General features: G+C 59.6%; 48 protein-coding genes and 1 riboswitch. Of the genes, 31 read left to right on the top strand and 17 right to left on the bottom strand.

What is annotated here, in order from left to right:
* Positions 1–451: 451 nt before the first annotated feature.
* The 8 genes from DW754_RS07165 to DW754_RS10980 all read left to right on the top strand — a co-directional run bounded on the left by DW754_RS07165 (position 452) and on the right by DW754_RS10980 (position 8214).
* Entirely contained in the window at positions 452–2452 is a 2001-nt protein-coding gene (locus DW754_RS07165; protein WP_117759058.1) for an NAD(+) synthase, read from the top strand.
* Between the two features lie 118 nt (positions 2453–2570).
* Positions 2571–3734: a pyridoxal phosphate-dependent aminotransferase gene (locus DW754_RS07170; RefSeq protein WP_006234344.1), complete on the top strand. Its 1164-nt coding sequence runs from the start codon at positions 2571–2573 to the stop codon at positions 3732–3734.
* 201 nt (positions 3735–3935) lie between these two features.
* Positions 3936–4886 (top strand): L-lactate dehydrogenase, encoded by a 951-nt coding sequence (locus tag DW754_RS07175; protein WP_117759056.1) that lies wholly within the window; start codon positions 3936–3938, stop codon positions 4884–4886.
* Positions 4887–5000: 114 nt separating this feature from the next.
* Entirely contained in the window at positions 5001–6161 is a 1161-nt protein-coding gene (locus tag DW754_RS07180; RefSeq protein ID WP_117759054.1) for a DUF2974 domain-containing protein, read from the top strand.
* 111 nt (positions 6162–6272) lie between these two features.
* Positions 6273–7277 (top strand): nucleoid-associated protein, encoded by a 1005-nt coding sequence (locus DW754_RS07185; RefSeq protein WP_022094136.1) that lies wholly within the window; start codon positions 6273–6275, stop codon positions 7275–7277.
* 84 nt (positions 7278–7361) lie between these two features.
* Positions 7362–7712 (top strand): hypothetical protein, encoded by a 351-nt coding sequence (locus DW754_RS07190; protein WP_117759052.1) that lies wholly within the window; start codon positions 7362–7364, stop codon positions 7710–7712.
* Positions 7709–8053, top strand: a complete 345-nt coding sequence (locus DW754_RS07195) for a type II toxin-antitoxin system RelE/ParE family toxin (protein ID WP_117759050.1) — start codon at positions 7709–7711, stop codon at positions 8051–8053. Before DW754_RS07190 ends, DW754_RS07195 begins: the two co-directional genes overlap by 4 nt.
* Entirely contained in the window at positions 8050–8214 is a 165-nt protein-coding gene (locus DW754_RS10980; protein WP_158561637.1) for a hypothetical protein, read from the top strand. Before DW754_RS07195 ends, DW754_RS10980 begins: the two co-directional genes overlap by 4 nt.
* A 70-nt stretch (positions 8215–8284) precedes the next feature.
* Here DW754_RS10980 and dapD read toward each other — a convergent pair whose 3' ends face one another.
* Genes dapD through dapA form a run of 3 tightly spaced genes read right to left on the bottom strand, consistent with a single transcriptional unit; the run spans position 8285 to position 12086 of the window.
* Positions 8285–9004: a 2,3,4,5-tetrahydropyridine-2,6-dicarboxylate N-acetyltransferase gene (gene dapD / locus DW754_RS07200; RefSeq protein ID WP_117759048.1), complete on the bottom strand. Its 720-nt coding sequence runs from the start codon at positions 9002–9004 to the stop codon at positions 8285–8287.
* Positions 9005–9043: 39 nt separating this feature from the next.
* Positions 9044–9784: a 4-hydroxy-tetrahydrodipicolinate reductase gene (dapB, locus tag DW754_RS07205; protein WP_199411463.1), complete on the bottom strand. Its 741-nt coding sequence runs from the start codon at positions 9782–9784 to the stop codon at positions 9044–9046.
* Complete coding sequence (gene dapA / locus DW754_RS11175) at positions 9777–12086, bottom strand: 4-hydroxy-tetrahydrodipicolinate synthase (RefSeq protein WP_117759047.1); 2310 nt, start codon at positions 12084–12086, stop codon at positions 9777–9779. The genes dapB and dapA overlap by 8 nt, the downstream gene beginning before the upstream one ends.
* Positions 12087–12151: 65 nt before the next feature.
* Positions 12152–12320: riboswitch (Lysine riboswitch) on the bottom strand.
* 144 nt (positions 12321–12464) lie between these two features.
* On the opposite strand from dapA, the gene DW754_RS07215 reads away from it, so the two are divergent.
* The 7 genes from DW754_RS07215 to DW754_RS07245 all read left to right on the top strand — a co-directional run bounded on the left by DW754_RS07215 (position 12465) and on the right by DW754_RS07245 (position 17242).
* A complete protein-coding gene (locus DW754_RS07215) occupies positions 12465–13652 on the top strand; it encodes an N-acetyldiaminopimelate deacetylase (protein WP_233506200.1) in 1188 nt (395 codons plus the stop codon).
* Between the two features lie 102 nt (positions 13653–13754).
* Complete coding sequence (locus DW754_RS07220; RefSeq protein WP_117759046.1) at positions 13755–14036, top strand: type II toxin-antitoxin system RelE/ParE family toxin; 282 nt, start codon at positions 13755–13757, stop codon at positions 14034–14036.
* Positions 14008–14349, top strand: coding sequence for a HigA family addiction module antitoxin (locus tag DW754_RS07225; protein ID WP_117759044.1), 342 nt, complete (start codon positions 14008–14010; stop codon positions 14347–14349). The genes DW754_RS07220 and DW754_RS07225 overlap by 29 nt, the downstream gene beginning before the upstream one ends.
* Before the next feature lie 28 nt (positions 14350–14377).
* Positions 14378–14701 carry a hypothetical protein gene (locus tag DW754_RS07230; protein ID WP_117759042.1) on the top strand — a complete coding sequence of 108 codons (324 nt, stop codon included), beginning with the start codon at positions 14378–14380 and terminating at the stop codon, positions 14699–14701.
* A 164-nt stretch (positions 14702–14865) separates the two neighbouring features.
* Complete coding sequence (locus tag DW754_RS07235) at positions 14866–15309, top strand: FxLYD domain-containing protein (RefSeq protein ID WP_055309781.1); 444 nt, start codon at positions 14866–14868, stop codon at positions 15307–15309.
* Positions 15310–15341: 32 nt separating this feature from the next.
* Positions 15342–15764, top strand: a complete 423-nt coding sequence (locus tag DW754_RS07240) for an XRE family transcriptional regulator (protein WP_117759040.1) — start codon at positions 15342–15344, stop codon at positions 15762–15764.
* Positions 15765–15862: 98 nt separating this feature from the next.
* Positions 15863–17242, top strand: a complete 1380-nt coding sequence (locus DW754_RS07245; protein ID WP_117833482.1) for a protein kinase — start codon at positions 15863–15865, stop codon at positions 17240–17242.
* A gap of 37 nt (positions 17243–17279) precedes the next feature.
* Here DW754_RS07245 and DW754_RS07250 read toward each other — a convergent pair whose 3' ends face one another.
* Together DW754_RS07250 and DW754_RS07255 are read right to left on the bottom strand one after the other, a co-directional pair.
* Positions 17280–18413, bottom strand: a complete 1134-nt coding sequence (locus tag DW754_RS07250; protein WP_117759034.1) for a glucosaminidase domain-containing protein — start codon at positions 18411–18413, stop codon at positions 17280–17282.
* Positions 18414–18647: 234 nt separating this feature from the next.
* Positions 18648–19280 (bottom strand): MOSC domain-containing protein, encoded by a 633-nt coding sequence (locus tag DW754_RS07255; protein ID WP_199411461.1) that lies wholly within the window; start codon positions 19278–19280, stop codon positions 18648–18650.
* A 232-nt stretch (positions 19281–19512) separates the two neighbouring features.
* On the opposite strand from DW754_RS07255, the gene DW754_RS07260 reads away from it, so the two are divergent.
* Positions 19513–20769: an ATP-grasp domain-containing protein gene (locus DW754_RS07260; RefSeq protein ID WP_117759032.1), complete on the top strand. Its 1257-nt coding sequence runs from the start codon at positions 19513–19515 to the stop codon at positions 20767–20769.
* 84 nt (positions 20770–20853) lie between these two features.
* Positions 20854–21600, top strand: coding sequence for an aspartate/glutamate racemase family protein (locus DW754_RS07265; protein WP_040358337.1), 747 nt, complete (start codon positions 20854–20856; stop codon positions 21598–21600).
* Between the two features lie 125 nt (positions 21601–21725).
* Here DW754_RS07265 and DW754_RS07270 read toward each other — a convergent pair whose 3' ends face one another.
* The 5 genes from DW754_RS07270 to DW754_RS07290 form a co-directional block, all read right to left on the bottom strand.
* Positions 21726–22472 carry an energy-coupling factor transporter transmembrane protein EcfT gene (locus DW754_RS07270; protein ID WP_022094111.1) on the bottom strand — a complete coding sequence of 249 codons (747 nt, stop codon included), beginning with the start codon at positions 22470–22472 and terminating at the stop codon, positions 21726–21728.
* Positions 22465–24216, bottom strand: a complete 1752-nt coding sequence (locus DW754_RS07275) for an ABC transporter ATP-binding protein (protein ID WP_117759030.1) — start codon at positions 24214–24216, stop codon at positions 22465–22467. The genes DW754_RS07270 and DW754_RS07275 overlap by 8 nt, the downstream gene beginning before the upstream one ends.
* A gap of 106 nt (positions 24217–24322) precedes the next feature.
* Positions 24323–24895, bottom strand: coding sequence for a hypothetical protein (locus DW754_RS07280; RefSeq protein WP_117759028.1), 573 nt, complete (start codon positions 24893–24895; stop codon positions 24323–24325).
* Between the two features lie 400 nt (positions 24896–25295).
* Complete coding sequence (locus DW754_RS07285) at positions 25296–27290, bottom strand: C69 family dipeptidase (protein ID WP_117759026.1); 1995 nt, start codon at positions 27288–27290, stop codon at positions 25296–25298.
* Between the two features lie 408 nt (positions 27291–27698).
* Positions 27699–28616, bottom strand: coding sequence for a diacylglycerol kinase family protein (locus DW754_RS07290; protein ID WP_117759024.1), 918 nt, complete (start codon positions 28614–28616; stop codon positions 27699–27701).
* 98 nt (positions 28617–28714) lie between these two features.
* Here DW754_RS07290 and rnd point away from each other — a divergent pair, with 98 nt between their 5' ends.
* The 9 genes from rnd (at position 28715) to DW754_RS07335 (ending at position 37792) form a co-directional block, all read left to right on the top strand.
* Complete coding sequence (gene rnd / locus DW754_RS07295) at positions 28715–29848, top strand: ribonuclease D (RefSeq protein WP_006234315.1); 1134 nt, start codon at positions 28715–28717, stop codon at positions 29846–29848.
* 124 nt (positions 29849–29972) lie between these two features.
* Positions 29973–30677 (top strand): zinc metallopeptidase, encoded by a 705-nt coding sequence (locus tag DW754_RS07300; RefSeq protein ID WP_117759022.1) that lies wholly within the window; start codon positions 29973–29975, stop codon positions 30675–30677.
* Positions 30678–30792: 115 nt separating this feature from the next.
* On the top strand, positions 30793–32244 hold the full coding sequence (gene xseA, locus DW754_RS07305; protein ID WP_369832168.1) for an exodeoxyribonuclease VII large subunit: 1452 nt from the start codon (positions 30793–30795) through the stop codon (positions 32242–32244).
* Positions 32245–32286: 42 nt separating this feature from the next.
* Entirely contained in the window at positions 32287–32553 is a 267-nt protein-coding gene (xseB, locus tag DW754_RS07310; RefSeq protein WP_006234311.1) for an exodeoxyribonuclease VII small subunit, read from the top strand.
* Positions 32554–32602: 49 nt separating this feature from the next.
* Positions 32603–32938, top strand: a complete 336-nt coding sequence (locus DW754_RS07315) for a histidine triad nucleotide-binding protein (protein WP_035137921.1) — start codon at positions 32603–32605, stop codon at positions 32936–32938.
* Positions 32939–32979: 41 nt separating this feature from the next.
* The gene (locus DW754_RS07320) at positions 32980–33870 is read left to right on the top strand and encodes a LysR family transcriptional regulator (protein WP_117759020.1); all 891 of its coding nucleotides are present in this window, start codon (positions 32980–32982) and stop codon (positions 33868–33870) included.
* 119 nt (positions 33871–33989) lie between these two features.
* Positions 33990–35150, top strand: a complete 1161-nt coding sequence (locus DW754_RS07325) for an MFS transporter (RefSeq protein WP_117759018.1) — start codon at positions 33990–33992, stop codon at positions 35148–35150.
* Positions 35151–35270: 120 nt separating this feature from the next.
* A complete protein-coding gene (locus DW754_RS07330) occupies positions 35271–36449 on the top strand; it encodes an acetate/propionate family kinase (RefSeq protein ID WP_006234305.1) in 1179 nt (392 codons plus the stop codon).
* 164 nt (positions 36450–36613) lie between these two features.
* Complete coding sequence (locus DW754_RS07335; RefSeq protein ID WP_117759016.1) at positions 36614–37792, top strand: acetate/propionate family kinase; 1179 nt, start codon at positions 36614–36616, stop codon at positions 37790–37792.
* 347 nt (positions 37793–38139) lie between these two features.
* Here DW754_RS07335 and pta read toward each other — a convergent pair whose 3' ends face one another.
* A complete protein-coding gene (gene pta, locus DW754_RS07340; RefSeq protein WP_089573084.1) occupies positions 38140–39120 on the bottom strand; it encodes a phosphate acetyltransferase in 981 nt (326 codons plus the stop codon).
* Between the two features lie 232 nt (positions 39121–39352).
* Between pta and glf the strand changes: the two genes are divergently transcribed.
* Together glf and DW754_RS07350 are read left to right on the top strand one after the other, a co-directional pair.
* The gene (glf, locus tag DW754_RS07345; RefSeq protein WP_117759014.1) at positions 39353–40555 is read left to right on the top strand and encodes a UDP-galactopyranose mutase; all 1203 of its coding nucleotides are present in this window, start codon (positions 39353–39355) and stop codon (positions 40553–40555) included.
* Positions 40548–41579, top strand: a complete 1032-nt coding sequence (locus DW754_RS07350) for a glycosyltransferase family 2 protein (protein WP_117759012.1) — start codon at positions 40548–40550, stop codon at positions 41577–41579. Before glf ends, DW754_RS07350 begins: the two co-directional genes overlap by 8 nt.
* 365 nt (positions 41580–41944) lie before the next feature.
* Here DW754_RS07350 and DW754_RS07355 read toward each other — a convergent pair whose 3' ends face one another.
* The 3 genes from DW754_RS07355 to DW754_RS07365 form a co-directional block, all read right to left on the bottom strand.
* A complete protein-coding gene (locus DW754_RS07355) occupies positions 41945–42946 on the bottom strand; it encodes a P1 family peptidase (protein WP_117759010.1) in 1002 nt (333 codons plus the stop codon).
* A gap of 101 nt (positions 42947–43047) precedes the next feature.
* On the bottom strand, positions 43048–43629 hold the full coding sequence (locus tag DW754_RS07360) for a nucleoside triphosphate pyrophosphatase (RefSeq protein ID WP_117635392.1): 582 nt from the start codon (positions 43627–43629) through the stop codon (positions 43048–43050).
* Complete coding sequence (locus DW754_RS07365) at positions 43626–44168, bottom strand: DJ-1 family glyoxalase III (RefSeq protein WP_117635391.1); 543 nt, start codon at positions 44166–44168, stop codon at positions 43626–43628. Before DW754_RS07365 ends, DW754_RS07360 begins: the two co-directional genes overlap by 4 nt.
* Before the next feature lie 499 nt (positions 44169–44667).
* Between DW754_RS07365 and DW754_RS07370 the strand changes: the two genes are divergently transcribed.
* The 3 genes from DW754_RS07370 (at position 44668) to DW754_RS07380 (ending at position 48681) form a co-directional block, all read left to right on the top strand.
* Positions 44668–45648 carry a DMT family transporter gene (locus tag DW754_RS07370; RefSeq protein ID WP_118072019.1) on the top strand — a complete coding sequence of 327 codons (981 nt, stop codon included), beginning with the start codon at positions 44668–44670 and terminating at the stop codon, positions 45646–45648.
* A gap of 122 nt (positions 45649–45770) precedes the next feature.
* Complete coding sequence (locus DW754_RS07375) at positions 45771–47201, top strand: 6-phospho-beta-glucosidase (RefSeq protein WP_117583936.1); 1431 nt, start codon at positions 45771–45773, stop codon at positions 47199–47201.
* A gap of 31 nt (positions 47202–47232) precedes the next feature.
* On the top strand, positions 47233–48681 hold the full coding sequence (locus DW754_RS07380) for a PTS transporter subunit EIIC (protein WP_117759008.1): 1449 nt from the start codon (positions 47233–47235) through the stop codon (positions 48679–48681).
* A gap of 175 nt (positions 48682–48856) precedes the next feature.
* Here the strand turns inward: DW754_RS07380 and DW754_RS11235 are convergent, their stop codons facing one another.
* The 3 genes from DW754_RS11235 to ppk1 form a co-directional block, all read right to left on the bottom strand.
* Entirely contained in the window at positions 48857–49186 is a 330-nt protein-coding gene (locus DW754_RS11235; protein WP_197032199.1) for an IS3 family transposase, read from the bottom strand.
* 137 nt (positions 49187–49323) lie between these two features.
* Positions 49324–50652, bottom strand: a complete 1329-nt coding sequence (rlmD, locus tag DW754_RS07390; RefSeq protein ID WP_117759007.1) for a 23S rRNA (uracil(1939)-C(5))-methyltransferase RlmD — start codon at positions 50650–50652, stop codon at positions 49324–49326.
* Between the two features lie 98 nt (positions 50653–50750).
* Positions 50751–53153, bottom strand: a complete 2403-nt coding sequence (gene ppk1 / locus DW754_RS07395; RefSeq protein WP_369832167.1) for a polyphosphate kinase 1 — start codon at positions 53151–53153, stop codon at positions 50751–50753.
* Positions 53154–53739: the final 586 nt, after the last annotated feature.

Raw genomic sequence — 53739 nt, forward strand, 5'->3', positions numbered from 1 at the left:
CGCGTTGCGCTGAGTCCTGAGGCTGTTGCAATGAAAATGACAATCAAGGAAAAAAGAGGGACTATCGACAAACGAGGAGCAATTAAACAAGTTGGTTGATAATTGCATGAAAGCAGATATACTACAATTGATTAGATAGAGGAGGTTTCTGCATGGACGTTATTAACAAAGATCTCTTGGAGCAACTGAAAGAGTCTCAGGAAGAGGGCGTCGTGGTAGAAGTGTTCGACTTTGAGGACTACATGGATAAATTCTGCCATTAGTTTCGGAATTAACTTGCCTCGCTTAAAGGAGAAGTCGATTATCGATTTCTCCTTTTTTAATTAAAGATATTTTTGGAATACATGCTCTTAGCACAGGTTGGCGTCTCAGTAAACTGAGAGGTTGCTTTGGCTAGTTAGAGATATGTGAACGTCCGTTAGACTGAATCTCAGGGTAGAAGGGGCCTCCAGTGTCCAGATCAACAAGGCAATGCTGCGTTTCGGCTAATAAGAACGATGGCTTTTTGCGTGTGGCGGCGGCGTCGCCGCAGATTCGCGTGGCCGATGTCGAGGGTAATGCCGAGGTTGCGCTGGCAGCTGTTCGCAGAGCTGCCGAGCGCGGCATTCGCGCGTTGGTGTTGCCCGAGCTTAATCTGTGCGGCTATACCGCGGCCGATCTGTTCCATAACCGCACACTGCTGCATGCCTGCGAGGCGGCACTTGTGCACATCCTTGATGAAACCCGTGAGTTGCCGGTCGTCTTTACCATCGGTCTTCCCGTTGCAGTTGCCGAGAATATCTACAACTGCGCCGCCGTGTGCTGCGCGGGCGAGCTTTTGGGCCTCACGGCCAAGAAGTATCTGCCCAACTATGGCGAGTTCTATGAGCGCCGTTGGTTTGCTCCGGCGCCTGCGGATCCCGTGTGGGTTGAATTTGCCGGTCAGGGTCCGGTCCCGCTGGGTTCGGGGCTTGTCTACCGTTGCTGTGATGAAGGCGCCGAGGACCTGGTGCTGGGCGTTGAGGTCTGCGAGGACCTGTGGGTGCCGGCGCCTCCTTCGACCGAGATGGCGCTTGCCGGTGCGACGGTGATTCTCAACCCGTCGGCCTCGGACGAGATCATCGGCAAAGCGGATTACCGCCGCAGCCTTATCTCTAACCAAAGTGCACGCCTGTACTGCGCCTATGCCTACGCGGACGCGAGCGAGGGTGAGTCCACGACCGATATGGTCTTTGCGGGCGAGAACCTCGTCTACGAAAACGGCTCCAAGCTCGCCGCGACCAAACTGCTTACCTGCGATATGGCCATCGCCGATGTCGATCTTGACCGCCTGGTTGCCGAGCGCCGTCGCTCGACGACGTGGGCGCGCGCGGACGATGCGCCGGAGGCCACGACCGTTGAGTTTTCTTTTGAGGGCGTGCTGGCCAAAGAGCCTGTCCTGCGCGATGCCTGCGATATCGACCGCGTTTTCCCTCGCGCGCCTTTTGTGCCGGCCGACCACGGTGATCTGGCCGAGCGTTGCGAGACTATTCTCAATCTGCAGACTGCGGGCCTCAAGACCCGCCTTGCCCATACGGGTACCAAGGCTGCCGTCATCGGCCTTTCCGGCGGCCTCGATTCCACACTGGCGCTACTCGTGACCGTGCGTGCCTTCGATGCGCTGGGGCTGCCGCGCTCGGGCATCACTGCCGTGTCCATGCCCGGCTTTGGCACGACGCATCGCACCAAGTCCAACGCCGAGTCGCTCGCGCGCGACCTGAGCGTGAGCTTCCGCGAGGTTTCGATTCACGCGGCCGTGGAACAGCACTTCAAGGACATTGAGCACGATCCGACCGTGCAGGACGTGACCTACGAGAACAGCCAGGCCCGCGAGCGTACGCAGATTCTGATGGATCTGGCCAACCAGGCTGGCGGTTTTGTCATCGGCACGGGCGACCTGTCGGAGTTGGCACTCGGCTGGGCTACCTATAACGGCGACCACATGAGCATGTACGCCGTCAACGCGAGCGTGCCCAAGACACTCGTGCGTCACTTGGTGCGTTATGCGGCTGATGTCTTTGGCGGGCGTATTGCCGAGGTTTTGCTCGATATCCTCGACACGCCGGTGTCCCCCGAGCTTCTGCCGCCCACGGGCGACGGCGAGATTGCGCAGAAGACTGAGGATTTGGTGGGCCCGTACGAGTTGCACGACTACTTCCTCTACTACTTGCTGCGTTTTGGCTTTGAGCCGGGCAAGATCTACCGCATGGCGCTCAAGAGTTTCGAGGGTGTCTACGACGCCAAGATCGTCCACACGTGGCTGCGCACGTTCTATCGTCGCTTCTTTGCCCAGCAGTTTAAGCGCAGCTGCCTGCCCGATGGTCCCAAGGTGGGCTCGGTGACGCTCAGCCCGCGCGGCGATTGGCGTATGCCGAGTGACGCCAGCTCGCGTCTGTGGCTTGCGCAGATCGACGCGCTCAATCCAATTGACTAAGGTTGGCTAAATTGAACCAATACGGGGGTGGCAAGCGTTACACTTTTGCAATCTGATGGCCCGTATCGCGTGGCGCTCTTGTCGGAGCGCCGCGTTTTTTATATCGAAAGGTGGCACCATGCAGGCATCGCAGCGTCTCGACCGCTTTGGCGCGGAGGTCTTCGCCTCGCTCAACAACAAACTGCTCGCGCTGAAGGCTCAGGGCAAGACCATTTACAACATGAGCGTGGGCACGCCCGACTTTAAGCCGTACGACCACGTGGTCGAGGCGCTCACGCAGGCAGCCCAAGATCCCGAGATGTGGAAGTACGCCCTGCGCGACCTGCCCGAACTCAAGCAAGCCGTGTGCGATTACTATGAGCGCCGCTTTGGCGTTTCGGGCATTACGCCGTCTATGGTGCAGTCGTGCAACGGCACGCAGGAGGGCGTGGGCCATTTGGGCCTGGCCCTGCTCGATCCGGGTGACACCATCCTGGTGCCCGATCCATGCTACCCGGTCTTTGAGGCGGGTGCCAAGATCGCCGATGCCAAGCTCGAATACTATCCGCTGGTTGCCGAGCATAATTACCTGCCCTATGTGGCGGGTATCGATCCCGAGGTTGCTGATCGTGCCAAATATATGATCGTGTCGCTGCCCGCGAACCCGGTCGGCTCGGTGGGTACGCCCGAGGTCTACGAGGAGATAATCGCTTTTGCCCGCGAGCACGATCTGTTGATCGTTCATGACAACGCGTACTCCGACATCGTGTTTGACGGCGAGCCCGGCGGCAGCTTCCTGCAGTATCCCGGTGCGCTCGAGGTGGGCGTGGAGTTTTTCTCGCTTTCCAAGTCGTTTAACGTCACCGGTGCCCGCATCGGCTTTTTGGTCGGTCGCGAGGATGTGGTCTCGGCCTTTGCCAAGCTGCGCGGGCAGATCGACTTCGGCATGTTCTTCCCGATCCAGAAGGCCGCCATCGCGTGCCTTAATGGCCCGCGCGATGAGGTCGAGGCGCAGCGTCTGAAGTACCAGGAGCGCCGCGATGCCCTGTGCGACGGTCTTGAGGGCCTGGGCTGGGAGCGTCCCAACGCGCATGGCTCTATGTTTGTGTGGGCCAAGCTTCCCGGTGGTCGCACCGATTCCATGGCGTTTTGCGAGGAGCTCATGGAGAAGGCCGGCGTTGTGGTGACGCCGGGCGCGAGCTTTGGCCCTTCGGGCGAGGGGCACGTGCGCATGGCGCTGGTCCTACCGCCCGATCAGATTGCTTTGGCTGTCGAGGCCATTCGCGAGGCGGGCCTGTATTAGAAAGGTGTTTCGACTCGTCAATAGCTCGAAACCGATTTCGTGCAGTTATTTTACGAATCCTGCAAATAATTTCGGTAAACGGTCGATATTTGGCTGCGAATAGGAGCATAATCAAAGTCCCGATTGGATGTATTGGGATTACGGCAAGCCGCTCGGGTCGTTCCCGGGCGGCTTGTTTGTGGAGAGAGATGGGAGTTTCTAATGGTTAACGAGAAGAAGGTCGCTATTGTCGGCTGTGGTTTCGTCGGTTCGTCTTCGGCGTTCGCGCTGATGCAGAGTGGTCTGTTCTCCGAGATGGTCCTCATCGACGTGGACAAGAACCGTGCCGAGGGTGAGGCCCTGGATATCGCGCACGGCATGACGTTTGCCGAGCCGATGAAGATCTACGCCGGCGATTATTCCGATGTCGCCGACGCCGCCATGATCGTCGTCACCGCTGGCGCCGCCCAGAAGCCCGGCGAGACACGCCTGGACCTGGTCAACAAGAACGTCAACATCTTCAAGTCCATTATTCCCGAGATCAAGAAGTCCGGCTTCGACGGCATTCTGCTGATCGTCTCCAACCCAGTCGACGTCCTGACCTATGCCGCCATCAAGATGTCCGGTCTGCCCGAGGGCCACGTCATCGGTTCCGGCACCGTGCTCGATACCGGTCGCCTGCAGCAGATGCTCGGCGCCCACGTCGAGGTCGACCCGCGCGACGTTCAGGCCTACGTCATGGGTGAGCACGGCGACTCCGAGTTTGTCGCTTGGTCCAGCGCTCAGGTTGCCGGCGTTCCGCTGAACACCTTCTGCGAGCTTCACGGCCACCTGGAGCACGAAGCCGCCGAGAAGCGCATCGCCGAGGACGTCAAGAACTCCGCCTACACCATCATCGAGAAGAAGCACGCCACCTACTACGGCGTCGCCATGGCCGTTAAGCGCATCTGCACCGCTGTCATGCGCGATGAGCAGACCGTTCTGCCCGTTTCCTCGCTCATGGTGGGCGAGTATGGCCTGTCCGATCTTGCCATCTCCATGCCGACCGTCGTTGGTCGCGACGGCGTTGTCTGCCGCGTTCCCGTGCCGCTGGACGATGACGAGCAACATGAGCTCACCGCCTCCGCCAAGGCCCTCAAGGACATCATCGACAGCGTCGACTTCTCCTGCTAAATCAAGCTCGTTAGAGCGAAAAGCTACAATGAAGGCGTCCGAGCCCACACGGCCCGGGCGCCTTTTTGGTGCAAAGTAACCTGACCCCAATGCACCATAGTTGATGGGAGGGCCATGTCGGATTCGCCTAATTTTTTGACCTATGCCCAGACGGCGTTTGATCCGTTTGAGGAGCGGCCGTTCTGCGCGGTGGATAGCCTGGTCTTTGCGTGGTTGTCCTATTTGCGTTTGCCGGGTGATATGGCGGAGCTGACGAACTGGCAGGGCCTAGACGTACGCGAGCTGCTGCGTGCCGAGTGCTACCGGGACATGATTGGCGACTTGTGGGACCCAGAGGGGAGCAGGGCCTTGCTGGAGGCCGTGGCAGCAAGCCCTCGCTACCGTGGCGTGAACGTTTGCGGCTATCGTGCCGTGAGCGATGTGGTGGCGACGGAGCAGTTTGCAGCCATGACGTTCCGGTTTCCGGCGGGGTTTAGCTATCTTTCCTTCCGAGGGACCGACAGCACGATTGTGGGCTGGAAAGAGGACTTTAACATGGCGTTCCGGTGTCCTGTGCCGGCCCAGGAATCCGCGGCGCGTTATGTGGACGAGGCGGCGGATGCGATTGACGGGCCGCTCTTGTGCGGAGGCCATTCCAAGGGCGGAAATCTGGCTGTGTATGGTGCAGCGATGTGCTCAAGCGGTGCTCGCAACCGGATTGAGCGGGTCTTCTCCCACGATGGCCCTGGCTTTGTCGAGGAGTTTCTGAACGGAGACGCCTTTGCGAGCCTTTCTGGTCGTATTGATAAAACCCTGCCCCAGTCTTCGATCTTCGGCATGATGTTCGAGACGCAAGAGGACTACGCTATCGTCGAAAGCACCGAGTTTAGCCTGCTGCAACACAATCCCTTTAGCTGGGTGGTCGACGGCTGCGATTTTGTGTATTGCGAACGCCTGTCTGCTGGCGCGCGATATGTTGATGGCTCTATTCGCGAGATGCTGCTTGCAGTGTCACCTGGCGAGCGCGAGCGTTTTGTAGATGCGTTGTTCTCCGTGTTTGAGGCTACGGGCGCCGAACGTTTTGCGGATATCGCCGGGAACATGCGCGAGAACCTGCCTGTGATGCTCCGGGCCGCCCAAGGCTTTGACAAGGATACGCGCCATTTTGTTTCGCAGACCATCGCGGCAATCCTTAGATGTGCATTGCTGCCCAAACGCCCTCAGATCGACATGTCCGCTGCCGGTAAGAGTCTGGCAGAACAACTCGAGGCCTGGCAGTCCGAGCTCCTGCGTTAACCATTGGTGCAGAGAAACCTGGCCCCAATGCAGCAATCTCCGATGCGCTTGGGGCGGGCTCGACCGCTATACTGGTTCGTGCCGAAATCGATCTAGAACGGAATGCCGTATATGAAAATCAATCACGCGATTCTGCATATCCTGGACTTTGACTCTGCCGTTAACGTTATGAGCCAGCGCGAGCTCGATATCGAAAGCCGTACCGTGCGCAACTTCGTGACCACGCATCTGCGCCGCGCACGAACCTCGGCCGACAATAAACGTGCCACGTTTGCCGAGAACTCTGCGTTTGGCGGCGAACTCAAGGGCTATTTCTTTGGCGAGCGCGAGTTCGTGGACCTGTCGCAGCAGATTGCGGAGTTCATCTCTTCCGAGCTCACCAAAGCCGAGAAAGCCGAGTCCACCGACGTGCTCGTGGCCGATTTTGACGACGATGAGGATGCCCGCTGGTTTGCCGTGATGCTGCTGGGCTCCAAGCAGGCTTTTATGCACGAAGTGGGCCGTGAGGAGGGGGAGGTACGCAACGACATCGCGCGCCACTACGCTATTCTGCCAAACCCCTCGCAAAAGGTGCCGAGCTATGCCATCGTGCGCGCGAGTACCATGGAGATCGGCTACGTGGACAAGAAGCGCAAGATTGCCGGCGAGGACCGTATGCTTATCCCCGATGGCCTGCTGCAGTGCGACACGGGTGTATCGGGCAAGGAGGTCATCGACACCGTGACGCGTGTGGTCGAGGAAGTCGCCGAGGAGCATGGTGCCAATACGGCCGTGGCACTCGCCAAGGTTAAGGCTGCCGTTGCCGAGAAGGTTGAGGATGACGAGGAGCTGCCGCCTTGGGATATCGTCGATGAGGTCTTTGAGGACGAACCGGTCATCAAGGAAAGCGTGCGCGCGGCACTGACCGAGGAGAAGGTTCCCGAGCGCGTTCCCGTGGAGCGCAAGCAGGTCGAGCGCGCTGCCGTGCGCAATCACAAGATCCGTACCGACACGGGTATCGAAATCAGCTTCCCGGCCGAGATGGGTTCGAATTCCGAGTACATCGAGTTCGTCAACGAGCCCAACGGCCTTATCTCCATCGAGCTCAAGAATATCGGTAGTATCGAGAATCGATAGGGCTTTTTTCTTTCGAATAAAAGTCTGGATTATATTTTGAAGTATACTTTGAAATATAATCCAGATTATTTTTTGGAGGTCAAAATGTCCCCACTTGTTCTGGAAAAACCGGTGTTTACAAAAGACCAGGTTGTTTCGGCTACCGAAGCAAGCAAGTCTTTATCTGCCATTCGTAAACGCGCAAAACGCGCGCCACAGTTCATTGCCGATCATAACGATATCGATACCGTGATCATCGACTATGCCGCCTATGAGGAAATGTACGGCGCGCTGCAGTATCTGCACGAACTTGAGATAAATCGCATCGCTGCGGATCGAGTCAAGCATGGTCCGCATGAATTTGTTCCGTTTGAGGACGCCCTAACTACCGAGGAGCTCGCGGAGTTTGAATCGATGGATCCGGACGCGATCCCCGATGAGGATCTTTTCGAATGAGTGGGCATTTTGTCGTCGGCTTTTTGAATCGAGACGTCGAGAAGGAATATCAAAAACTAGACGGATCTCAGCGAAGACTCGTCCGTATTGCAGTCGCGAAATTAAAGACGCGCGCTGATGAAATCGGAACGCCGCTTCACGGCGAGCTTGCCGGCTGCAAAAAGATCAAATGGCGGAATGCAGGACTCCGAATGGTTTTTCGAATCCGGGAGGACGGAACGGTTGAGATTGCCGAGATCGTGGCAATAGGGCGGCGCGACCGTTCCGAGGTCTATAAGACGGCCGCAGGGCGCCTGTCAAAGCGACCCGCCATGGTTGAATACGACGGAACCCTGAGATGATGAAGGCCGAAGCCCCGATGGTGCTTCGGCCTTTTTTTGTTTTCGGCTTGGTTGCTGACATTGCGCCGCAGGCTGAGCATACGTCAGCGAAAACGCCCCAGAGCGAGCAAGGTGACGTGAAAGAGGAAGGCATTGACCTTCTGGTCATGCCTGACGATTGAACATCAGATTGCCGCTCTGGGTCGTTTGCAGCGTCGACCTGTTACGCGGTTTGTCAAAACCGCGTAACTATTAAAGCTGGCGCAGGCCCTCTTCGAGGCCGGTCTTGCTGTCGGTCTTCTCGTCGCGCAGCTTGATGACGCGGGCGGGGACACCGGCCACGACGGCACCGGCGGGGACGTCCTCGACGCACACGGCGCCGGCGGCAACGACGGCGCCCTTGCCTACGTGCACACCCTCCAGGACCACGGCGTTGGCGCCGATCATGACATCGTCTTCGATGATGACGGGCGTGGCGCTGGCGGGCTCCACAACGCCTGCCAGCACGGTGCCGGCGCCGATGTGGCAGTTCTTGCCCACGGTGGCGCGGCCGCCCAGCACGGCGCCCATGTCGATCATGGAGCCTTCGCCAATGACGGAGCCGATGTTGATAATGGCACCCATCATGATGACGGCGCGGTCGCCGATCTCGACGCGGTCACGGATAATCGCGCCCGGCTCGATGCGGGCGTTGATGCCCTTGAGGTCGAGCATGGGCACGGCGGAGTTGCGGCAGTCGTTCTCCACATCGTAGTAATCGATGGAATCGGCATTGGCATCAAGGATAGCTTTGAGCTCGTCCCAGTCGCCAAAGACGGTCTTGCCGCGACGGCCGCCGTAGACATGTGCGTTGCCCCAGGCAACCTTCATGCCGGGTTTCTCACGCACGTACAGCTTGACAGGCGTCTTTTTGGGCGCGGTGGCGATGTAATTGATAATCTCCTGGGCATCCATCTCGGCTGCATTGCTCATTTGATGTCTCTCCTTTGGGTGGATTCGGTTGATACCTGGTTAGGCAAACATGACCTGGTCGAACGTATAGAAGCCAGGCTCGTGGGTGACGAGCTTCTGCGCGGCTGCCAGGGCGCCGTTGACAAAGATCTGACGGCTTGTGGCACGGTGCGTGAGCGTGACCTCCTCGTCCTGGCCAAAGAAACTTACTTCGTGCACGCCGGCGACGGTGCCGCCGCGCAGCGAGTGCATGCCGATCTCCTTGGGGTCGCGCGCTCCGCACATACCCTCGCGGCCATAGACGGGGTGGTAACCTGCCTCGGGCTCGGCTTCGACGACGGCGTCGAGCAACAACTTGGCAGTGCCGCTGGGGGCGTCGACCTTTTGGTTATGGTGTGTCTCGACGATTTCGCAGTCAAAGCCGGGCAGCTCGCGTGTGGCTTGCGCCACCAGATGGCGCAGGGCGGCGATGCCGATAGAGTAGTTGCCCGAGTGCATGACGCGGGCGTTCTGGCCCAGCTCGCGCAGGCGATCCATCTGCTCGGGCGTATAGCCCGTGGTGCCCGAGACCAACGCCGCGCCCGTGCGCTCGACATAGGCGACGACGGCATCGAAGGTCACGACGTTCGAGAAGTCGATGATGACGTCGGCTGCCGGGGCGTTCTCGAGCTCGGACAAGTCGAAGCCGATCTGGGCGACGATGTCGAAAACGGGCTGACCGGCGGCGTTGACAATGCCCCCGGCGGTAGTGCGGATGAGCGAGCCCATGCGGCCCGTTCCCATAATGACGGTCTTAATCAAGCAGACCAGCTCCCTTCAGAGCATCGGTAAGTGCGGAGCGCGTGTCGTCTGCCATGGGGCACAGCGGCATGCGATAGTTTGCCTCGATCATACCCATCTGGGCGAGTGCTTCCTTGACGGGGATGGGGTTGACCTCGCTAAAGAGGGCATTGATGAGCGGCTGGCCGGCAATCTGGATATTGCGGGCGCGCTCCACGTCACCGTCCAGATAGGCGCGGCACATGTCGTGCACGAGCTGCGGCTGAACATCGGCCCACACGCTGATGGTGCCCGAAGCGCCCAGGCTCATGAGCGGTACGGTAAGTGCGTCCTCGCCCGAGTACATACGGAAGTCGTCGGACAGCAGGTGGGCGATCTTGGCTGCGTAGGCGACGTTGCCCGAGGCTTCCTTAATACCCATGATGTTGGGGTGCGCGGCCAAGCGCTCTACGTTGCGCTCGCTGATGCCGCAGCCGCAGCGGCCGGGAATGTTGTACAGGATGCAGGGGATGTCCACGGCATCGGCGACGGTCTTAAAGTGCTGATAGATGCCCTCTTCATTGGCCTTGTTGTAGTAGGGGGTAATGAGCAGCAGACCGTCGGCGCCCAGGCCCTGGTAGGTGAGCGACTTGGTGAGCATGGTCTGCGTGGAGTTGGAGCCCGAGCCGGCGATGACGGGGATGCGTCCTGCAACTTGCTTGACCACTGCGGCGACAACGGAGTTGTCCTCGTCGTCGGTCATCGTGGCGCTCTCGCCGGTGGTGCCCAAGGTGAGGATGGCGTCAGTGCCGTTTTGCAGGTGGAAATCGATAAGGCGCTCGAGCGCGTCAAAGTCGACGCTGCCGTCCTTTTTAAACGGCGTAACAAGGGCGACGATTGAGCCCTCGAGATTGCGGATGTCCATGTTCTTCTCCTTCGCGTCCGCGATCTGGATGCGTTTGTTCCATTGAGCGGCGACTGTCAGGCGCTCGTCTTGGGCGCGACGGCGGGCACTTTCGGCGCGCGACTTGGCCAGCAGCTCTCGGCCGCTCGGCAGCACGTCGAGCGTGGCAAAATAATCGCCCGGGCGCTCGGCGCGGCGGATGAGGTCGGCTGAGCCATCGGGACGCAGCAGGACCTCGGCGGAGCGCAGGCGGCCGTTGTAGTTGTAGCCCATAGAGTAGCCATGCGCACCGGTGTCGTGAATCACGAGCAGGTCGCCCATTTCGATATGCGGCAGCTCGCGGTCGATGGCGAACTTGTCATTGTTCTCGCACAGATTGCCCGTGATGTCGTAGGTGTCTGTGACGGGCGCTGTGGTCTTGTCGTCGCCACCCGGCTGACCCATTACCGTAATGTGGTGGTAGGCGCCGTACATGGCAGGACGGATCAGATCGACGGCGCTTGCGTCGACACCGATATAGTCCTTGTAGATCTGCTTTTCGTGGATAGCCTTGGTGACCAGGCAGCCGTAGGGCCCCATCATAAAGCGGCCCATCTCGGTGCAGATGGCCACATCGCCCATACCGGCGGGAACCAGGATTTCGTCGTAGGCCGCGTGCACCCCCTCGCCGATGGCGTGAATGTCGTTGGCCTGCTGCTCGGGCAGATAGGGGATGCCGACGCCGCCGGACAGATTGATGAAGGCGACATGTGCACCGGTCTTGCGCTCCAGGCGCACGGCAAGCTCAAAGAGGATGCGCGCGAGCTTGGGGTAGTAGTCGTTGGTGACGGTGTTGCTGGCAAGGAAGGCATGGATGCCAAAATTCTCGGCGCCCTTGGCCTTGAGCATGCGGAAAGCCTCAAAGAGCTGCTCGGTGGTCATGCCGTATTTGGAGTCGCCGGGGTTATCCATGATGCCGTTGGAGAGCTGGAACAGGCCGCCCGGATTAAAGCGGCAGCTGACCGTCTTGGGGATGGGGCCCGCGACGCGCTCAAAGAACTCGATGTGGCTGATGTCGTCAAAGTTGACGATGGCGCCCAATTTGTCGGCGAGCTCAAAGTCCGCTGCCGGCGTGTCGTTGGACGAGAACATGATGTCGTGTCCCGTGATGCCCAGCGAGCGGGCGATCATGAGCTCGGTATAGCTCGAGCAATCGCAGCCGCAACCGTATTCGTTGAGAATGGAGATGAGCGCCGGGTTGGGATTTGCCTTGACGGCAAAGTATTCCTTAAAGCCTGGGTTCCATGCAAAGGCATCGCGCACCTCTTGCATGTTGCGGCGGATGCCCGCCTCGTCATATAGATGAAACGGCGTGGGGAACTGCTCGACGATATGCTCGAGCGTCTCCTTGTCCACAAACGGCTGCTTGGCCGCATATGCCTCGTTGGGGGTCAATGCCATGTCCCGTAAACCTCGCTATCCAGACGGCGCCATCTGCGCATCGAATCCGCATAGCGTGGACCCAATGTCCGGATAGCGCTCCCGCATTGCTGCAGACAGTCCTGCGGGTGTTTCCCGCAGGCCCACCAGGTTGTTCGTGCCCGAAAAGCCCAGTTCGGCGGGTTTCGCCTCCCCACGGGGTCAAAGCCTGCCGGCTCGCCCGCGGTTCTTCGTGCCCGCGCCTCTATCAAGTGGTAACGACCCTACCACGTTGCACTTTACCAAACAAGAGTATTCGTATATAACGTTTAAAAAATGCAGGGATATGCTGGAAACATGTGCGCCACAATCCTGTATCACAATAAGTTGCAACAGATGTGCCTCACGAAGGGATCCTCTATGACCGAGCTCCAAGAACTCCGTCGCTATCGCCGCGATCTCCATCGCATTCCGGAGCTCGATTTCGATCTTCCGCAAACCATTGCCTATATCGAGGGCGTGTTGGCACCGCTCGCTTGCGAGGTGACCCATCCGTGCCCCAGCTGCGTCTGCGCTTTCTTCGACGCCGGCGTTGGTGCCGCGCATGCCACGGCGATTCGCGCCGATATGGATGCGCTGCCCATTGCCGAGGCAACAGGGGCAGCGTTCGCCTCGACACATCCCGGCAAGATGCACGCTTGCGGACATGACGGACACATGGCCATGGCACTTGCCGCCGCGACGTATGTCGACCGTACGATTCGCGAGCAGCCGGGCGCCATTAGGCGCAACGTACTCTTTGTGTTCCAGCCGGCCGAGGAAACGACAGGTGGTGCCAAGACGGTATGCGAGAGTGGTGTGTTCGAGCGCTATGGGGCCGACCGCATTTTTGGCTTCCATGTGTGGCCCGATCTGCCTGCCGGCACGTTGGCGAGTTGTTCCGGTCCGCTGCTGGCGCGTTCGAGCGAGACGCATATCCATATTCACGGTACGAGCATCCACATCGCTAAGACCTATGGTGTGCCGGTTGGGGAGTCGCACGATGCCGCGTTGGCGGCAGCGAAGTTTTTGGTTGCCGAGCGCGAGCTGATGGACGAGCTGGGCACCGACGAGCCCTGTATCGGTAAGTTTGGTCTGCTGCAGGCCGGTACCGTCTGCAACGCGGTGGCGGGGGAGGCCCATGTTGCCGGCAGCCTGCGTGTGTTTACGGACGACATGTTCGACCGTGCGCGTGAGGGTGTGCGCCGCGTGCTTGATGAGGCATGCGCCGCAACGGGCTGCGCATATGACCTCGATTTTGCCGAGGGCTATCCGCCGGTCGACAACGACCCCGAGCTGTTTGCCAACATCATGCCTGCCTTGCCCGAGCTGCAACTTGTGGACGAGCCGCTGCTGATCGCCGAGGATTTCGCGTTCTATCAGCGCCATCTGCCGGGCGTGTTTTTCCTGCTGGGTACGGGTATGCCAGAGGACCAAGACAACCCGAGTGATTCGGATGGCTGCCCCGCTTATGCCACAAGCGCTCTGCATACCGATAGCATGCTCTTCGACGAGGAGATTCTTCTCAAAGGCTTCGATGTCTACAAACGATTACTTTCGCTTGACTAAGGCGTGAAGGACTATTTGTTCTAGAAAACACGAACAAACGTACGATATAATAGAGATGTAAGTCTATAGAAACGTTTGACGTTACTAACGTAAGGCGATACTATGATTGCATCGTATATAGATGAGGATACCGAACGCTTTGCCATGGGTGTGCGGGTCAGGAGGTTCGTGCCCTTTGAGCGCGTTGCGCTGAGGAAGATTCGCCAACTGCAGGTTTGTGCTTCGCTTGATGATCTTCGCGTTCCGCCGGGCAACCGCCTGGAAGCTTTGAAGGGCGATCGTGCCGGTCAATATAGCATCCGTGTTAACGAGCGCTATCGGGTCTGTTTTGAGTGGAGACAGGAGATGGCTTGGAATGTCGAAATCGTCGATTATCACAAGTGATGAGACCTCGGCCGATTTGCTGTCGCCGGTGACCCCTGGTGAGCTTCTCAAAGAGGAGTTTCTTGTTCCCATGGGCATTTCTCAATATCGCCTTGCGAAAGAGACCGGGATTCCGGCTCAGCGTATCGGGCAGATTGTCTTGGGAAAACGTCGCGTGACGGCCGACACCGACCTCCGTCTTTGCCGTTATTTTGGCCTGACGGATGGTTATTGGCTGCGCGCTCAGGTGGCGTTTGACCTTGAGGTCGAGAAAAGGCGGATCGAACCGGAACTCGATAAGATCGTTCCTGTTCAGCAGGCCATCGCACTGTAGTGCTCAGAGATGATGGGGTGGCGCGGCGATGAAGCGACGCCGACAGTCTGCTGTATATAGTCCGGGCGGTTGCGGGTGCGGCTTGCTGCTGCTCCCGGTCATCGCTGTGAGCATTGGCGTAATGTTTGCGCTTGCCGGGTTGGCAGCAGCGGCACTCGTGTTGCTGATTGTGGCCATTGGCGTGACGATTTGGCTTTGCCGCAATCGCGAGCAACGCCGTGCCGACGGTAAAACCACTGTCGGCTGGGTCGTCTTCCTGATTATTGCGTACCCGCTGAGTGCCAGCTACCTGGTGTTCTTTGTCCTGTTGATGATCAGCGCCTTTACTGGGGAATCCGTAACGGTGGGTTGACGCGCTGCCAGCAGACGGTTGCGCAAAGTGCGTTTGCTCGGCGTTTGGATAACTGCATTGGCCGTTTACTGCAGCCTTAGCTCTCAGCTAATGAATTCAAGTTCAATCCTTTCTACGATGTGCTGTGTGCCGGCGCGGTAGCCGGATCGTAGGAAGGATGAATAATGGCAAAAGAGGGAAAGAAGCCGATCGGCAAGATTGTCCTAGGCGTCATCGTGGTGCTGGTTATCGTCGGTGCCGTGGGCTCTATGGGTGGCAATTCAACCGATTCGTCTGCGAGCGATTCGGCAAAACCTGCCGAGGCGACACAGCAGGCTGAGGAGCAAAAAGAACCGCAAGAACCGTATACCATTGCTGATGAGGCTGAAGACACCTCCAATCAGTTTGCCTATAAGATCACGGGCACGCTGACCAATAACACGGACAAGGAAAAGAGCTACATTCAGATTGAGTATGTTCTGTATGATGCCGATGGCAACCAGGTTGGAACGGCTCTTGCAAACACCAATCATCTGAAGGCGGGCGGCTCCTGGAAGTTCGAGGCGCTGGGTACAGTGTCTCCCGACCAGGTTGCTAGCTGGGAGCGTTCGGACGTAAGTGGTTTCTAGCATGTTGCATGCACTGGGGGAGGTGAAGCCGTATGCCCGATAAAAAGCTGACCGAGGAGTTGCTCAATGAGCTTCTCGATGCGCCGAACATCGATGGCTATATCAGGGAGCACGACTTTGCCGCCCCGTCGCTTTCGGACTACCTGAAGCAGCTACTGCAGGAAAAGGGCTTGGAGCGTTCGCGCGTGGTTCGCATGGCCGATCTCAATGAGACCTTTGGCTATCAGATCTTTACCGGCGCGCGTCATCCGAGTCGCAATAAGGTGCTGCAGATTGCCTTTGCGATGGCGCTGACGCTCAAAGAGACCAACCGTGCGCTGACGGCTGCCGGGGTAAGCGTCCTTAACTGCAAGGACCACCGCGATGCGATTATCATCTTTTGCATCGATCGCGGGTGCAGCCTCCAAAAGGTCAACGAGGAGCTGTATCGCTTTGGCGAGGAGACGGTGAGTTAGCGGCTGATATCTGAGCCGGTGGAGCTGTCGAACAACGATGCAAACGAACGGGGCGCGGATGCCATGGGGTGTCTGCGCCCTGCGCTATGATGGAGGCTATGGATACTCAGACCCCAACATATTCCAATGACGAGCTGACCGCAGCGCTTGCCGAGCACCTGGCGTCGCTCGATCGCGACGACAGCTATCGCGTGGAGCGTGTACTTAAGCGCTCGTCCGTTGAAACAACCGAGCTCGTGTACTTTGAAGGAACCGGCGGTGGTTCGCTCGGCCCCTTTGTCCGTAAGCGCATCGATGCTTCGGCTCAAATCGGTGGGGCATACGGGCGTCTGTTTGCCGCTCAGCGGGCAGGTAGGCGTTTTGAGCACCTGCCCAGAATCGTCGATTGTCGTCGTGCGGGCGACGAGCTCAACGTGGTTATGGAATACATCGAAGGGGAGACACTCGGGGCGCTGGTGGACCGTCTGGGAGCCACCCCCGATTATGCGCACGAATTGTATCCTGCCCTATGCGATGCCGTGGGCGAGCTCCACGCCGGTTTTGCGATGGCGGGGGAGACGTCGGCGCCGGTGATCCATCGCGACCTCAAGCCGTCGAATATCATCATGACAGGTGCCAACTATACGCCTGATGACGGTCTGACGTTTTCGTCGCTGGTGATTATCGACTTGGGGATCGCGCGCGTATGGCGCGATGGCGCCGATGCCGACACCATCAAGTTTGGGACACGGCCCTATGCGCCGCCCGAGCAGTATGGGTTTGGGCAGACGAGCGTGCGAAGCGACGTCTACGCACTTGGCGCCCTGTTGTTCTTCTGCTTGACGGGAGTCGACCCTAAACCAGGGCTCGACATGCGCGAGCAATGCGAGGCGCGTGGCATTCCCACCCCACTTGCCGATGTCATCTGCATGTCGATGGCGCTCGACCCGGCCAAGCGTTTTGCGAGCGCGGAAGCGTTGGGACGGGCGACGCGCGCGGCATACGATCTGAGTCGCCCCGTGCGGCCTCCTGCGCCTGCGCCTGTCCGTACTCCGGCCTCGGAGACGGTGTTGACGCCCCAAGGGCTCCAGAACCCCACAGGGCTTCCTAGGCCTGCCGCCTCCGCTGCATGCGGTTTGCTCTCTCGCGTTCCGGAGTCTCTGGGGCGTATTTGGAATACGCTCGTCTGCTTCTCGCTGCTTGTGTTCTTTGCCGGAAGTCACTTTGCCGTCTTTCACCCCACGGGAGCAAACCAAAGCTACCCGACGTGGCTTCTCATAATCGAGTATTTTTTCTTTGTCGATGGCCTTATGGTGCTTATGCATTTTGCGCTGCTCGATAAGCGCCGTCTTCGTCGGCGATTCGCACTGCTCGACAGCTATCGCGGCAAGAAACTCGCGAAACTCTGGCTCAAGGCATTGGGTGTGCTGCTCCTATGCATGATCGTCATAGTCGCGGTTGCCAATGCGACCGGCGTTGTCGATACCTCCGCTACCTAAAAGAAAAGGGCCCCATTGGGGCCCTTTGCAGTTGCACTTAGATGCGGTTCATCTGAGCGGCGACTTTGTTGTACCAGTCCTGCCACGTGGGCGGGCAGTACTTTTTGGCCGCAGCCGGGGTAAGGGTGGAGCCGTAGTTGGCGCCCAGATAGGCAACGTGAGCGGAGATGCCCTCGCTCCAGCTGCCAAAGCTGCGCCAACCGCCGCCACGTGCACTCCAGCCCCAGGCGTTATAAGAATTGGCGCAATAAGCACCCTTGGTGCTCTCGATGCAGGCGATGGCGGGGGACCAACGGGGGTCGACACCGGTATTCCAAGCGGCGACGGCAAAGTTATAGCCCTGGCCTGCCATAGGGGAGCCGGCGAGATAATTGTCGATGCGGCTCGTCCACTCATTAATGAACGAATCGTAATCGGAGCTACCGGTATTGGAGTTGTTCACCGTGGTGTCGATGGTGGTGTTGGTGTTGGTGGCCTGGCTGCTGGAATTGCTGCCGCTTACGCCCTCGCCCGAGAGCTTCTCGGCGGCAGCGGCCTTATCGGCCTCAAGCTTGGCAAGCTCGGCGGCATTTTCCTGCTCGGCTTTTGCCTGTGCCTCGCTGCGGAGCTGCTGGGCCTGTGCCAGCGCATCCTCGGCGTTTTTCTGCTCCGCCTCAAGCTGAGACTTGGCCTGCTGGAGCTCGGCCTTGTTCTGCTCGAGTTCGGTTTGCATGCTATTGAGCTCTTCGATCTCGTCGACGCTCGAGCTCGTGATCTGGTTGGTGTATTTGCAGGTCGTGATGAACTCACCCAGGCTCTGCGCGTTGACCAGGAAGCTCACGATGGGATTGGTGCCCTTCTGATACTTGTACAGATCGCGCATGGCAGAGCTTGCCTTGGCCTGCTGCTCGGGAAGCTTAGCCTCGATTTCCTCGATGCTTGCCTCATTGGAGTCAATCTGCTTTTGCAGGTCATCGAGTTTGGTGCGGGCGTCGTTGTAGGCGCTCGTGGCGGCTTCGATCTTCTGCTGGGCTGCGGAAAGCTGGTCCTGCGTTGCCTGCGAGGCGGCATACGCCGCAACGGGGGAGAGCATCGGCGAGGCCGTCAGCGCAACGGCGAGCGCGGCGCTCGTGATGATACGAGCCGGCTTCGACGCAATGAGCGCTGCGGTGCGATGATTCGAATGCTGCATCCAGTCCCTCTGCAATCAATCGTAGGTTATGGTTCGAACGGTATTCTACTACTGCTTTCGACCTCAACTTGAACCTTAAAGGTTCCAAAGGGTCAAGTTGAACTTGAGGCTTTGGCTTTGACCTGCAGTTATGATGAATTGTTGAGAAACCATAGAGTTCAACTTTAACGTTACGGGGGCCTGTTTAAGAGGAACTTTGGGCTGTAAAAGCTATCTCAACGTGGGGTTTTACAACTACAGCGTGCCCTCCTGGCGAGCCTGCTCAATCTCTTCGAGCGCCTCGGCGGGGGTGAACGAGCAAGTGCCGTCGCCGAGCTTGACCACCTGGATTTCGTCGCCGGTATGGACCTCTCCGCCCTTTAGTACCACGCCGAAAACGCCCTCGTGGGGAAAGATGCAGTCGCCGGCGAGATAGTAGATGGCACAGCGGGTATGGCAGACTTTGCCGATCTGACTGATTTCGACGAGTACTTCGCTGCCGAGCTTGAGCTGCGTGCCCAAGGGGAGTGAGAGCAGGTTGATACCCTGGGTGGTGAAGTTCTCGCCAAAGTCGCCCTCGTGCACATCGAGCCCGCGCGCCTGCGCCGTCTGGATGGACTCCGCGGCTAAAAAAGAGACCTGGCGGTGCCAATGTCCGGCGTGCGCATCGGTAGCGAGGCCAAATTGCTCGATGACGGTGTCGCGTCCATCGGCGACGGGCGACTTGCGAGTGCCTTTGTGCTCCGACGTGTTGATTGAGACGATACGGGCAGGCCCGTTGTAAGCATCGTTTGCGGTGCGTAGGGGAGCTGCCGTCTGGGCACGATCCGCAAGTTCGCGCTTGGCGGCGTCAATGATGGGGTTGTTGATCGGATGAGCCTGGGGCACGGTGCACCTTTCGACGGGGCGGGCAACATGTTGAATCCTACAACAATGGTAGGTTCATTGCCCATTGTCATACAACGGTGAGCGCCGTCTTTGTGCTGGCCTTCGTGCTGGACGATTACGTCGATTGCCATAGATACGGTGGAGCTTTGGGCGTCGGCGGCTTGGCACGCTAGAATAAATCAGATGCGCAAAGACCGCCCGTTGTGTGGGCAGTTCATGATAGGAAGTTTCCATGGCATTGCAATTTACAGAGCGCGAGTTCATTCCCGTGCTGCTCGGTGGCGACATCAACGCCTATTCGGTGGCGCGCGCCTTCTACGAGGAGTACCAGGTCAAGAGTCTGGTCTTTGGCAAGTACCAGACGGGTCCCGCGTACCGCAGCCAGATTATCGACTACACGCCCAACGTGGATATCGATACCATGCCCGTGATGCTCAAAACCGTCAACGGCATTGCCCAAGCGCATGCCGATAAGACGATTGTCCTTGTGGGCTGTGGCGATAACTATGTTGCCCTCGTGGCTCAGGCCAAGGATGCCCATGAGTTGGCGGATAACATCGTCGCGCCTTACGCTCCCTACAGCATGCTCGAGCAGTGCCAGAAGAAGGAGATCTTCTACGAGCTGTGCGAGAAGCATGGCGTGCCTTATCCGCATACCTTTACCTTCACCATGGCGATGCTGAACGACCAAGGCGAGGCACCTGCCGAGGTGCTCGACCAGATCGATTTTCCTTACCCGATGATTCTGAAGCCTTCTGACGGCATCATGTGGTGGCAGCACGAGTTCGAGGGCCAGAAGAAGGCCTATGAGATTGCCGACCGCGCCGAGCTGGAACAGGTCATTCGCGATTCGTATGCCAGCGGCTACACTGACGACCTGATCTTGCAGGACCGCGTGCCCGGTAACGACGAGTACATGCGCGTGCTCACCAGCTATTCCGACCGCAACGGCAAGGTGCGCATGATGTGCCTGGGCCATGTGCTGCTCGAGGAGCATCAGCCCCACGGTGTCGGCAACCATGCCTGTATCATTACCGAGCCCAACGACGAGCTCATGGACGGCGTGCGCAAGTTGCTCGAGGACCTTCACTTTGTGGGCTATTCCAACTTTGACGTTAAGTACGACGAGCGCGACGGCTCGTTTAAGTTCTTCGATTTCAACACGCGCCAGGGCCGCAGCAACTACTACGTCACTAACAGTGGCTTTAACGTTGCCAAGTATGTGGTGGACGAGTATGTGTTCAACCGTCCATTTGAGCCGGAGTTTGTGACGGCTCAGGACGAGGCCCTGTGGATGGTCGTCCCCATGGGCGTCGTCGACAAGTACGTCAAGGATCCCGAGCTGCGCGCTAAGGTGCATCGTCTGGACAAGGAGGGCAAGGGCGCCGACCCTTCGTTTATGAAGGGCGACTTTGTCTTTAACCGCTGGCTGCGCATGTGGCACACCAAGCTGCGCCACTTCAAGCTGTTCAAGACGTATTACAAGTAGATGAGCGCGGCGCCCGTCCGGTTTGCATCGGGCGGGCGCGGGTATGATACGCGCAATTGCGCAAGCGTCACCAAGGAGGCGGCGATGGAAAAGCTGGGAGTTATCGGCGGCATGGGCGCCGAGGCCACGTCGTATTACTACGACCAGGTGGTGCGCCACACGGCTGCTGCCTGCGATCAGGAACATATCGACATGGTGGTGCTCTCCAAGTCGACCATGCCCGACCGCACGTTGGCCATTAAGACCGGCGAGCATGCCAAGCTGCTGGCGACCATGAAAGAGTGTGCCCAGGCACTCGAGTCGCTGGGCTGCGCGCACATTGCCATTCCCTGCAACACGTCACACTACTTCTACGATCAGATCCAGTCGTTTACGAAGGTGCCGATTATCCACATGCCGCGTGAGTCGGTGCGCTATGCTCTGGCCGGTGCGGTGATGGGGGAGTGCGAGTTCGACCCCAACCTGAGTATGCCGGCCGAGCCGGTGCACAAGATTGGCATCATGGGCACCGACGGAACCGTGGGCGCGGGCGTCTACGGCCGCGAATGTAAGGCTGCGGGTGTTGAGGTCGTCTATCCCAGCGAGAAACGTCAGAACGATGTGATGTCGCTTATCTACGATGATGTGAAGGCCGGACGTGAGCCCGATATGGATAAGTTCGACCGCGTGATGTGGGAGTTCGCCCGTAGCGGCTGCGACCGCGTCATTCTGGCCTGCACCGAGCTCTCGGTGCTGCAAAAGTACCGAGAGATGCCCGAGATCACCCTCGACGCCATGGATGTCCTGGTGCGCGAATCCATCATCCGCAGCGGCGCCCCCTACCGCCTCTAGCTTCCGACCCGCCAAAAAGGGACAGGTTAATTTTGGTAGGTTTTATCTGGTGAAACAGTAAAGGCCTCGGCTCGTTTGGTGCGAGCCGAGGCCTTTTGCGTTGGGCGGTTGCTGTCGGTGGTGAACTAGAACAGGAAGCCGATGGCGATGAGGGCGATGCTGACGATGAGCACGGCGATGTCCAGGCCCTTGATGGGGTAGCGCTTGTACGAGCTGGCGCGCGTACGCAGATAGAAGCCGCGCTGTTCTGCCGCCAAGGCTGTGGCATCGGTCTTGCCCACGCTTGAGATGAGCAGCGGCACGCACAGTGGCAACATGAGCTTAAGCTTCTTGATGGGGTTCTTGGTGTCGTACTCGACGCCGCGTGCGGTCTGCGCCTCCATGATGGCATTCATCTCCTGACCAAACACCGGCACAAAGCGCAGCGCCGTGGTAAAGGTGAAGGCATAGCGATACGGCACGTGCAGCACCTCGACGCAGGCGTTGGCAAGGTCGTTGAGCTTGGTCACCATGAGCATGAGGATGAGTGGTAACGCCACACCCAGCAGGCGCAGGCAGGCCTTCGATCCTGTGATGAGGCCCGTGTCGGTGATAAAACCCCACACCACGTTGCCATCGCGCATAAAGGCCAGCTGGAGCACCAGCATGATAAGCGCGAGCGGAATCAGCAACTTGAGCAGCGAGAACAGACGGTCGACGACGCCGGCATAGGCACCCAGTGCAAGGGTGAGTGCCAAAAAGCCCAGCAGCGCTACGTAGGTGTCGGACAAGAAGATGCCGACGATGATGGCAGCGGCGAGGCCCAGTTTGACGACGGGGTTCAGGCGATGCAGCAGCGTATCGCCCGGCATGTAGTCGATGACGTTAACCACGGTGGACCATCTCCTTGGTAATTCGAACGACATCGGTGACCTCGCTCACCTGCGCAAAAGCGGGCGAGACGGAAGATGCCAGACGGCGCGAGAGTTCAATAACCTGGGGAGGCTCCACGTAGGCATGCTGCATGAGTTCGATGTTCGAGAATAGCTCGTGCGTGCGGCCGCGGTCGAGGATGCGACCGTCGGCCATCACCACAATGCGCTCGGCAAAATCCGAGACGACTTCCATATCGTGGCAGACCATGATAACGGCGCAACCGCGCTCGGCCATGGTGCGCACCGTTTCCATGACGGTCATGCACTCGCGGTAATCAAGGCCGCTCGTGGGCTCATCGAGTACGACGATCTTGGGCTCAACCACTACGACGGAGGCAAGCGCCACCATTTGTCGCTGGCCACGCGAAAGCGAGAACGGCGCCTCATCGGCAGGCAGGCCAAAGCGGTCGATGACGAGTTGGGCACGACGCAGAGCCTCGGCACGGTCCATGCCGCCAAGCTCCAGGCCAAAGGCGACCTCGTCGAGCACGGTGTCCTTGCAGATCTGGCGGTCGGGGTTTTGGAAGAGGGTCGCGACCTCGCGAGCGATGCGGCTCGTGGGAACGGCTGCGGTATCCAGTCCCGTGACGCGCACGCTGCCCGAGGCGGGCTTAAGCAGGCCTATGAGCAGTTTGGTGAGCGTGGTCTTGCCGGCGCCGTTTTGGCCGACGATGCCCACGAGCTCGCCAGGATAGAGCGTCAGGCTAAGGTCGCGTACGGCGGCTCCACCATTGGGATAGGCAAACTCAACATGGTCGAAGGTGAGTACGGGTTCGGCGTCCTTGGCATGAGGACGCAACGACGGTGCATGCGGGGAACCGGCGGGCGCCTGGGCTTCGATAGCCGCGTGTGCGGGGTCGACGATGCCCGAAATCAGGCGCTCGGCCTCATCGACATCCAAGCAGGGGGTGCCGCTTACCAGGCCATCGGCCTCGAGGCTATTGAAGATACGCGTGACGCGAGGGCAGTCGACGCCGATGGCACGGAGCTCGTCGGTATGCGCGAAGACCTCGTGTGGCTCGCCCTGCAGCGCGATTTCGCCATGGTTGAGCACGAGCACGCGGTTGCAGTACTCCGAGAGCAGGGCGACCTTTTGCTCAACGACGACGATGGTGATTCCAAGTGCGCGGTTTGCCTCACGCAGCGTCTCGAAGACCAACGTGGAGCTAGCGGGGTCGAGTGCCGCGGTGGGCTCGTCGAGAACCAAGACGCGCGGACGCATGGCGAGGATGGCGGCGATGGCTACCTTTTGCTTCTGTCCGCCCGAGAGGGTGGCGATCTCGCGGTCGCGCAGGTCGCTGATGCCGACGGTCTCGAGCGTTTCGCTCACGCGCCGCTCGATCTGGTCGTGGGGAACGCCAAAGTTCTCGAGGCCAAAGAGCATCTCGTCCTCGACGACCGAGGCGACCATCTGCGTGTCGATATCCTGCAGCACACTGCCGACGATTTGCGACACGTCGGTCAGCGAGACCTCGCAGGTGTCGTGGCCGTCAACCATGACGGACCCAAAGAACGTGCCGGTGTAGTGGTGGGGCACGGCACCCGACAGGCAGGCGGCAAGCGTGGACTTGCCGGCGCCCGAGGGCCCGATGATGCCGATGAAATCTCCCTTGTTCACGCTGAGCGAGATGTGGCTGAGCGCCTGCTCGGTCTGCGTGCCATAGGAGAACGAGACATCGTCGACGTTGATGATCGTTTCCATGGATACCTTTCATAGTCATTGGGGACGTTCTTAAATGACCAGTCGTTTAAGAACGTCCCCAAGAGCTCGTTGTTTGGGACAGTCTTTACCGATGGGGCACTGTGGGTTAGTTGAGCCTAAGGGCCTTCTGGATGGGCAAGTAGAGGGCGCCGACCAGAATGGCGTTAAAGACGGCGGTCATGGCGACGACGGGCAACATGGCGGCGGCGAGCTCGCCGACCACGCCGAGCATGGCCATCTTGATGACCATGAAGATGACGCCGGAGACAAAGGTGGTCAGGAAGGTTGCGACAATGGCGATCGCGGGCTTGACCTGACCGTTCTTGCCGGCGGCGTTGACGATGCCGGCCATGAGCATGGCGGCGATGCCCTCAGCGGCAAAATCGACGAACGGCGAAGCGGTGGTGATCTGGATTACGGCAGCCGAGATGAGGCCAATGACGAGCGCCTGGCCGATGTTGGGGCGAACGACCAGGATGGTGAGGCAGAAGGCCGAGATGATGAACTCGGGGCTGATCATGCCGCCCGAGATGCCCGAGATGGCCTTGCCGACGGTGAAGTTGAGGATGAAGCCGGCAGCGAGCAGGATGGCGAGCAGGACGAGAGCACGGACGTCGAGTTTGCCGCGGTCGGCGGTCTGGACGGTGCGGGGCTGGGCGGCGGTGGTGTTCTGAGACATGGTGAAAATCCTTTCGGAATGGGGGTGCAAGAGAAAAGCGGAGGCGCGTGATGCGAATGCGATCGGGCTCGAGATAGAAAAAGGCCCCCGGTCGAAACCGGAGGCCTTCCAATCACCTAGAGCGCAAAAACAGGCGTGAGGGACTCACTGTCGACCGATCGTATTCGCATCACGCCACCACCAGTTGTTGAGAGACTTCATCGTGTTCTTCATGTTGGTGGCTCCTTTCGTGATACCGTGGCACGGTCGCACCTAGTTGCTGTTGCGCTGCACTATAGCACAGCGAAGTGCGTGCGGGGAAATCTTTTTTGAAAAGATTTCAGGCGGGTTTCCCGCCGGTCAAAAGAGCGGGCTGGGCGGGCGAGGCTGCCATTGCTGCCTTGCCCGCCCAGCTAAGACGTTACTCCTTATTGCGACGGTAGAGGAAGTAACCGCCCGCGGAGATGACGGCAACGCCAGCGATGGCGAATGCGGCCACCATGCGGCCATCAAAACGATCGCCAGTGGTGGGCAGGCCGCCCTTGGTGTTCGTCTTGTTAGTGGTTACCGTGGTCGTGGTGTCGGACTTGCTAGGCTTCTCAGGCTTGGCGGCTGGCTGCTCGGGCTTAGCGGGCTGCTCGGGCTTAGCGGGCTGCTCGGGGGTACCGGGCTGCTCAGGAGTACCAGGCTGCTCGGGAGTGCCGGGCTGATCCGGGGTGACCGGATCGGTGGCAAGAGCATCCTTGGCGTAGGTGATGGACACCTTGAGGCCGTTGGTCTCGGTGTTCAGGTCGCTTGGGGTGAAGGGCTGGTCGAAGTTTTCGGCCTTCTGATAGGCGCGCATCTCCTGGAGCAGTGCCTTGCACTTCTTGTAGGTGTTCTCGGTAGCAGCCTTGCCGGCCTTGTTGGCCAGGGCAGTGCGGCCCTCGGTGGTCGTCTCGGCCAGCATGGCGGTGTCGACTTCCTTGTTCTGCTCGATGAGCTCGTTCTGGAGCGCATCGAGGTAGGTGCGGACGCTGGTGGCGAATTGTGCGCGGTTCGCGAAGCAAAGCGAGTTGATGTCCATCAGGACGTAGTTAATGGAGTTCTCGGGCTCCTCGTTGTTCACGATGTCCGTCTCGCTGCAGTGACCATAATCAACGGTCTGGTCGCTGAAGTAGGGGCTGACTTCGGTCATCAGAGCGGAGTATAGCGGGATAGCGACGGAGAACTCGGCGCAGGAGAGCATCTCCCACTGGATGGTTGCAACCTCGGGGTCATAGCCCTTTCGAATCTGGAAGAGGTTGGCCTCGGCGTTGCGGTCGGAACCGATGCTGCTGACACCGTCAGTATTGGCATTAAGGCCGGGGACTTTTTCACCGCGGTTGCCGAAGGCGCGAATCAGCTCAAACGTGTTCCAGTCGGACTTGCTGGGCTGGAAGAACAGCGGCTGCATCTCATGAACCATGGCACCGAGCGTGACGTCATTCTTGTCCTTGTCCTTGACGATCTCGTAGTCGGTGCCCTCGGTCAGCGGAGCCATAAAGTAGTCACGGCCCTGGATATAACGCGCCCAAGAGCCCATGCCCGTATTGTTGATAGATACACCGTAGGTCTGGGCAACATCGAACTGTCCGTCTTCAAAGTACTTGGCGAAGCCCTTCTCTTCGGGCATAGTCTTGATCCCCTCAGAGTGGAGGCAGTTCTCAGGATCGTCAAGATTGACCTGGAAATTGAGGTTACTAATGTTGGGGTTGACCGAAGCGACGTCGTCGGTCAGCTTCATAGCGATCCACTGGTGGCCGGAAAGCGCGGCGAACAGCCAAGTTTCGGTGTTGTCGGCGATGACAATCTGGTCGTTGGAGCAGACGCCCTGCTCGTCAATTAGACTGCCGATAAGCTCGACGCCCTCGCGGGCCGTTGCGCTCTCGCCCAAGATGACGCCCGCGTAGCTGTACTCGCCGATGCCGGTATTTTTGACCTCGGGATTTGCTTTGTGGGCATGCTCGGTCGTGGGATCCGCTGCCTTGGCATCGTCGTTGTAGGAGGTGCTCAGTGTTGCGGAGCAGGAGACGCCCTTCTCATTGATGCCGGCCTCGGAGTAGGCATCCCAGCGTCCGTCCCACTCAGCAGGATGGTCGCGCACGTAGCTGTAACGATACGTAGTCTTGGTCGAGGTGTAGGAGAATCCGGACTCGTTCGAGCTGTAGGTATGACCAGGGCCATAAGAGGGCTCGATGCCATAGTGTTTGAGGTAACGAGTGCCAATGTCCTCGGTGCGGCCATAGTACGTGTTACCGTCGGCCGTAAGGTTCTTGCCCATGTACATCTGCGTGCAGGCGAGCGCAGATGTCGGCATGGACATGATGGTTGCAGCTCCAAAGGCGAGGCCTATGCCAAGCTTTTTGAGCGCGTTGACGGGGTGAGTTTTCCTCATTTTCCCTCCCAGCGTGCGAAAGCCCTCCGTTGCCAGAGGGCTTCAGCCAATAAAGACACCCCATTAGCGTAACGAACTGGAAACAATATTCATCTATGAAAGAAACTTACTCGATAAGCGTAATGAAATATGCGATGAGCGGTTAATTGTACTCAGTTTATAGCTTTACTTTAATAAAGACGCCCTGTAATTACTGTAGTCGAATAAAGTAGCTGGGAATGCCCGAAATGAAAATCCCCTGCTGTTTGGCAAATGCATAAACGGCAGGGGAGACGATAATTGGATGAATATCATACCAATGTAGATTTACTTCTTTCGGCGGTGAATCACGTTGATGGCGTAACCGACGAGCATGGCCAAGACGATGACAATAAAGCCGATCAGGGGATTGTCGTTCATGGGGTCCTCCTATTTTCCGAGCGGTGAGAATTCGTCGACGATGAGGTCGAGGCATTGCGGAAGCGCGCGGGCACCAAAGACGCCCGAGTTGCTGGAGATGATCTCGCCATCGAACTGCATGCCCAGCGACGGCGTGCAGGTGATCTTGGCTTCCTTGGTCTGGATGATCTTGAACTGCGGACGGCCGAGCAACTTGCCGGCGGGGTCGAGCGCGGCGGTGATCACGGTCGGGAGCAGCTGGACGGTTTTTACGGGCTCGATGACCGCGATGTCGACCATGCCGTCGTTCATGCGGCAATCGGGGAACAGGTTGATGTCGTTTTGAATGACCGAGGTGTTGCCGGCCATGCAGCAGATGCCATCGAGCTCCTCGACAATGCCGTCATGCTCAATCGTAAAGTGCGCTACCGTAGGGTTGGGCGTGGCGAGCGCAGAGAGGAAGTAGGCGATCTCGCCGATGTCGTTTTTGGTGGGGGCGGCCTTCATCATGATCTCGGCGTCGAAGCCCGAGCCGGCGATGATGATAAAGCCGTGGCGCTTCTCGTTGCCGTCTTCGTCGAGCCAAAAGAGCTCGCCCATGTCTACTTTGACCGTGCGACCGGCGCGGCAAGCCTTGGCAAGCGCCGCCGCCTCGGGGGCATTGCCGATGTTGTTGAAGAACAGGCAGGCCGTACCGGAGGGGAAGACGAGCGTGGGGACACCGCATCCGCGCATCTGGTCGAGCACGTTGGAGACAGTGCCATCACCGCCCGAAACGACCACGCGATCAAACTCGCGCACGTCTGCCACGGCGTCCTCGGGTTCCATGCCATCGCCGATAAAGCGCATCACGACCTCGTCGCCGCCCTGTGCAAGGGCGTGCGTGAATGCGAAGATTTCATCTGAGCTGGGGCCCGATGCCGGGTTGTGGATGATAAGGCAGCGCATACTTACGTTCCCGTTCTGTGACTAACCGAGTATAGTTGTAAGGCAATGCCGATATCCTACCCGTGTTTTTCGGGCCTAACCTTATTCGATGGGTTGATATGTACATTTCCACACATCAGGCTCTACTCGACTTTTGCCAGCGCGCCCGTGAGTTCGACGCGATTGCCGTCGATACCGAGTTTTTGCGCGAGCGCACGTTCCATCCGCGCCTGTGCTTGGTTCAGATTGCCACCCCTGCCGAGAGCGTCGCGGTCGATCCCCTGGTGATCGACGACCTATCGCCGCTGGCCGAGCTTATGGCAGACGAGAGCGTGACTAAGGTCTTCCACGCCTGCTCGCAGGATATGGAGGTTATGCTCCATACCGTGGGCGTGCTGCCACGACCGATTTTCGATACGCAGGTCGCCGCTGCCTTTTTGGGCGAGCGCCAGCAGATTTCGTATGGCGCGCTTGTTCAGACGTTTTGCGGCGTCTCGCTGCCCAAGACCGAGTCGCTGACCGACTGGTCGCGTCGCCCGCTGACCGATAAGCAGATTGAGTACGCGATTGATGACGTCAAGTACCTGATCGTCGCCTATACCGAGATGATGAGTCGCCTGCGCGAGCTGGGCCGTGTGGACTGGGTGCTCGACGAGCTACGCCCGCTGGCTGACGAGTCGCACTATCGCGCCGACCGTCACGAGGCATTCCGCAAGGTCAAGCGCATCAACTCGTGCAGCCGCCACCAGCTGGGCATCGCGCGCGAGCTCGCCGCCTGGCGCGAGGACCGCGCCGAGCGCCGTAACATCCCGCGCAAGTGGGTCATGTCCGACGACACGCTGCTTGCGCTCGTCAAGCGCAATCCCGTGCGCGTTGAGGAGTTCCGTAGCATTCGCGGTACCGATCAGTTGGGGGAGCGCGACGTGGACGGTGCGCTCATGGCCATCAAGCGCGGCGCAAGCTGCCCGCACGATCGCCTGCCGCTCATGGTGCGCGGGCATCGCCAGATCTCTCCGGAGCTGGAGAGCGTGACGGATCTCATGTACGCGCTTATCCGCCTGGTTGCCGAACGCTCGGGAGTGGCGACCTCGGTCATTGCCTCGCGCGATGACCTGGCCGACTATATTGAGCATCCCGAGCAGAGCCCCTTGCGCGAAGGCTGGCGCTTTGAGCTTGTGGGCTCGCGCCTGGACGATCTGCTCTCGGGCAACATGGGACTCACTGTGAAGGACGGCAAAATCGAGCTTTTGTAGTTACGCGGTTTGCCAAGCGCTGCAAACGTTTTAGAGCTGCAATGCCAAAACATCGATGGTGTCTCGTTGGCTGGGCGAGTGGGTAAAATGCCTCCAACGTGTAACTCGATTCGGAGGAATTCGCATGCCTTATTACTATGGATACGGCTTTGGCATCGACCCGCTGTACCTGCTGGTTGTTCTTGTCTGCACGGTGATCGGTCTTGCCGCACAGAACTATATCAACTCGACGTACAAAACCTGGTCCAAGGTTCGCTCGGACGGCGACACGGGCGCCACGGTCGCTCGCCGCATGCTCGACGCCAACGGCTGCAACGCCGTGGGTATCAAGGGCGTCGCTGGTGAGCTCACCGATCATTACAACCCGCAGGACAACAACCTGTATCTCTCGGATGCCAACCGTTCGGGCGGGTCGGTCGCAAGCGTTGCCGTTGCCTGCCACGAGGCGGGCCATGCCGCCCAGCGTCAAAGCGGTTATGCCATGATGAAGGTTCGCACCGCCCTCGTGCCGGTCGTCAACTTTACCCAGAACACCTGGACCATCGTGTTGCTCTTGGGCCTATTTATGAACATTGCCGGGCTCACGGCCCTCGCGCTGATCTTCTTCTCGTTTAGCGTGCTGTTCCAACTGGTTACGCTGCCGGTCGAGATTGATGCTAGTCGGCGCGCCGTGGCGTATATTGAGCAGTCGGGTATGAGCTCCAAGCAGGTCAACGGTGCCAAGAAGGTGCTGACGGCCGCCGCGCTTACCTATGTGGCTGCGGCGCTCACCTCGATTATTCAGCTGCTCTATCTTATGGCTCGCTACAACAGAAACTCCAACCGATAACAAATTGGGTCGCTGGGCGCCGCGGGGATTCGTGTCCCCGCGGCGCTGTACTATGTGTTGGACTTGAATTTGCGCAGGGCCGAAGCCCTTGTGCACGATGACGAAAGGAGGCTGCGTGGCAGGCTGGAATCTGACCGGCAATACCGTTTCCGCCGAGTTCGACGGTTCGGACGATCAGGAGCGCAAGGAGCTCAGCGTGAGCCAAGCGGTGGAGATCGCCGCCGGCGCGCTCGACGCCATTCCGCAGCTGAGCGTTTTGGGTGAGGTCACGGGTTTTCGTGGTCCCAATGCCCGAAGCGGCCACTGCTACTTCCAGATTAAAGACGACTCGACCGCCGTCGACTGCATCATCTGGAAGGGCGCCTATCTCAAGCGTACCTTCGATCTGCGTGACGGCATGCAGGTGAGCTTTAAGGGCAGCTTCAACCTCTATAAGGCCACAGGCCGCATGAGCTTTGTCGCTCGCTCGTTTTCGCTGGCGGGGGAGGGTCTGCTGCGTCAGCAAGTGGCGCAACTGGCCGAAAAGCTACGCCGCGAGGGCCTGATGGACGAAGCGCGCAAGCGCCGCATCCCGGTGTTCTGCTCCCGCGTGGCGGTCGTCACCTCGCTTTCCGGTGCGGTAATCGACGACGTCAAGCGTACATTGCGTCGGCGCAATCCGCTCGTCGAGCTTGTCTGCGTGGGCGCCAAGGTTCAAGGCGAGGGTGCGCCGGCCGAGCTTATCGAGGGCCTGCGCCGTGCCGCCGCCATCACGCCGGCGCCCGACTGCATCTTGCTGGTGCGCGGCGGCGGCTCCTTCGAGGACCTCATGACCTTCAACGACGAGGAGCTTGCCCGTGCAGTGGCTGCCTGTCCCGTGCCCGTGGTGACCGGTATCGGCCATGAGCCCGATACCTCGATTTGCGACATGGTGAGCGACCGCCGCGCCTCCACGCCCACGGCGGCGGCAGAATCGGTGGCGCCGGCTATGACGGAGTTGGCCGATGTGCTCGAGGCGCGCCATCAGCGTCTGGGTGCCGCGATGGCATCGATGATTGGGTCGGCCCAGGTCGACCTGGAGATGCTCGATCAGCGCGGTCGCCGTGCCTGGGATACCTATACGGCTCGCCTGGGCGATGCGCTCGATGCGGCTGCGTGCCGCCCGTGCCTCAACGACCCCACATTTATGGTCGAGCGTCGCGAATCGGAGCTTGCGCTGACCGCCGATCGCCTGTCGGGCGCCATAGTACGCTCGGTCGGGACATTTCGCTCCAACTTTGAGCGCTTGCCCGAGCGTCTGGTTGCAAGCACCTCGGGGCTCGATGGCAAGCGCCATGCGCTCACGCTCGCGAGCTCTCGCCTGGAGCATCAGGGGCGCACGATGCTCAACAAGCCAGCGTCCGACCTGGGCCGTACGGCAGCCTCGCTCGATGCCCTGTCGCCGCTCAAGGTGCTTGCCCGCGGCTATTCCATCGCGTACAGCGTTGACGGCGTGGCTATGAGCGCCAAGACCTTTAAGCCGGGCGACGCCATTCGCGTACGCATGGCAGACGGCAACGTGGCAGCAACGGTCGATACGGTCGAGTAGGCTGCGTTTCATAGCGATAAACCTTTAGGAAAGGAAGCAGATATGGCAGAGAAAACCCCGGTCGAGCAGCTTACGTACAAGCAGGCTTCGCAGGAGTTGGAGCTCATCATCCGCAGCCTGGAGTCGGGCGATATGGAGCTCGAGGAGTCGCTCGAGAGCTATACCCGCGGCGTAGAGCTCCTCAAGAGCCTGCGTACTCGCTTGTCCGATGCCGAGCAGAAGGTCTCGGTGCTCCTTAAGGACGTCGACGGCAACGACGTGCTCGCCGACGGCGAGGCCGCCAACACGGACGACAACCTCTCGTTCTAACCACCCCGACCAAATATAATTACCTTGGTCTGCGAGAAAGGAACCAACCATGTGTGATTGCATCTTCTGCAAAATTGCCAACCACGAGATCCCCTCGACCGTCGTTTACGAGGACGATCAAGTCATCGCCTTCGACGACCTCAACCCCCAGGCGCCGGTCCACACTCTCGTGATTCCCAAGAAGCACTACAGCGATATCGCCGATAATGTGCCTGCCGAGACCATGGGCGCCATGGCTCACGCCATCCAGGAGGTCGCTAAGGCCAAGGGCTTGGAGGACGGTTTCCGCGTCATCTCCAACAAGGGCGTCAACGCCGGTCAGACCGTCATGCATTTCCATATGCACGTCCTCGGCGGCAAGAACTTGGGTGAGAACCTCATCTGAGGGCGCGTAGGCCGTCGACTTGGCTGCCTTTGGAGTAATCTATGCAGCTTTCTCAACTCGAATACCTTCAAGCGGTAGCGAACTATGGCGGCGTGCGCAAAGCAGCTCGCGCCGTTCATGTGAGTCCGCAGGCCGTTTCGTCGGCAATCAAAAAGTTGGAATCTGAGTATCAGATCGTTTTGCTCAACCGATCGGCGGGGGAGGCTGTTTTGTCTCCGGCGGGCAGAGAATTTGCGCGTCGTGCACGCGTGATCCTGGCACAAGTCGACGATCTCAAAAAGTACGCTCAATCGAGGGACGACGGCGTCTCGCCCGACGGCCACTTTCGTCTTTACGCCCCCTGCCTTCATGGGCGGGGGCGCCTTTTTGCCGAAAACTGGTATGACTCGTTTGAAAGCTCGCACCCTCAGATTCACCTCGATGTGTGGCATCAGCCAACGGCTACATGCTTTGAATCACTTATACTTGGCATTTCGGACGCGGCTATCTCGTTTGAGGAACCACGGGACAGCGTCCTTTCTTCAAAATATATGGGTGAAAAGGAGCTCAGGGTTCTTTCATGCCCAGCTGGTCATCAATCTGTGGGTGCTATGACCGTTCGTGAGTTACTGGGCGGCAGGCTCGCTGTTCCCATTAATTTGTCACCCTGTCTCAATGCAATCAATCAATGTCCCGAAGCTCAGCTGGTTAATTTCCGCTTTCGCGATGTCGAATACGGAAACAGGGCGCAGGCTGAGTTTCTTCAAGCCGGGGGATTGATATTGAGTTTTTCTGGCTCTTCTCTCGCATCGGATGGATCGGAAGTGAGCGAGTGCTCCATTGAAGCCTCACATGACGTAGCCTTGCCCATCTACTTTTGCTATCGACAAAATGCCTGGACCGATCGACACCAGACGGTATTTCTTCACCTATTGCGTCATCTCGCTTCGTGAGGCCATTTGGCCTCGTGTCGTCAAGTGAATGTTGACGCCCTGCAACACATAGCTGACAGCTTTGCCCTCATGCTTTTCCAAGATTTCGATTTAGATTGCTGACTCTTGGAGGGCGGAGCATGAAAAACCGTACGGTTTTGCTTTATATGACGTTCGTTTTTCTGTCGAACTTCAGCACTATTTTGTATTTTCTGACGGTTTACCTTGAATTCGTCGGATTCTCGATAGTGGCGATTTCTAGCATGATGATTGCATATCAAGTGAGCAAGTTCATCCTCGAAGTTCCCACTGGCTATATTGCTGATAGGTTTGGACGAAAGGCAAGCGGTCTCGTTGGCGTCGTGGGGATGCTTGGATACTACGCCGCCCTGCTTCTCGTCCGTTCCCCTCTGCTTTTAATCGGTGCGTTCGCTCTCAAAGGTTTTGCCGTTGCATGTCTGAGCGGATCCATAGAAGCGATTTACATTGACAGCGTCTCTCAGGACCAGCTCGTAAGACTTAATGTCGTTGAGCGATTTGTTTTCTATGCCTCTTATGCCATCTCCGCTTGCGTGGGCGGTTTCATTTCGTCTGTCGGTGCATATCTCATTGGTCTTTCGGCAGATATCATCGCAATGGTGTTGACGTTGGTTGTCGTTGTCTGCATTCCTGAGATGCGAAGAGGGGGCACTGCGGGGGCACCTGAGCGTGGAATTAGCCCGAAGATGATCGGTGCCGCTATTGCGTGTAATGGCATTCTTCGTTCAGCGTTCATCATGGACTGTTCTCAGGCATTTGCTTTTGTCGCCCTGGAAGACTTTTTCTCACTGCTGCTTGCGGGTCGCGGAATGAATGCCGTCGCTTCGGGTGTGACCATTGCGGTTCAGCTCCTTGCCTCGGCCTCCATGGGACTTATTGTGCCCTGTGCGATTGCTCATGTCGACAAGGGCCGCTTTGCGCGTATTTGCGGCATCGTGCGTCTTTTCCTGACAGCTCTGTTTTTGATTCCCTTAACTCCGGTTTATTTGCTGCCCGTGTTCTATGTGCTGCAGACGGTCGCGTACTCGTTATTTGCTCCAATTAAATACTCAATTTTTCAAAAAGCAGCCGATCCTTCGATGCGCTGTTCACTGATTTCGGTTCAAAGCCAGATGGTGGCGGTGGGTGCCATCCTTTTCTATCTGTTCAACGCTGCGTTGAGCGGCATCGCGGGCATTCGAGTCATATTGCTTGTCGCGCTCGGGATTTCTTCCCTTGTGTATATCCCCGCGTTATTTCGTCTTACAAGCCAGAGGACATGAGTATTTAGGCACCGATAACTTATATATCAACGCAATAAACCCGAGCGCGAGGGCGTTTGGGTTTATTATTGAAGCGTATGTAACCTGGCGGCGCCACACCGCCTGTTAGTAGGGAGACACATGAACGTTCTGGTCGTCAACGCAGGATCTTCGACCCTTAAGTATCAGGTCATCGATACCAAGTCCCATAAGGTGTCCGCAAAGGGCTCCTGCGAGCGCGTCTGCTTTACCGGCGGCACTTTCACCCATGCTGCCAACGGCTCCAAGAAGGTGACCGAGAACATCGAGTTCCCCGACCACAAGGTCGCCATCGAGGTTGTCCTGAAGGACCTCGAGGCCAACGGCGTCAAGATTGAGGGTATCGGCCACCGTATCGTTCAGGGCGGTTGGTACTTTGGCGATTCCTCCCTCGTCGACGAGGATGTCCTCGCCAAGATCCGCGAGGTCGCTCCGCTCGCCCCGCTGCACAACAACCCCGAGGCCAACGTTATCGAGTACTGCCTGGAGCAGTATCCCGACCTGCCCAACGTCACGGTTTACGACACCGCTTTCCACTTCAACATGCCCGAGGTCGCCAAGACTTACGCCCTGCCCAAGGACGTCTGCGACAAGCTGCACATCCGTAAGTACGGCGCCCACGGCACCAGCTACCGCTACATCTCCAAGAAGGTCGCCGAGATGACCAACGGCGAGGCCCGCAAGGTCGTCGTGTGCCATATCGGCTCCGGCGCTTCCCTGTGCGCCATCGAGGACGGCAAGTGCATGGACACCACCATGGGCTTGACGCCGCTCGACGGCGTTATGATGGGCACCCGCTGCGGCTCCATCGACCCGGCTACCGTGTGCTACCTGCAGCGCGAGGGCGGCTACACCTTCGACGAGGTCGACGAGATGATGAACAAGAAGTCCGGCCTTTTGGCTGTGACCGGCGGCAAGACCAACGACTGCCGCAACGTCGAGGAGCTCGCCGCTGCCGGTGACCCCGAGGCCCAGCTTGCCTTCGATATGTTCGTCTACAAGATTGCTGCCAAGGCTGCCGAGATGGCCACCTCCATGTGCGGTATGGACACCCTGGTCTTCACTGCCGGCATCGGTGAGCACGCTCCTGCCGTCCGCGCCGGCGTGGCCGACCGCCTGGCCTTTATGGGCGTCAAGATGGATCATGCCCGCAACGCCCTGCGTGGTGACGGCGCATGGTGCCTGTCTGCCAAGGATTCCAAGGTTAAGATTTTCGTTATCCCCACGGACGAGGAGTTCATGATCGCTTCCGACGTCGAGCGCATCGTCAACGGCAAGTAATTGCAAAAGGGGAGGGGCTGGACGACCGAGCGCCGTTCGGCCCCTCTTTTGTGCTCGTTGGGCGATATGCCTGATAGTTATTTATTAAGTTGTGATAACTTCTTATTAACATGCGGCCGCCTTAAGGGGTCTGCGCCGACCGTATCGCACTGCAAAGGAGTCTCATGAACGTACTTGTTGTCAACGCCGGTAGCTCAAGCCTTAAATATCAGCTTTTGGATACCGATACCCGCGAGGTTTTCGCCAAGGGCAACTGCGAACGTATCGGTTCGGACATGGGCATCTTTGGCCACTCCGAGAACGGTGGCGCCAAGCAAACCGAGGAGGTCCCCTTCCCGGACCACCGTTCGGCTATCGCACGTGTGCTCGAGGAGCTCGAGAAGACCGACTTTACGATCGATGGCATTGGGCATCGTATTGTTCAGGGTGGCTGGTACTTTGACGATTCCGCGGTCGTCGACGATGAGGTCATGGCTAAGATTCTCGAGGTGGCACCGCTTGCCCCGCTGCACAACTACGGCGAGGCAGCGGCAATCGAGTATTGTCGCGAGAAGTATCCGGAGCTGCCCAACGTGGCCGTCTTCGACACCTCGTTCCACATGACTATGCCCGAGGTCGCCTACACCTACGCCCTGCCCAAGGACGTGTGTAACAAGTACCACGTGCGCAAGTACGGCGCCCACGGTACGAGCCACCGCTACGAGTGGATGATGGCCAAGGAGATCCTGGGTTCGCGCTGCCACCGTCTGCTTTCGTGTCATCTGGGCAACGGCGCTTCACTCGCCGCCATTGAGGACGGTGTATGCCGCGATACCACGATGGGCCTCACGCCGCTCGACGGCCTGATGATGGGCACCCGTTGTGGTTCCATTGACCCGGCTACCGTGTGCTACCTGCAGCGCGAGGGCGGCTACAGCTACCAGGAAGTCGATGACATGATGAACAAGCAGTCTGGTCTGCTTGCCATCTCGGGCATCTCCAACGACGCCCGTGACATCCGCACGCGCGCCTCCGAGGGCGACGAGCGCTGCCTGCTCGCCTTCGATATGTTCGCCTACAAGGCCATGCAGCAGGCCGGCTCCATGATTGCCTCCATGGCGGGCGTGGACACCATTACCTTTACCGCCGGCATTGGCGAGAACGACTGGTCGATCCGCAAGGCTTTCTGCGACTGCTTCGAGTGGCTGGGCGTGCGCATCGACAACAACAAGAACCGCGAGGCCGTGGGTAACGGCCCGCAGGTCATCAGCGCCGCCGGTTCCGCCGTCACGGTCATGGTCATCCCCACCGACGAGGAATACATGATCGCCCACGACGTCGAACGCCTGACCAAGAACAACTAACGCATTCGTCTGTAATTGAAAAAAGGCCTCCAGAGCAACAGCTCCGGAGGCCTTTTTACTAGCAGGCGGTAATTCCAGTCCCAAAGTGACCATCGCCGGCAACGCCTGCGCTTTCAGCAACGGCATCCATTCGTTCAGATCCTAAGCCCCAGCTCGTAGCCAAGCCGCCGCCCACTCCAGATTCCCTGACTGCTGCGTGACGGCAGGGACCCTGCAGGGCAAAGCTCTGAAAACATTCCGCAGGACGCAAAGAGGCTCCGCCGCGCGAAGCGCGCAGCGGAGCCTCTTTGCATGTCCGAGGACGTTTTCAGAGCTTTGCCCTGCAGGGTCCCGAGGGGATATGTAATCTATTCAGCCATCTGAGCCTGGACGGCGGTGATGGCTACGACACCCACGATGTCGTCGGCAGAGCAGCCGCGCGAAAGGTCATTGACCGGCTTGGCGATGCCCTGCAGGATGGGGCCGTAAGCGTCGGCGCCAGCGAAGCGCTGGACCAGCTTGTAGCCGATGTTGCCGGCCTCGAGGTCGGGGAACACGAGCACGTTGGCCTTGCCGGCGACAGAGGAGCCGGGAGCCTTGAGCTGGGCGACGGTGGGGACGATAGCGGCGTCGAGCTGCAGGTCGCCATCGATGGCGAGCTCGGGAGCCTTCTCCTTGCAGAACTTCACGGCCTCCTGGACCTTCTTGGCGACCTCGCCGCCGGCGGAGCCCATGGTGGAGTAGGAGAGCATGGCCACGTGCGGCTCAACGTTGCCCATGAAGGTGGACCAGGAGTGAGCGGAGGCGATGGCGATCTCGGAGAGCTCGTCGGAGGACGGGTTGATGTTGAGGCCGCAGTCGGCGAAGATCAGCGTGCCGTCGGTGCCGAACTGCGGGGTGTCGGTGCACATCACGAAGAAGGCCGAGACCAGCTTGGTGCCCGGGGCGGTCTTGAGGATCTGAAGCGCGGGGCGCAGGGTGTCGGCGGTGGAGTGGCAGGCGCCGGAGACCAGGCCGTCGGCGTCGCCCATCTTGACCATCATGGTGCCAAAGTAGGTGGCGTCCATCACCTGGGCGCGAGCCTGCTCGATGGTAACGCCCTTCTTGGCGCGGAGCTCGGCAAACTTCTGTGCGTACTCCTCGTGCTTCTCGGCATTGCGCGGGTCGATGACGGTGGCGCCGGGAACGTTGATCTCGTTGGGATCGCCCAGGATGACGATGTTGGCCAGGCCTTCCTCGATGATCTTGTTGGCCGCGACGATGGTGCGCGGATCCTCGCCCTCGGGCAGGACGATCGTCTTAAGGTCGGCCTTGGCGGCAGACTTCATACGGTTCAGGAAATCGCTCATGATACTCCTTACAAGCGTTTCGCTAAGCTCCAGGCCCTCGGCTGTACACGAATAAACCCGCTGCTAGCGGGTTTACCTTTCAATAATGTACGCCGCGGTGCTTGAGCTTTCCTTGTGTGGCAAGCTCATTATAGGACGCATTAGCGCTATAATCGCACTGATAAATATGTCTCGACGTATGTTCGAGAAAAAGCCCAGTTAAAAAGCGTGTGGCTTTTGACAAGGAGTATCGATGCAGATTACCTCAGGCCTGCCTGAAGGCTTTAATGCCGGTGCGTACGACATGATCGTTGTCGGCGCCGGTTATGCCGGTGCCGTTTGCGCCCGCCGTCTTGCCGAAACTATCGGCTATCGTGTTGCCGTTTTGGAGCGTCGCGGCCACATCGCGGGTAATGCCTACGACTGCACTGACGAGGCCGGAATCCTGGTCCACGAGTACGGTCCGCACATCTATCACACTTTTAATGAGCGCGTCCATAGCTTCCTGTCGCGCTTTACCAAGTGGACGGACTACCAGCACAAGGTGCTCGCCAACATCAACGGCACCCTCATGCCCGTACCCTTTAACCATGCGAGCCTCAAGCTCGCCTTTGGCGATGAGCGCGGCGAGGAGCTGTACCAAAAGCTCGTGGAGACCTTTGGCAAGGACGTCAAGGTGCCCATTATGGAGCTGCGCAAGAAGAACGACCCGGATCTTGCCGAGGTCGCCGATTATGTCTATGAGAACGTCTTTTTGCATTACACCATGAAGCAGTGGGGCCAGACGCCCGACCAGATCGACCCCTCGATCACCGGCCGCGTTCCCGTCTTTGTGGGCGATGACGATCGCTACTTCCCGCAGGCTCCTTTCCAGGGCATGCCGCAGGACGGCTATACCGCGCTGTTCGAGCATATGCTCGATCACGATCTGATCGACGTGTTCTGCGACGTGGACGCCCGCGATCTCTTTGAAATCGACGAGACCACCGTCAAGATCGATGGCAAGGTCTACGGCGGCGAGATTGTCTATACCGGTCCTCTCGATGAGCTGTTCAGCCTCGACTTGGGTGCGTTGCCGTACCGCACGCTCGATATGAAGTTCGAGACGCTCGATATGGACCAGTTCCAGCCCGTGGGCACCGTCAACTACACCACGAGCGAGGACTACACGCGTATCACCGAGTTCAAGAACATGACCGGTCAGGTCCTGCCCGGCAAGACCACCATCATGAAGGAGTACTCCAAGGCCTATACGCCCGGCTCGGGCGAGACGCCGTACTACGCCATTCTTGAGCCCGAGAACCGTGAGCTCTATGAGCGCTATCTTGAGCGCGTCCAGAACCTGACGAACTTCCACCCGGTGGGTCGTCTGGCCGAGTATCGTTACTACGATATGGACGCCGTGACCAATTCTGCCCTCGATCTTTCGGATGAGATTATCGCCTGCCATGCATAAAGTCATAACATTCGGTATTCCCTCGTATAACGCCGCCAAGGACATGGACCATTGCATCACCTCCATCTTGGAGGGGAGCAATTGCGCCACCGATATCGAGATTATCGTGGTGGACGACGGCTCCAAGGACGAGACGGCCGCCAAGGCCGACGAGTGGGAGGCCCGTTATCCTGGAATCATCCGCGCGGTGCACCAGGAGAATGGCGGTCACGGTATTGCCGTCCTTTCGGGTCTGCGCGAGGCGCAGGGCACCTACTACAAGGTTGTCGACTCGGACGACTGGCTTGACGGCGCTGCCCTTTCGACCATGCTGTCGATTCTGCGTGGCTTTGAGGAGCGCGACCAGCGCGTTGACCTGTTTATCTCGAACTACGTGTACGAGAAGGTTTACGAGGGCACGCATACCGCTATCGGTTACAAATTTGCCCTGCCGCGCAAAAAGATCTTTTCCTGGGATCAGATCGGTCATTTCCGCCTGGACCAGAACCTACTCATGCACAGCCTGTGCTATCGCACGGATGTGCTGCGCGAGTCCAACCTTCCCATGCCGCCGCACACGTTCTATGTGGACAACATCTACGCCTACGTGCCGCTGCCGCGTTGCAAGACCATGTACTACGCCGACATCGACCTCTACCGCTACTTTATCGGTCGCGAAGGTCAGAGCGTCAACGAGGCAACGATGGTCAAGCGTCTGGACCAGCAGTTCCGTGTTACGCGTATCATGATGGAGTCGTACCACCTGTACAGCGATGTTGAGTCGTCGCGTCTGCGTTCGTACATGATGGGCTACTTCACCATGATGATGGCGATCTGCTCGGTGCTCACCAAGCTTTCCGAGGAAGATTGCGCCGACGAGCGCCTAAAGACGCTGTGGAATGATTTGAAGGCCTACGACGAGCGCATGTATCGTCGTGCCCGCTACGGCGTGGTCGGCTTCTTCACCAACCTGCGCGGACGGGCCGGAGACAAAACCACACTCGGCCTATACCGTCTTGCCTCAAAGATCTTCAAATTCAACTAGCACAGAAACGCACGGGTAACGGGGACCCCTGGTCCTTAACTTGCTACTTCGGACAGTCCTGCGCAAGACGGAGGCGCCACTGGCGCCTCCTTTGCGTGCGGAACTCGTATCAAGTTAAGGACCAGGGGTCCTCTGCTATGTCTCGCTTTATGTCAGCAAGCTGAATTTGAAGATCTTCGACGCGTGGTACAAAGGGGCCTGGGCTGAAAAGAATTTGGTTGGTAGTCGGTCGGAGGCGGGCGGACGTTACGTTTGTCGCGAGTTCCGCATGCAAAGAAGGCCACTTAATGTGGCCTTCGTCTTGCATAGGACTGTAGAGCAGCAAACGTAACGCCCGCCCGCCTCCGACCGACGGTCGAGTGAAGTTACTTCGCGGCGCCGGGGATGCCGTGGGAGGTTTTGGCGGTTTTGGCTCCGTTTACGATGGCGGTCTGTAGGGCCCTTACGGCGAGCATGCCCAGCAGGTCTAGGGGAACGGTGGCGCTTGTCTGAGCGTCTAGTTTGCCGCTGGCGAGGGTGTAGATGGTGTCGCCGTCGTTGGTGGTGTGCGTGGGACGAATGGCGTGTGCGTAGGCGTCTGCGGCCATCTGGGAGACCTTGGTGGCCTGAGCCTTGGTGAGCTCAACGTTGGTGACGATGCAGCTGATGGTGGTGTTGGTGCGGTCGAGCGGCATCTGCATAGAGCCGGCGGCGGCAAAAGCGGCGAGCTCCATGTCGACGATCTGGTTGCTATCGGCTGCGGCGCGCATGCCGGCTACCCACTCGCCCGTGGTCGGGTCGACGACGTTGCCGCAGGCGTTGACCGAGACCACGGCACCCACCTTGACAGGGCCGAGCGCCACGGCGGCAGCGCCAAGGCCGGCCTTCATGCAGGTGGTGGGGCCCATGAGCTTTCCTACGGTAGCACCGGTGCCGGCACCCACATTGCCCTGCTCGAGTGTGGTGGGGGTGTTGTCGAGTGCCTCGCGCACGGCGGCGATGCCGGCTTCTATGTCGGGGCGCACGGTGGGATCGCCAAAGGCGAGGTCGAAGATGCAGCTGGAGCACACGATAGGCACCTGCGTGGGGCCGACGGGAAGGCCGATGCCGCGGCTCTCGAGCTCGCGGGCGACGCCGCTTGCGGCCTCCAGACCAAAGGCCGATCCGCCCGAAAGGCAGACGGCGTGGACCTTGTCGACGGTGTTCTCGGGTCGCAGCAGGTCGGTTTCGCGCGATGCTGGAGCACCGCCGCGAACGTCAACGCCGCCGGTGGCGCCCTCGGGTGCCACGATTACGGTGCAACCGGTGCCGGCCTCCTCGTCCGTATAGTTGCCATAGCAAAAGCCATCGACATCGCAGACGTCAATGGCCTCGAGCAGTGTATCCATGTTTAACTCCTATCGGTTTTCCGCCGCGCCATGTGCCCGGTCGGGATCCGTACGGTACGCCAAAATTGTAGGCGCTGGGGGATACCCAGCGCCAGATGCAATTACGAGAGCTTTTGAATCGCGCGCGCGACGCGAGCGATGGGTAGGCCCACCACGTTATAGAAGTCGCCCGATATATCATGCACGAGCATGCGTCCTCCTGTGCCCTGAATGCCGTAGGCGCCGGCCTTGTCCATGGGCTCACCCGAGGCGACGTAGTGCTCGATCTGCTCGTCGGTGAGCTCGTAGAACGTCACGTCGGTCACATCGACAAAGGACAGGCTCTCGGCGGCATGTGGGGCGGCCGTATCGCCTGCCTTAACGATGCAGACGCCGGTTGCGACCTGGTGCGTGCGGCCCGAAAGCTCACGGAGCATGGTACGCGCCTCGTCCTCGGTTGCCGGCTTGCCCAGAATCTTGCCGTCAAAGGTGACGATGGTGTCGGCCGCGACCGTCAGCTCATTGGGCTCGGCATGCTCGGCGGCAACGGCGGCGGCTTTGGCGCGTGCTAAGCGTTCAACGAGCGTAAGCGGGGCCTCGCCATCAAACGGCGTTTCGTCGATATCGGCAGGAATGATGCGAATGTCATAGCCCGCCTCGCGCATCAACTCGATGCGGCGCGGTGATTGCGAAGCCAAAATCATAGCTGAATGCCCTCGGCGACCTTCTCGACGGCCTTGTCGCCGGCGAGCGTGCGCAGCAGCTCAAGCGCAAAGGGGAGCGACTGGGCCATGCCGCTGGCGGTGATGATGTTGCCGTCTTGCGTAACCTTCTCGCCGGTATAGGCGCCTTTGGGGAAGCTTTTCTCAAAGCCAGGGAAGCACGTGGCGTGGCGCCCCTCGAGCAGGTCGAGCTCACCCAGGATAAACGGGGCGGCGCAGATGGCGGCGACGTGCTTGGTCGCGGCGAACTCGCAGACCACGTCGCAGACGCGCTGGTCGGCGCGCAGGTTGGTGGCGCCGGGCAGACCGCCGGGCAGCACGACGCAGTCATACTCGTTAAAGTTAATCTCGTCAAAGAGTACGTCGCAGGTTACGGGAATCTGCAGCGAGCTTACGACCTCGCGCGTGGGCATGATCGAGACAAGCGTGGCGCGCACGCCGCCGCGACGCATGACATCGACCATGGTCAGGCATTCAATAGTTTCAAAGCCATCGGCGGCGAGAACGGCAACGCTGGGCATGAGGGTTCCTTTCATAGGCGGCATACAATTAGCCGTCTTATACCCCGAAGACCTCCGCTTGCCACGCTCGATTTCCCAATGTTTAAAATAGCCCCGTCCGAATTAGCTACCCCCACCCATCCTCAACAATCTCAATCTGTAACATCCATCGACCAAAACTAGCCCCAACTGTTACAGATCGAGACAGTCCCCAACAGCACTGCCCCGTTCGGGGAACGACCGCCACAGGTACGGCGGGCAGAGGCTCACTTTTTTCCTCGGTTTTTCTTGACGGAATCTCACCTGTTGTAGTACTTTGTCCCAGTCTAAAAACGCGTGGACTTTTCTGGGCGCTAGCCACCTTTTTGCCACGCAACCGAGCAGTCGGTTGCGTGGCTTTTTTCGTCTTGGCAGCAGGTACCACATGCACCGCCAGAAGACCGCACGAGCCCACCTTCCGACTGCAGGGAACAGACGCACGAGACGTGCATCTGCAAGACAGCAGACGGAAGGGAGCCTAATGGCAGAAACAAACACAATCAAGCAACAGACCGCCGAGGCGGGAGCCGCGGGCGCGGGGCAGGTCAAGGCGGCGCTCCAGGTCTTTGCGGGCGGCGCCTGCTACGGCGCGATGGCCACGACCTACAAGCTCGCCTACGCCGCGGGCTTCACCTCAGCGCAGGTGGTGGCGAGCCAGGCGTGGTTCGGCTGCCTCTTCTTCGCCCTCGCCACGCTCGCAGGGCACGCACTCGGGCACCGCTGGCAGCGCGTGGGCTGGAAGCTCGCCCTCAAGCTCATGGGCCTGGGAGCCCTCACCTGCCTCACCTCAATCCTCTACTGCTACGCCATGAGCGTGCTGCCCGCCCCGGTGGCACTCACGCTCCTCTTCCAGTTCACGTGGCTGGGGCTCGTGTGGCAGACCGTCATGACGCGCCGGCCGCCGAGGCTCCTCCAAGTGGCCTCCGCCCTGGTCATCGTCTTCGGAACGGTGTTCGCCAGCGGCGTCTACAAGACCGGCATCACCGGGTACGACCCCGTGGCCCTGCTCTGCGCGCTGGGGGCGGCCGTGTCCTGCTCCCTCTTTGTCACCCTCTCCGGCAAGGTCGAGGCCCCCTGCTCGTCCGAGCAGCGTGGCGTCATCGTATGCGCGGGCTCCGTGGTCATGTCGCTCACGGTGTGTCCGGACTACGTCGTCTCGGGCGTCCTCGCCCAGGGCATCCTGCCCTTTGCCGTCATCGCCGGCTTCTTTGGCATGCTCTGCCCGGTCCTGCTCTTCGGCATGGGCTCTCCGCACCTGCCCGCGGGCCTGTCCACCGTCATGGCCGCCGCGGAACTCCCCGCCGGCCTGCTCATCGCCATGATCGTCCTCGGCGAGCCGCTCGGCGTCGTCGAGTGGCTGGGCGTCGCCACCATCCTCGCCGGCGTGTGCCTGGCACAGGTCCCCTCCCTGCTTGGAGGCCGGGAGGCACGTCGCGCCGCCGCAGGACAAGCCGTCAGCTAGTCACCCCTTCACAGGCGGCCCGCGCGCATCAGGGAAAGGGCCACGGGCCAGGCGCGCGAGGCCGCAAGGACGTTATAAAGCGTCCCCCGCAGAGATGGGGGCGCCAGAGAGAAGGAGGCACCATGCCATTTCCAAAAGGGTTCCTTTGGGGAGGAGCCACCGCCGCCAACCAATGCGAGGGAGGTTATGACGAGGGCGGCCGCGGCCTTGCCAACGTCGACGTCATCCCACACGGGCCGGAGCGCAACGACGTAAGCCGCGGCCTGAGGCGCATGCTCGACTTCGAGCCCGGGTACTACTACCCGGCCCAGACGGGCATCGACTTCTACCACCACTACCGCGAGGACATAGCCCTCTTCGCGGAGATGGGCTTTAAGGTCTTTCGCCTCTCCATCGCCTGGAGCCGCATCTTCCCCAATGGCGACGAGGAGGAGCCCAACGAGGCCGGGCTCGCTTTCTACGAGGACGTGTTCCGCTGCTGCCGCGAGCACGGGATCGAGCCCCTCGTGACCATCACGCACTTCGACTGCCCCATCCACCTCGTCAAGAAGTACGGCGCCTGGCGAAACCGCACCCTTATCGAGCTCTACAAGCGGCTTGTGACGGTGCTCTTCAACCGCTACCGCGGCCTCGTGCGCTGGTGGATCACGTTCAACGAGATGAACATGATCTTGCACCGTCCCTTCATGGGTGCCGGCATCGTCCTCGAGCCCGGGGAGAATGCCCGCGAGGCCGAGTACCGCGCCGCGCACAACGAGCTCGTGGCGAGCGCCTGGGCCACCAAGATCGCCCACGAGGTCGATCCGGAGAACAAGGTGGGCTGCATGCTCGCCGCGGGAAGCTACTACCCCTACTCCTGTCGTCCCGAGGACGTTCGCGCGGCGCAGGTCAAGAACCAGGAGGACCTCTTCTTCGTGGACGTGCAGGCGCGCGGTCGCTACCCCGGCTACGCGCTCAAGATGCTCGAGCGCGAGGGCATCGACGTGGGCATGACCGCCGAGGACGAGCGCATCCTTGCGGAGAACACCGTCGACTTCATCTCGTTTAGCTACTACTCCTCGCGCTGCACCGCGGGCGACCCCGACTCCGTGGGCGGCGTCGCCGAGGGCAACGCCTTCGCCGGCGTGGAGAACCCCTACGTGCGCACGAGCGACTGGGGCTGGGTCATCGACCCGCTGGGATTCCGCATCACGATCAACGACCTCTGGGACCGCTACCAGAAGCCGCTCTTTGTGGTGGAGAACGGCCTCGGCGCCTATGACGAGGTGCTTCCCGACGGCACGATCGAGGACGACTACCGCATCGCCTACCTGCGCGAGCACATCGAGGCCATGCGTGACGCCATCGAGCAGGACGGCGTCGAGATGCTCGGCTACACCACCTGGGGGCCGATCGACCTCGTGAGCGCGGGCTCCGGCGAGATGGAGAAGCGCTACGGCTTCATCTACGTGGACCGCGACAACCTGGGCAACGGCACGCTCGAGCGCAGGCGCAAGAAGAGCTTCTACTGGTATCAACAGGCCATCGCCACCAACGGAGGCGACCTGGGCTAGCCGCCCGGGCAATATCACTAAGGAGAAAATAATGGCTGAAAAATACGACGATCTGGCCAGATCCATACTCGAGAACGTAGGCGGCACAGAGAACGTCGCCAGCGTCGCGCACTGCATCACGCGCGTGCGCTTCAAACTCAAGGACGAGTCCCGCGCCAACACTGCCAAGATCGAGGCCCTCAAGGGCGTCATCCAGGTCATCCAGGCCAACGGCCAGTACCAGGTGGTCGTGGGTAACATCGTCGAGGACGTCTACGACGCGGTCCTGGAGGCCGGCAACTTCTCGGGCGGCGCAAGCGCCGACGACGAGCCCCAGGGCGATAAGACCGTTGCCTCCGTCGTCATCGACCTCATCTCTGGCATCTTCCAGCCCATCCTGGGACCGCTTGCCGCCGCAGGCATCATGAAGGGACTGCTTGCCCTCATCACCTACTTCGTCCCGGCCTTTGCAAACGACGGCCTCTACACGCTGCTCTACACCGTGGCTGACGGCTTCTTCTACTTCCTTCCCGTCGCCCTGGCGTTCAGTGCCGCGCGCAAGTTCCGCATGAACGAGTTCACCGGCGTGGCAATCGGCGTGGCGCTTCTCTACCCGACGATGGTCGCCCTGACCTCGGGCGAGGCGCTCGGCAGCATCGACCTCGGCGTGGCCGGCACGTTCTCGTGGTACGCCACCGCCCTCGGGCTCCCCATCATCATGCCCGTGTCCGGCTACGTGAGCTCGGTGATCCCCGTCCTTCTCATGGTGTGGTTCGGCTCTATCCTTGAGCGCTGGCTCAAGAGCTGGATGCCGGCTGCGCTCAAGATGTTCCTTGTCCCGCTCGCCACGATGACGGTCTCCATCGTCTTGGGCTACCTCATCATCGGCCCGGTGGCCACCCTCATCACCAACCTGCTGAGCGCGGCGTTCTCGTTCATCTTCCAGCTCCCCGTGGTTGGTTCCGTCCTGGGCAGCGCCCTGGTTGGCGGACTGTGGATGTGCCTCGTCATCTTTGGCTTCCACTGGAGCCTCATCCCCATCTCCATCATGAATCTGAACACCCTCGGCCACGACAGCGTGCTCGCCGCCACCATCGGCCACGGGTTCGCGCTCGGAGCGGTCATCTTTGCCATGTACCTCAGAAACAAGGACGAGCGCTTCCGCGGCATCGCCCTTCCCGCGATGATCTCCGCCTTCTTCTTCGGCGTCACCGAGCCGGGCATCTACGGCATCGCCCTCCCCAACAAGCGCGCGTTCGTCGTGGCATGCCTGAGCTCCGCCGTGGGCGGCGTCATCGTGGGAATGACTGGCGCTCTCATGTACATCTCGGGCGGCCTCGGCGTCTTCAACCTGCTCAACTTTATCGACGGGACCCCTGGTGGCGCCGGGATCTCCCACATGATCTTCGCGATCATCGCCTCGCTCGTCTCTGCCGTCCTGGCCTTTGTTATCGAGTTCATCACCTACCGGCCCAACGACGATGAGGAAGGCACCCGCTAGCCTGCGCCCTCCTCAATCAGCTCTATGTAATTGAGGGGCAGTTGAGGTGGGTGAGGGCCGAGGGCGATCAAGGTGGCCGCCCTCGGCCCGGGACAACCTGCCAGAAGGCGTTTAGCTTTCTCGGGCGGCGCTGAAATGAACTGCGCCCCGATACTTGGACGGGTCAATTAGCGGCCTATGCCGCACATGGGGACTGATTTCGGAACTCCTCCGGGGTCAGTCCCTTTTGCTTAACCCGCCTCCTCTTGTTCCAGTGAACGGTATAGGCTTCGAGGTCCCGCTTGAACTCCTCGAAGCTCCGCCACGTCCGGCTCCTGTAGAATTCGTCCTTCAGGCGCCCGGGCAGCAGCTCCGTCGCATGAGCTTGCCCTCGCACGCCGCCGGCCCCGGCCGGGTCCGGGCACCCTTCGGCCTCCCGCTGGCCTTCGGCGCGCCCGCACCCCCTGTCGCAAAGCTCTGCTGCAAGAGTCCTCAGCGTGGCGTCGTGCCTGACTCTCCCGTCCATAAAGAAGCCCCCATTTCTAATGTTCAAGAAATGAGGGGCGGTTCAATTTCGGGACGGGGATTAAATAATCATTCGGAGCAAATCTATTTTTATCCCCGTGCCAGAAAAATCATCGGGCGTGGTCTGGGGCAAACAGTCTAGTTGCGCTTGAGGTGGACGACGGTTTCGCAGTGGAAGGTTTGCGGGAACAGATCGACCGGCGTGATCTTGACGGGGGAGAAGGTACCTTCCTCGACAAAGCGCTTAAGGTCGCGTGCCAGGGTGGCGGGGTCGCAGCTCACGTAGGCGACATCGCGAGCGCTCGTGCTGGCGATAAGGTCGATCGCCTCGGGGGCGAGGCCTGCGCGCGGCGGGTCGACCACCAAGACGTCGGCATCCTGGTCGGGGAACTCGCGCACCGCGTCTCCGCCAATGACGTCGACGTTATCAAGCTTGTTGATTTCCAGGTTACGGCGCAGGTCGCGCACGGCCGGGCCGTAGGCCTCGACGGCGGCGACGAAGTCGCAGCGGCGGGCGAGCGGCAGGGTAAAGGTTCCGGCGCCGCAGTACAGGTCCACGGCAAGCTCGTCTTCTTGCGGGTCGAGCGCTTCCATGACAAGCTCGATCAAAATTTCAGCACCCTTGGTGTTGACTTGGAAAAAAGACGGGGCAGACAAGCGCATCTGACCCTCGGCGATATTCTCGGTCCATGAGCCCTCTCCGGCGAGCATTTCGACCTTGGAGACACGGCGGGCCTTCTTTTCGCCCTTGCTCATCACACGCACGATGCTCGTGGGATGAGCGGCGACCGCCAGCACGCGGGAGACTTGCGAGCGCGGAAAAGAGCCCGTGGGCGTCCAGAGTGCAACCTCGAGCGCCTTGGTGCGGCGCGATGCGCGAATGCCCACGCGTTCGAGCCCTAAGTCATGGCTGCCGCTTAGATAGTTGAGTGCGCCGACGACCGATTTGAGCGCCTTGGGAAAACGTTTATCGAACAGCGGGCACGCATCGACGGTCACGATTTTGCTGGGGTCGACACCGTGCATGCCAAGGCGCACGCGACCGTTGACGACGGTCGGTTCGAGCTCGATTTTATTGCGGTAGCCCCAGTCGTCCTTGGTGTGGCAGATGGGCTGCACCAACTCATCGACCTGCTCAGGAGCGAACTTGCCGATGCGCTCGAGCGTGGAGCGCAGGTTTTGCTCCTTGGCGGCGAGCTGTGCCGTGCGTGAGAGATTGCCCCACGAGCAGCCGCCGCAGATGCCCACGTAGGGGCAGGGGGGCTGAATGCGATCGGGGCTCGGCTCCAGAATCTCGGTGGTGCGGGCGCGCATGAACGACTTGCCGTCCTGTACGACCTCGGCCTCGACGGTGTCGCCTGCCACGGCACCCTGCACAAAGACGGCTTTGCCGTTGTCGGCGTGCGCCAGCCCGTCGGCGCCGTAGGTCATCGATTCTATAGTGAGCTTCATATCCCTGCCTGTCATTCGTGTTGTTGCTCGCACCATGGTAGCAGGGAAAAGCGCCCCGCATCCGAGGCTTTGCTCAAATGCGGGGCGCTTCTACAAACTGCTTCTACAAACGACTATTTCGTCCTGCCGGTAATGAGCGTCTTGAGACCCAGACCGATCAGGCCCAAGCCCATGCGCACGCGGCCGGGGTGATGGCGCTCGATGGCCTTGGTCTTGCCAGCGGGCTTATCGCGACGGGCACTCGTCTCGGGTGCGGGCTTGGTGACCTGCGGCTCGGGTCGAGGTGCAGGTGCAGGCTCGGGCTCAATGACGGTCGCCTGGACCTCTTGGACCTTGGGTGCTACCGGCTGCGGCTCGGGCTCGGGGGCGGGTTTTGCCTCAATGACGGGCTCGGGCGCGGCCTCGGCGTTGCGGTAGGCACGCTCCAGCAGGGCTTCCTGCGAGTTGAAGGGTTTCTCACCCTCTGCGCGCTCCACGGGGACCCAGGTGCCGTCGCTCGTGAGGCTGCGGGCCTTCACGTTGTCGCGCAGCTGCATGCTCATGTACTCGTGCACCAGGGCGCGGCAGGTGGGGTCGAGCACGGGGAAGGCGATCTCCACGCGGTGCTCGGTGTTGCGTGTCATCATGTCGGCCGAGCTCAGATAGATCATGTCCGAGTCCACGCCAAAGGCGTAAACGCGCGCATGCTCCAAAAAGCGTCCGACGATAGAACGGACATGCACGTTCTCGGTCTTGCCAGGAACGCCCGGCTTGAGGCACGAGATGCCGCGGATGATCATGTCCACGCGGACTCCTGCGCACGATGCCTCGGCGATCTTGTCGATGACCTCGCGGTCGGTGAGCGAGTTGAGTTTAAAGAACACGCGGGCGGGCTCGCCGGCGAGGGCGCGCTGGATCTCGCGGTCAAGCCCGCGCATGATGAGCGGTTTCAGTCCGACGGGCGCCACACCCAGGAAGCGGTAATCGCCGCGCAGGTTGCCCAGCGACAGGTTGCGGAAGAACAGGTTGGCGTCCTCGCCGATGCCGGGGTGAGCGGTCATGAGCATAAAGTCGCTGTAGAGTTTGGCCGTCTTCTCGTTAAAGTTGCCGGTGCCCAGCAGCGTCAGGCGCGTTAGCGCCATGCCCTCGCGATAGGTGAGCTGGCAGATCTTGGAGTGGCACTTAAAGCCCTCGGAGCCGTAGATGACGGTGCAGCCGGCCTCTTCCAGGCGCTCGGCCCACTCGATGTTGTTCTGCTCGTCAAAGCGCGCGCGGAGCTCCATGAGCACCGTGACCTCTTTGCCGTTCTCGGCGGCATCGATCAGTGACTCGCACAGGCGGCTCTGCTTGGCCACGCGGTAGAGCGTGATGCGCAGTGAGATGCACTCGGGGTCGTAGGCGGCCTCGTGCACCAGATCCAGGAAGGGGTTCATGGCCTCATAGGGATAAAAGAGCAGCTTGTCGTGCTGAAGTACCTGCTCGCGGATGGAGCGGGTCATATCGATGGTGGGGTTGGGCTGCGGCTTAAACGGTGTAAAGAGCAGCTCGTTGCGCAGGTGCTCGGGAATCTTGCCCTCAATGCCAAAGACGTAGCCTAGGTCGAGCGGGATATCGCAGGTAAAGACAGAGCGGCGCGAAAGCTCGAGCGCCTTGCGGATGGTCTTGAGCGTCGCCTTCTCGAGCGACCCCGAGACCGCGAGCACCACCGGCTGCAGGCGCAAGCGTTTCTTGAGGATGCGCTTCATGTGCTGACGGTAATCCTCTTCCTCCTCGACGCCCTCGCCGTCCGGGTCGATGTCGGCGTTGCGGGTGACGCGGATGAGCGCGCGGTCGAGCGGCTTATAGGAGCCAAAGCAGCTGTCCAGGCAGGCGAGGATGACGTCCTCGAGCAAGATGTAGGAGTAGGTGCCGGTGGGCGAGGGGATCTCGACCACGCGGTTCATCGAGGTGGGAATCTCGATAAGGCCCAGCAGACTCTCCTCGTCGGTGACGCCGTCCAGGCCGCAGGCCAGGTAGAGTGCGCCGTTGCGCAGGTTGGGGAAGGGGTGGCGCGGGTCAATCACCAGCGGTGAGATGACCGGCGACACGTAGGCCTGGAAGTAACGGGTTACAAAGGTGCGCTCCTCGGGCGTAAGCGAATCGATGCGGGCGCGGTGAACGCCCAGGGTGTCGAGCTTGCCCTCGATGCTCTTAAAGATGGACTCCCATCGGGTAAGGAGCCCGGGCATTTCGGCCATGACAGCATCGACTTGTTCGGAGGCGGTCATATTGCTCTTGTTGTCGACAGGCTGTTTTTTGAGCTCTGCCAGATCGGACAGGCCGCCCACGCGCACCATGAGAAACTCATCGAGGTTAGACTCGAAAATCGACACGAACTTTAGCCGCTCGAACAGCGGAACGGTCTCGTCGAAGGCTTCGTCAAGCACACGGTTGTCAAAGCGCAGCCAGCTGAGCTCTCGGTTCTGCGTGTACGAGAAGTCGTGCGGCGGCTTACGCAGCTTTGCAGCGGCTTGCTTTTTTTCGATTTTGCTCGGCATATGCATCTGTCCGTTCAGTCCCCGTGGGGGACGGTTGCCTAACACTATTCACTATTGTCTCAATTTAGTCGGCCTATGGCACGGACGTATCGCGTGAACGGTATCTTTACCTACTTCTTACGCTGACAAGCCATAGAGCTGACGCCCTTCGCGTTGTGAAAAACGGTCTATATCCTCACTCAACTGGTGAGTATGTGTGAATAAGAATGATAGGTAGCTGAATATCATCGAATACAGACAGAAACACGAACAAGCGTCATTTATATACATAAAACCGTTTTAGATATGCAATTCTTAATCGAAAGATTGGAGTTGTAATTGCGAATGATTTTTAAGAAAAAAGAGCATTTACCTTAGAAAAGCTACTTTAGAACGCCGAAGTGCATTATGGGAGAATCATATTCGATATACCGTTCATCGAACTTTGTTGACCGTTCGGGGGCGAGGTGGAATTGCGGTTGGAATTTGGATATAACTAGAGCTGTCAGCAAGCAGCACCCGTTACGGAAGGGTGCTGAGAGATTCGGCCGAAAGGCCCGAAAGAAAGGTAGGAGGCCATGACGAAAGGTCTGCACGTGCCTTCCGA

It is taken from the genome of Collinsella sp. AM29-10AC, from assembly GCF_003469085.1.
In the GTDB taxonomy this organism is placed as follows: domain Bacteria; phylum Actinomycetota; class Coriobacteriia; order Coriobacteriales; family Coriobacteriaceae; genus Collinsella.

Excerpts from the sequence above, each read along its gene's own strand:
- DW754_RS07230 (WP_117759042.1), top strand. The coding sequence starts at position 14,378 with ATGAAGCGACGCCGACAGTCTGCTGTATATAGTCCGGGCGGTTGCGGG.
- DW754_RS07170 (WP_006234344.1), top strand. The coding sequence starts at position 2,571 with ATGCAGGCATCGCAGCGTCTCGACCGCTTTGGCGCGGAGGTCTTCGCC.
- DW754_RS07260 (WP_117759032.1), top strand. The coding sequence starts at position 19,513 with ATGGCATTGCAATTTACAGAGCGCGAGTTCATTCCCGTGCTGCTCGGT.
- glf (WP_117759014.1), top strand. The coding sequence starts at position 39,353 with ATGCAGATTACCTCAGGCCTGCCTGAAGGCTTTAATGCCGGTGCGTAC.
- DW754_RS07265 (WP_040358337.1), top strand. The coding sequence starts at position 20,854 with ATGGAAAAGCTGGGAGTTATCGGCGGCATGGGCGCCGAGGCCACGTCG.
- dapD (WP_117759048.1), bottom strand. The coding sequence starts at position 9,004 with ATGAGCAATGCAGCCGAGATGGATGCCCAGGAGATTATCAATTACATC.
- rnd (WP_006234315.1), top strand. The coding sequence starts at position 28,715 with ATGTACATTTCCACACATCAGGCTCTACTCGACTTTTGCCAGCGCGCC.
- DW754_RS07240 (WP_117759040.1), top strand. The coding sequence starts at position 15,342 with ATGCCCGATAAAAAGCTGACCGAGGAGTTGCTCAATGAGCTTCTCGAT.
- DW754_RS07275 (WP_117759030.1), bottom strand. The coding sequence starts at position 24,216 with ATGGAAACGATCATCAACGTCGACGATGTCTCGTTCTCCTATGGCACG.
- ppk1 (WP_369832167.1), bottom strand. The coding sequence starts at position 53,153 with ATGCCGAGCAAAATCGAAAAAAAGCAAGCCGCTGCAAAGCTGCGTAAG.
- DW754_RS11235 (WP_197032199.1), bottom strand. The coding sequence starts at position 49,186 with ATGGACGGGAGAGTCAGGCACGACGCCACGCTGAGGACTCTTGCAGCA.
- DW754_RS07250 (WP_117759034.1), bottom strand. The coding sequence starts at position 18,413 with ATGCAGCATTCGAATCATCGCACCGCAGCGCTCATTGCGTCGAAGCCG.
- dapA (WP_117759047.1), bottom strand. The coding sequence starts at position 12,086 with ATGGCATTGACCCCCAACGAGGCATATGCGGCCAAGCAGCCGTTTGTG.
- DW754_RS07335 (WP_117759016.1), top strand. The coding sequence starts at position 36,614 with ATGAACGTACTTGTTGTCAACGCCGGTAGCTCAAGCCTTAAATATCAG.
- DW754_RS07315 (WP_035137921.1), top strand. The coding sequence starts at position 32,603 with ATGTGTGATTGCATCTTCTGCAAAATTGCCAACCACGAGATCCCCTCG.
- DW754_RS07180 (WP_117759054.1), top strand. The coding sequence starts at position 5,001 with ATGTCGGATTCGCCTAATTTTTTGACCTATGCCCAGACGGCGTTTGAT.
- DW754_RS07175 (WP_117759056.1), top strand. The coding sequence starts at position 3,936 with ATGGTTAACGAGAAGAAGGTCGCTATTGTCGGCTGTGGTTTCGTCGGT.
- DW754_RS07330 (WP_006234305.1), top strand. The coding sequence starts at position 35,271 with ATGAACGTTCTGGTCGTCAACGCAGGATCTTCGACCCTTAAGTATCAG.
- xseB (WP_006234311.1), top strand. The coding sequence starts at position 32,287 with ATGGCAGAGAAAACCCCGGTCGAGCAGCTTACGTACAAGCAGGCTTCG.
- DW754_RS07190 (WP_117759052.1), top strand. The coding sequence starts at position 7,362 with ATGTCCCCACTTGTTCTGGAAAAACCGGTGTTTACAAAAGACCAGGTT.
- DW754_RS07280 (WP_117759028.1), bottom strand. The coding sequence starts at position 24,895 with ATGTCTCAGAACACCACCGCCGCCCAGCCCCGCACCGTCCAGACCGCC.
- DW754_RS07215 (WP_233506200.1), top strand. The coding sequence starts at position 12,465 with ATGACCGAGCTCCAAGAACTCCGTCGCTATCGCCGCGATCTCCATCGC.
- DW754_RS10980 (WP_158561637.1), top strand. The coding sequence starts at position 8,050 with ATGATGAAGGCCGAAGCCCCGATGGTGCTTCGGCCTTTTTTTGTTTTC.
- DW754_RS07195 (WP_117759050.1), top strand. The coding sequence starts at position 7,709 with ATGAGTGGGCATTTTGTCGTCGGCTTTTTGAATCGAGACGTCGAGAAG.
- DW754_RS07350 (WP_117759012.1), top strand. The coding sequence starts at position 40,548 with ATGCATAAAGTCATAACATTCGGTATTCCCTCGTATAACGCCGCCAAG.
- DW754_RS07290 (WP_117759024.1), bottom strand. The coding sequence starts at position 28,616 with ATGCGCTGCCTTATCATCCACAACCCGGCATCGGGCCCCAGCTCAGAT.
- DW754_RS07300 (WP_117759022.1), top strand. The coding sequence starts at position 29,973 with ATGCCTTATTACTATGGATACGGCTTTGGCATCGACCCGCTGTACCTG.
- DW754_RS07225 (WP_117759044.1), top strand. The coding sequence starts at position 14,008 with ATGTCGAAATCGTCGATTATCACAAGTGATGAGACCTCGGCCGATTTG.
- DW754_RS07325 (WP_117759018.1), top strand. The coding sequence starts at position 33,990 with ATGAAAAACCGTACGGTTTTGCTTTATATGACGTTCGTTTTTCTGTCG.
- DW754_RS07285 (WP_117759026.1), bottom strand. The coding sequence starts at position 27,290 with ATGAGGAAAACTCACCCCGTCAACGCGCTCAAAAAGCTTGGCATAGGC.
- DW754_RS07380 (WP_117759008.1), top strand. The coding sequence starts at position 47,233 with ATGGCTGAAAAATACGACGATCTGGCCAGATCCATACTCGAGAACGTA.
- DW754_RS07375 (WP_117583936.1), top strand. The coding sequence starts at position 45,771 with ATGCCATTTCCAAAAGGGTTCCTTTGGGGAGGAGCCACCGCCGCCAAC.
- pta (WP_089573084.1), bottom strand. The coding sequence starts at position 39,120 with ATGAGCGATTTCCTGAACCGTATGAAGTCTGCCGCCAAGGCCGACCTT.
- DW754_RS07360 (WP_117635392.1), bottom strand. The coding sequence starts at position 43,629 with ATGATTTTGGCTTCGCAATCACCGCGCCGCATCGAGTTGATGCGCGAG.
- rlmD (WP_117759007.1), bottom strand. The coding sequence starts at position 50,652 with ATGACAGGCAGGGATATGAAGCTCACTATAGAATCGATGACCTACGGC.
- DW754_RS07365 (WP_117635391.1), bottom strand. The coding sequence starts at position 44,168 with ATGCCCAGCGTTGCCGTTCTCGCCGCCGATGGCTTTGAAACTATTGAA.
- DW754_RS07370 (WP_118072019.1), top strand. The coding sequence starts at position 44,668 with ATGGCAGAAACAAACACAATCAAGCAACAGACCGCCGAGGCGGGAGCC.
- DW754_RS07220 (WP_117759046.1), top strand. The coding sequence starts at position 13,755 with ATGATTGCATCGTATATAGATGAGGATACCGAACGCTTTGCCATGGGT.
- DW754_RS07245 (WP_117833482.1), top strand. The coding sequence starts at position 15,863 with ATGGATACTCAGACCCCAACATATTCCAATGACGAGCTGACCGCAGCG.
- DW754_RS07235 (WP_055309781.1), top strand. The coding sequence starts at position 14,866 with ATGGCAAAAGAGGGAAAGAAGCCGATCGGCAAGATTGTCCTAGGCGTC.
- DW754_RS07355 (WP_117759010.1), bottom strand. The coding sequence starts at position 42,946 with ATGGATACACTGCTCGAGGCCATTGACGTCTGCGATGTCGATGGCTTT.
- DW754_RS07185 (WP_022094136.1), top strand. The coding sequence starts at position 6,273 with ATGAAAATCAATCACGCGATTCTGCATATCCTGGACTTTGACTCTGCC.
- DW754_RS07320 (WP_117759020.1), top strand. The coding sequence starts at position 32,980 with ATGCAGCTTTCTCAACTCGAATACCTTCAAGCGGTAGCGAACTATGGC.